This is a genomic window from Nocardioides aquiterrae, assembly GCF_039526625.1.
Classification (GTDB): Bacteria; Actinomycetota; Actinomycetes; order Propionibacteriales; family Nocardioidaceae; genus Nocardioides; species Nocardioides aquiterrae.
This window is the reverse complement of the sequence record NZ_BAAAJE010000008.1, coordinates 1-55,779: the sequence shown is the minus strand read 5'-3', so window position 1 is coordinate 55,779 and position 55,779 is coordinate 1. Positions and strand designations below refer to the sequence as shown.

Below are 55,779 nucleotides of genomic sequence, written 5' to 3'. Positions count from 1 at the left end.
CGACCTCCTCGTCGACGGCGAGATCATCGCGCTCAACGACCGCGGCGTCCCCGACTTCCGCACCCTCCAGGAGCGGATGCACGTGCGCAAGGCACCCACCGCCGAGCGCCTGGCCGAGCGGGTGCCGGCGATCTACATGGTCTTCGACCTGCTCCGCCTCGACGGCCGCGACCTCGCCCAGGAGCCCCTCGAGAAGCGCCGCGCGGCCCTCGCCGACCTCGAGATCGACGGCACCTGGCAGGTCCCGCCGGCGTACGACGACGGAGCGATGCTCTTCGACGCCACCCTCCAGCAGGGTCTGGAGGGGGTGGTCAGCAAGCGGCGCACCTCGACGTACCGCTTCGGCGAGCGCAGCCCGCACTGGCTCAAGCTCGCCCACCGGCACCGGCTGTCGTACGTCGTCGGCGGCTGGCGCCCACAGGAGGGCACCGCCGACCGGCTCGCGTCGCTCCTCGTGGGGGAGGTGACGCCCGCGGGGCTCCTGTACCGGGGCCGGGTGGGCAGCGGCATCGGACCGAAGCAGGGCCGGGCGCTCGCCGAGCTGGTGGCGGGCCTCGGTCGCGCGGACAGCCCGTTCGCCGACGAGGTGCCCGCGATCGACGCCCGCGGCACGCGCTGGCTCGAGCCGGTGCTGGTCGTCGACATCGACACCCACGGCCGTGGGTACGAACGGCTACGCCAGCCCTCGTTCCAGGGGGTCCGCTCCGACCTCACCCCGGAGGACCTGTGAAGCGCCTTGTCCCCCTGCTGCTCGCCGTCAGCCTGCTCGCGCCCGCGCCGGCGCAGGCGGCGCCCCGCCACGTGCGCCTCGACGGCGTCGACGTCCGCCTCCGGGACGGCACCACCCAGGTCGTCACCGTCAACCACACGACCGGCTACCGCGCCCGGGTCACCTGGTGGGTGCTGCGCGACGGCCGCTGGCAGCAGCAGCTCCAGGCCGCCGACGGCCGGATCGGGTACGGCGGCCTCGTCGTCGGCCGGAAGCGGCACCAGGGCACCGGCACCACGCCCCTGGGCAGCTACGACCTGCTCTCGGCGTTCGGCATGCACCGCCAGGACCCGAAGTGGGACCTGGCCTACCGCAAGGTCCGCCGGGGCGACTACTGGGTGCAGGACAACGGCAGCCGCTACTACAACCGCTACCGCAACAAGAGCCAGGGCGGGTTCCGCTGGCGGCTCCCGGCGAGCGACCCGAACTCCTCCGAGCGGCTGCTCGACTACCGCAGTCAGTACGAGTGGTCGATCGTCACCAGCTTCAACCGCGGGCAGGTCCGCCACCGCGGCGCCGGGATCTTCCTGCACGTCAACGGCTCCGGGGCCACGGCCGGCTGCGTGAGCGCGCCGCGCCGGTTCATCCGGGCGCTGATGTTCCGCCTCGACCCCGACCAGCGCCCCGTGATCGCGATCGGACGCTGAATGGCAGGGGAGAAGGACGAGGTCCGGGTCGACGTCGACGGCCGCACGCTCACGATCAGCAACCTGCACAAGGTGCTCTACCCGCGCACCGGGACGACCAAGGGCGAGGTGCTCAACTACTACGCGCAGGTCGCCCCGGTGCTGCTGCCGCACCTGAAGGACCGCTGCGTCACCCGGATCCGCTGGCCGCACGGCGTCCAGGACGGCAGCTTCTTCGAGAAGAACGTCCCGAACGGCACGCCGTCGTGGGTGCGCACCGCGAAGGTCCCGACCACCGGCTCCCGGGCGTCTCGCTCTGCCGGCTCCGGGGGAGGCGACACCCTGGTCTTCCCGATCGTCGACGACCTGGCCACGCTCACCTGGCTGGTCAACCTCGCCGCGCTGGAGCTGCACGTCCACCAGTGGACCGTGGACGGCAAGGACCGGCCCCGCGGTGCCGACCGCCTCGTCATCGACCTCGACCCCGGCGAGCCCGCCGGCCTGCACGAGTGCTGCCAGGTCGCGCTCCTGGTCCGCGAGAAGCTCGCCGAGCGGGACCTGGACGCCCGGCCGGTCACCAGCGGCTCCAAGGGCCTGCACCTGTACGCCGACCTGCCCGCGCGGCTGTCGCCCGACGAGTCGACGGCGCTGGCGAAGGAGGTCGCCGAGGAGCTCCAGGGTGAGCGGCCGCAGCTGGTCACCGCGACGATGACCAAGGCGAAGCGGTCCGGGAAGGTGTTCCTGGACTGGTCGCAGAACGCCGGCTCCAAGACGACGATCTCGCCGTACTCCCTGCGCGGACGCGATGTCCCGACGGTGGCCACCCCGGTGTCCTGGGCGGAGGTCGAGGCGGGGGCGGAGGACGCCCTCGAGCTCGACCAGTTCCGGTTCGAGGCGGTCCTCGAGCGCGTGCGCGAGCACGGCGACCTGTTCTCCTGAACCTGCGGGCTGTTACCGAACGGTGGAGAACCCTTGGACGACGTGTTGATCTGACGTGGAGACCCCGGGCCTAGCGTCAGTGACGTACCACCTGAAGCACCGGGGGGATGCTGATGACCACGACGACTGCTGCCACCACGGCCAGGAAGCTGCTGCTACCTGTGGGCAGTGTCGTCGGTGCCGGCGTGCTGGCCATGGTCCTCGGTGTCCCGTGGACGAGCGCCAGCGAGGGATCCTCCGGGATCCGGCTGCTGGCCGACGACAACCAGGGAGCGACGCTGACCATCAGCAAGATCGAGCCCGGGGCGTCGGTGTCTCGCAGCGTGACCATCCGCAACTCTGGCGGTCTCGCTTCGAAGCTCTTCTTCTCGGAGTCCGGAGATCCCTCGCCGTTCGCGGACGGGGAGCTCCACCTGGTCATCGACCAGGACGGCACCACGCTGTTCGACGGCGACTTCGCCGCGATGAGCGACCAGGCGCAGGATGTGGGAACGCTCGAACCGGGGGGCTCGAGCACCTTCACCTTCACCGTGTCGCTCCCGGACGACGCGCCGTTCGCCAACCAGGGCGAGCCGGCGACGGCGTCGTACACGTGGGTCAACTCCGAGCCCTGAGCATCAGAGTCTGACGGCGGGCACCGCGCCTCTGGGGGGAGCGCGGACGGTCGCCGGCAGACGGTCACCCGGACGGGCTCGTCCGGCGCTGTTGGGGGGAGCGCCGGACGGCCGTCCGGACCGGACACCGCTCGGAAAGACGACCACCCATGGAGATCACGACCTCCCCGCACCGCCCGGCGTCGACGCCGTGGGGGCGGCTCGTCGCGCTCGTCGTGATCCTCGGACCCGTCACCGTCCTCGTGCTGCTGCCGATCGGCCTCGGGCTCCAGCGCTACGTCATGACCGGCGACTCGATGGACGGCGAGCGCCCCGACGGCATCCCGCGCGGCTCCGTCGTGTTCGAGCGGCCGGTCCCCGTCGACGACCTCCGCGTGGGCGACGTGATCACCTACCGGCCGCCGGCGTCCGCGCACGTCGACGGCATGGTCACCCACCGGATCGTCGCGATCGACCACAGCGGCATCGTCACCCAGGGCGACGCCCTCGCCGAGCCCGACCCGTGGCGGCTCCAGCCGGACGGCAGTGTGGTCCCGCAGGTGGTCTTCAGCCTGCCGTGGGTCGGCTACGCCTACCTCGTGCTCGGCGATCCCGTCCTCTGGCTGCTGCTCCTCGGGGGCGCCGGCCTGCTCGCCGCGCTGCTGGCGGCCGGCACCGTGCGATCCCGGCGCCCCGCCGCGGTCCTGGTGGGAGCGGGCACGGGGGGGCAACGGTGAGCACTGTCCACGGGCCAGGGGTCGATCCCCCTATGCTCACTCCCATGGCGCAACGAGTTCTGGTCGTGGAGGACGAGGAGGACATCGCGTTCCCCCTGGTGCGCACGCTGGAGCGTGAAGGGTACGACGTCTCCTGGGTGGACAGCGGCCAGAAGGCCCTGGACACCCTGGCCACGTCACCCGAAGTGGTGATCCTCGACCTCGGGCTGCCCGACATCGACGGGCTCGAAGTCTGCCGTCGGGCCCGCGAGGCCGGCTTCGAGGGGGCGATCATGATCGTCACCGCCCGGGCCGGCGAGCTCGACCGCGTGGTCGGGCTCGACTACGGGGCCGACGACTACCTGGCCAAGCCGTTCGGGCTGGCCGAGCTCCAGGCGCGCGTGCGCGCCCTGTTGCGCCGTACCGCCTCCTCGGCCCAGGCCGGGTCCACGCCGCCCAACGGGCTGCGGATCGACGTGGACGCACGGCGCGTCTACGCCGGCACGGAGGAGGTCCCGCTCACCGGCAAGGAGTTCGAGGTGCTGAACATCCTGGCCGCCAACCGGGACAAGGTGGTCTCTCGCGGTCGGCTGATGGCCGACGTGTGGGACGAGAACTGGTACGGCTCGACCAAGACGCTGGACGTCACGATCGGCCGGTTGCGCCAGAAGCTCGAGAGCGTGGGTGTGACGGATCGGGTCGTGGCCGTTCGGGGCGTGGGATTCCGCCTCGAGGGCGGCACCCCCGATGCGTGAACGCCTGACCGCCGCCTTCGTCGTCCTCGCCGTCGTGCTGCTCTTCGGCGCGGGTCTGGTGCGGTCGTACGTGCTGCGCGACCTGGTCCGCGAGCAGGAGTCGTCGCACCTGCGGCAGGAGGCCGAGCTGATCGCCGCGATCATGCGCGACCGCGAGGCAGCCGGCGTCCGGGTCGACCAGGCGTTCCTCGACTCGCTCGTGGGGGTGGAGGCCCGGCTCGAGTACGACCCCGTCAAGGGCCGCACGCTGGTCGCGCACGGCGACGAGTACGCCGGCACCGACGACCCCACGGAGGACATGTCGGTCCGGGCCCGGACCGACGGCGCCTCCCTGATCCTCAGCCAGTCCGACCAGGTGATCCGCGACATCGTGGGCCGCGACACCGGCTCGATCGCGGCGCTGTTCCTGCTGATCGCGGTCGTGGCCGGCATCGTCGGCTTCGTGATCGCGTCGGCGCTGTCCTCGCCGTTCCAGCGGCTCGCCGTGGCCGCCGGCAACCTCGGCCGCGGCCGGTTCGACCTGGAGCTGCCGCGGACCCGCATCCCCGAGGCGCGGGCGATCTCCAACGCGCTGCGCACCAGCGCGCTGCAGCTCGAGGACCGCGTGCACCGCGAGCGGGACTTCGCCGAGCACGCCTCGCACGTCCTCAAGACGCCGCTCACCGGCCTCCGGCTCGAGCTCGAGGACCTCACCCTGCGCGACGACGTCCCCACGGACGTCAAGGAGGCCGCGGCCCGCAGCCTCGCGGCCGTCGACGAGGTGGGCGCGGTGGCCGGCGAGCTGGTCGAGCTGTCCCGCCGGGGCAGCCTCGTCGCCGGCGCCGAGCTGCCGCTCGTCGACCTCGCCACCCAGCTGGCCCAGCGGTGGGCGGACCGGCTCGGGGTCCGCAGCCGCACGCTCACCGCCGCCGCCGAGGGCAACCTGGCGATCACCTACACGCCGGGCCCCGTCGAGCACGTCACCGACCTGCTGCTCGCCGACGTGGTACGCCGCGCGTCGGGGGCGGTGCGCCTGGTCTTCTTCGGGGAGGAGGCCGGCCAGCTCCGCATCCGGATCGAGTCCGAGGGGCGGGCCCAGGAGCACCAGCACGACGGCGAGACGCTGGATCGGATCGCCCAGGCCAGGGCCGTCGTCGAGGCGCTGGGGGGACGGGTCACCGGCGAGCACCCCGCCGACGGCATCGAGGTCCTGCTCCCGCGCCGATGAGTCCGGCTGACGAGGCTGGGTAGGGTCCGGGGATGACCTCGCGGCCCGTGGAGACCTGGCTGACCGACATGGACGGCGTGCTCGTCCACGAGGAGGTGCCGATCCCGGGAGCCCACGAGTTCATCGAGGCCCTCAAGGCCTCCGGCCGGCAGTTCCTGGTGCTGACCAACAACTCGATCTTCACGCCGCGCGACCTGCGCGCCCGGCTGCTCGGCAGCGGCATCGACGTGCCCGAGGACGCGATCTGGACCTCGGCGCTGGCCACCGCCCAGTTCCTCGCCGAGCAGCGGCCCCACGGCACGGCGTACGTCGTCGGCGAAGCGGGCCTGACCACGGCGCTGCACGACATCGGGTACGTCATGACCGACCGCGACCCCGACTACGTCGTGCTGGGGGAGACCCGCACGTACTCGTTCGAGGCGATCACCCGGGCGATCCGGCTGATCGCCGCGGGCGCCCGGTTCATCGCGACCAACCCGGACCCGAGCGGGCCCAGCCAGCACGGGATGCTGCCGGCCACCGGGTCGGTCGCGGCGCTGATCAGCACCGCGACCGGGCGCACGCCGTACTTCATCGGCAAGCCGAACCCGCTGATGATGCGCAGCGCGCTCAACCGGCTCGAGGCGCACTCCGAGACCACGGTGATGATCGGCGACCGGATGGACACCGACATCATCAGCGGCCTCGAGGCGGGGCTGCGCACCGTCCTGGTGACCACCGGATCGACCCGCCCGGAGCAGGTCGAGACGTTCCCCTACCGGCCGACCCGCGTGGTCGAGTCCATCGCGGACCTGGTTCCCGAAGTCGATGCTGGAAGCGCTCCCACCTCCGTAACCTGACGACGTGACCCGGCCCGCTGCCCTCGCGCTGTGGCGGGCCGCGCCGCTCCGGCTCGCGCGGACGCCGGGGTGGGGCGCGCTGGTGCTGGTGGCGGCCACCCTGCTCGTGGCGTCGGTGGTCGCGCCGACGATGTTCGTCGCGACGGCCCGCTCCGCGGCGCTCGCCGACGGGCTCGCCGCCGTCGCGGGTGGGCCGTACGGCGACGGGTCCGGCGACCTCCGGGTCACCTGGGACGGCGTGGTGGGCGACATCGACCCGCTGCTCGACCCGCTGGCCGCGCTCCCGGCGTACGGCGACCCGGTGGTGACCGCCCTCGGGGTCGGCCACAGCCAGGCCGACACCCCGGTCGCGGTCGCCAACGGCCGCTCCGCGCCGGCGGTGATGTGGTACCACGACGGCGCGCTGGCCGCCCTCGGCGCCGACGACGCCGAGGGCGTGTGGCTGCCCAGCGCGACCGCGGACGCGCTCGGCCTGCGCGTCGGTGACCCGCTGAGGATCGGGATGGAGCAGACCTTCCTCGGCACCAGCCGCACGCTCCGCGACACCGTGCTGGCCGGGACCTACGAGACCGCGCCGGGCTCGGCGCTGCCGACCCGGCTGGCGGGCCTGCCCGACGCGGACCGCTGGTTCCTCCCGCACGACCCGACCAACCCCGCGGTCGTCACGCCGATGGCCATCGTCAGCCGGCGACGTTCGACCGCCTCGCACCGAAGGTGCGCGAGAGCCCGCTGTACGTCGTCGACCTGCGGCTCGACCCGCACGTCACCCCGGACCAGGCGAGCGCCGCGGTCGCGGACCTGGCCGCGTACGGCGACGCGGCGTTCGACGGCGCCACGGGCATGTTCGACGAGCTCGCCGGCGCCAAGCCCGCGCCCGCCACGCTGGACGTGATCACCGGCCTCCCGACGATCGCCGGCGCGGCCGACGACACCGCGACCTCGGCGCGCGAGCAGGTGCGGCCGTACGCGCTCGCCGGGCAGGTGCTGGCGGCCCTGCTCCTCGTGGCCGCCTGGATGCTGCTCGGCCTGAGCCGGCGCCGGGAGCAGCTGCTCGCCAGCGGCCTCGGCCTGCGCCCGCTCGAGCTGACCCTGCTCGCCGCCCTCGAGGCGCTGCTCGTCTGTGCCGTCGCCGTCCCCGCCGGCCTGGCGCTGGCCCGGCTCGGCGTCGTCACGGCCGGCCCGCCGACGCCGGCCGACACCTCGGTCACGCGGGACCAGGTGGTGCGCGCGGCCACCGGGGCGGGCGCCGGGCTGCTGCTGGTCGCCCTCACCGCCGCGGCCTCCGCGCTGGCGACCGACCGCCTGGACCGGGTCTCCCGGTTGGGCCGCGGCCGGGTCGCCGTGCCGTGGGGGACCGCGCTCACCGTGGTCACGGCCGTCGTGGCGTTCTCGGTGCTCACCGTGGGCACCACCGACCGGGCCACCACCCCGCTGACCACCGCGTTCCCGTTCCTCGTGGCGGCGACCGTGGCGATGCTGGTGATCCGCGGGACCGCCTGGCTGCGCGCCCGCCGGGCCACCCGCGCGCGTCCCGGCACGCCCAGCTGGCTGGCCGCCCGGCGCACCGGCCCCGTCGTCCGCGAGGTCGTCGCCCTCGCCGCGGTCGTCGCGGTGGCGCTCGGGCTGTTCGCCTACACCCTCACCGTCCGGCGCGGCATCGACGAGGGCGTCGCGGACAAGACCGCCGCGCTGGCCGGGGTCGCCACGACCATCGAGGTCGCGGAGGACTTCCGGGCGCAGGGCGCCGACCGCGCCGTGCTGCCGCCGCTGGACGGCACCACGCTCGTGTGGCGCCGCAACGTGGGGCTCCCGCCCGGGGAGATCCAGGTCCCGCTGATGGCGATCGACCCCACGTCGTTCGCCGGGGTCGCCGACTGGGGCGGCTCCGGCGACCTCGACGCCGGCCGCGCGCTGGTGCCGCGGCTGACGACCAGGGCCAAGGGGCTCCCGGCGATCCTGGCCGGCGACACCCACCTGCGCGCCGGCGACACGACCGTCATCGACCTCGACAGCGTCTCCACCGTGCCGATGTTCGTGCTCGGCGTCGTCCCGGCGTTCCCGGGGTCGGAGACCGAGCCGGGCACCGTCACGGTGGTGCTGGACAGCCGGCGGCTGTTCAAGCTGGTGCCGCCCGACCTGGACCCCCGGCACAAGGGGGCGTCGATCGACAAGCCGGGCGCGCTCACCTCGCTCGTGTGGAGCCGCGAGCCCGCCAGCGACCTGCGCGGCCGGCTCGCCCGCGAGGACGTCGCCACGGACGGCGTGGTCGAGACCGCCGCGGCCGCGCGGATCGAGAACGGGCTGGTCGCCGCCACCTGGGCCGCCGGCTACGCGCTCGCCCTCGGGGCGGTCGTGCTCGCGCTCGCCCTCGCCGCGGGCCTGGTGCTCGCGCTGCGGCTCGCCGACCGCGACACCGTCTCCGACGTGCTGCTGGGCCGGATGGGCTACCGCTCCGGCGACCTGGCCCGGGCGCGCGCCTGGGAGCTGGGGTACGCCGTCGCGACGGCTGTCGTCGCGGCGGTGCTCGCCGCCGCGGTGCTCGTGCTCGCGCCCAGCAGCATCGACGCCGCCGCCGGCATCCCGCCGCTCACGCACCCGCGCCCCGAGGCCTCCGACCTGCTCTGGCTGCTGGGCGTGCTCGCCGGCCTGGTGCTGCCGGCCTGGCTCGCCGGCACGCTGCTCACCCGTCGCCGGCCCGCCGCGGAGGTGCTCCGTGCCGGTGAGTGACACCCGGGCCACCGTGTCGTGCGAGGACCTGGTCAAGGTCTTCCGCTCCGCGACGGGGGAGACCCACGCGCTGCGGGGGCTCGGGCTCGAGCTCGAACCCGGCGCGCTGACCGTGGTCGCCGGCCCGTCCGGCAGCGGCAAGAGCAGCCTGCTGACGCTGCTCGGCGCCCGCGACCGGCCCAGCGCCGGCCGGCTCACCGTGCTCGGCAGCGACGTGGGCGGCGCCTCGACCCGCGAGCTGCGCGGGCTGCGCCGGCGGCGGATCGGGTTCGTGCCGCAGCGCTCCTCGAGCGCGGTGTTCACGCACCTGTGCGCCGCCGACCAGCTCCGCCAGGTCGCGTCCTGGCGGGGCGCCGCCCGCCACGACCCGGACGCGGCGCTCGACGCGGTCGGGCTCGGTGACCGCGCCCGCCACCGCCCCGAGGCGCTCTCCGGCGGGGAGCAGCAACGCCTCGCGGTCGCGATGGCCCTGGTGGGCCGGCCCGCCCTGGTGGTGGCCGACGAGCCGACCGCCGAGCTCGACCACGCGAACGCCGACCGGGTCATGGACGCACTGCTCGCGGCCGCGGCCGCCGGCTCGACGGTCGTGATCAGCAGCCACGACGACCGGATCACGCACCGCGCCGACCGGCTGCTCCGGCTGCGGCACGGCGTGCTGTCGAGCGAGACCGCCGGCCGCCGTACCGCCGCCGCGGTCATCGACGCGACCGGGCGGCTCCAGCTCCCGCCCGAGGTGCTCGAGCTGTTCCCCGACCGCCGGGTGGTGGTCGACGCCGACGGCGACCAGGTGCGGCTGCGGCGACCGGAGGAGGACCGATGAGCGGGCTCCGGGTCGTCGAGGTCGGGCACGGGTACGGCGCGGGCGCCGGCCGCGTCGAGGTGCTGCACGACGTCAGCCTCGCCGCGGCGCCGGGGGAGCTCGTCGCCCTGGCCGGGCCGTCCGGGTCGGGCAAGAGCACCCTGTGCCACCTGGCCGCCGGGTTCGAGCGGCCCGATCGTGGCGAGGTGGCCGTGGACGGCGTCCCGACCGCCGGCGTCACCGACTGGGCCGTGGTGGCCGTCGTGCCGCAGCAGCACGGGCTGCTCGCCGGGCTCAGCGTCGAGGACAACGTGTGCCTGCCGGCGTACCGCGCCGGCGTCGACCCCACCGCGGCGTTCTCGGCGCTCGCCGAGGCCCTCGACCTGGACGCCTTCACCCGGCGCGGCGTCCGGGAGACCTCCCTGGGCGAGCAGCAGCGGACCGCGGTCGCGCGGGCGCTCGTGCTGAGTCCCCGGGTCGCCGTCCTCGACGAGCCGACCGGCCACCAGGACGACGACCACGTGACCCAGGTGGTCGCCGTCCTCGCGGCCGCCGCCCACGCCGGCTCCGCGGTCCTGGTGGCCACCCACGACCGGCGGGTCTGGGAGGTCGCCGACCGCGTCGTCCGCCTCGACGAGGGCCACGTGGTGCAGGGTCGACACCGGGCGTGACACCGGGCGTGACACCGGGCGCGACACCGGTGTAACTGTGTGATCTCCGTCCAACCGGGTCACGATTCCACGCGGGGGGTGTGGCCCAGGCCACGGGATCCGCGGTCCGGCGACTCGTGATCGCGTGAATTCCTCGGCTAGCGTCCCCGATCGCCCGGGCACGCCGAGTCCTGCCACCCGGGCGACCGAACCCGAGACATCAGCACAGGCAGGAGTGGGGGACCCACTTCCGCGGCCGCAGCACCTCCGGCGGCCGCTCGGGGTGAAGCCACCGACCGGTGGCCGGGCACCTTCTCGCCCGAACCCGACAGCTCACCTCACAGGCGTGGGAAGGAAGCATCCGCATGCCCACCCTGCACTCCCTGCGCTCCGGCGCGCTCCGCGTGCTCGCCAGCGGCGCCCTCGCCGTCGGCCTGCTCGCCACCGCACCGACCACCTCCGAGGCCCACGGCGCCACCGCCCACCACGCGGCCCACCACCAGAAGAAGGGCCACAAGCAGGCCCCGTCGGCGCCGTCCGCGCGCCGCGTCGGCAGCGCGATGAGCGTCGCGGTCCACCAGAAGGGCGACCCGTACCGCTACGGCGCCTCGGGCCCGAACGCGTTCGACTGCTCCGGCCTGACCTACTACGCCTTCCGCAAGGCGGGGTTCAAGCACATCCCGCGCACCTCGTCCGCGCAGGCGCACTTCGCCAAGCACATCAAGCGCAGCAACATGAAGCGCGGCGACCTGATCTTCTTCTACGACGGCGGCGGCGTGTACCACGTCGGCGTGTACGCCGGCTTCAGCCACGGGCACCGCTGGGTGCTGCACGCGCCGTACTCCGGCACCCGGGTGCGCACCGACAAGCTGTGGACCGACAAGTGGTACCCCGGCACGCTGCGCTACCGCCGCTGAGGACCCTGCCTACTTCCACTGGAAGGTCGGCAGCACCTGCTCGACGACCTGGGTGCGCTCGGCCGCCGGGACCTTCTCGTTGAACGAGAAGACCAGGGAGACGATCCGGTCGTTCCAGATCGCGCCGTACTCGTCGATGTAGCGGGATCCGCCCACCCAGCCCGCGACGTGGTAGGCGGGCCGGCCGTCGAGCTCGGCCACCGGCAGCAGCTTCGGCTTCCTCGGGCTCGGGTCCGAGGCGATCCGGGTGTGGCCGAGCTGCTCGGCGTCCTGGTCCGACCCGAACGCCTCGATCTCGCCCAGCGACACCCAGGCGAGGTGGTCCGGGCTGTCCGCGGACGTCTCGCCGCTGACGATCGTGCGGCCCCGGGTCCACGCCTCCGGCGCGACCACGGTGCTGTTCGGCTGGGTCAGCCGGATGCCGGTGGCGACGTCCGCGCTCGGGCTGGACGCGGACCCCGACGGGTCCGTCGAGCCGCTCGAGGGCGCCGGGGTCGGGGCCGGGTCGTCGCTGCCGCCGCAGCCGGCGAGCAGGGCGAGCGCCGCGAGAGCGGCGGGTACGGCGGTGCGGCGCATCCATCAGCTCCTGGGTCCGAGATGTTTGCAGCGAATCTAGTCGATGAGGTTTCGTGTCCCGGGCGGCCGGGGTAGGGGGCTGCTGAAGCTGTCGACCTTCAGTTCGGGGGAAGGAACACGTTCAGATGGAAGCGCTGGACATGCTCGGGGTGCTGCAGCTGCCCGAGGACCTGATCGACGAGGTCCGGGGGATGCTCGGCCGGAACGCCGACGAGCTCGAGCAGAACAACGTCAATCCGATCGGCGCGGTCTTCGGGGGGTCCGAGGCCGGCGCGCAGCTCGGCCACCACAGCAGCGTCGCCCAGCAGCACGTCGCCAAGGCCGTGCTGCAGATGGCCGCGGGGCTGCGCGGCTACCGCGACAACCTGTCGAGCTTCACCGACAACATGGTCGACACCGACGTGTCGAACGCGACCGCGCTGAACGGCATCGCGGAGTCGACCTCGTGCGTCGCGGCGCCCAGCTTCGAGACCAACAACTCCTGCTCCCTTCCGCTGTCGACGGAGGGGGACTGACGTGGCCGCCGGACCGCAGCGCGCGCGCCTCGACCAGGCGCTGAACGGCGCGACGCCCGAGACGATCGCGACCCACGCCGACGAGTGGGAGAAGTGCCAGCGCATCCTCGGCCAGATCGGCTTCGCCCTCGCGACCGCCTCGCCCGAGGTCAAGGAGCGGATCGGCGGCAAGACCGGTCCCGCGATCGACGCGGCGTTCCAGCGCTCCGCCCAGAAGATGGGCGACAAGGCCGCCGAGCTGGTCGACGGAGCTCAGGCGCTGCGCAACGCGGCCGACGTCATCACGGCGGCCCGGGCGGAGCAGGCGAACCTGCAGAGCCACCCGCTGAGCGAGCCGCCGCCGTACCAGCGGCCGACCGGCCAGCCGACGCCGCAGGACATCCAGGCCGAGGCCCAGAACCGGCAGGCGCACGCCGACTACCAGGCGGCGTACGCCGACCAGGAGGAGCGCGCGCGCAAGCAGGCCGACGCGATGGACCGGGTCTTCGGGCACTCCACCGCCACGATGAAGAAGATCCACGGCGAGCCCGACCCGCCGCCGAAGCACGTCAACGGCGGCGGTGCCGGCGGGAGCGCCGGCGCCGGTGGGTCCGGCGGCTCCGCGCCCGCGGGTGGGGGCGGCGGTTCGCACTGGCAGACGTCGTCCAACCCGACCTGGCACCCGCACCAGCCGCAGCACCACGACCAGTCCAACCCCGACTCGGGCATCGACTACGTGCCCGGCGACCCCGGCACCGACCCGGGCACCGATCCCAGCTCCGACCCCGGCGGTGCGCCGCAGGGCGGGGGCCCGTTCGACCCGGCCGGCGTCCCGGCCTCCGGCGGTACGCCGGGCGTCTCGGCGGGCGTGCCCGGCGCCTCGGCCGGCGGGCTGACCGCGGGGACCGGCCTCGGCCTCGCGGGTGCCCCGGCGGGCGGCGCGGCGGGCGGCCTGCTCGGCACCGGCCTGACCGCGGGCGGGATCCGCGGCGGGGTCACTCCGGTCGTCACGAACCCCGGCACTGCCGCGGGCGGCGTGCGCGGTATCGGCGCCACGTCACGCACAGGCGTCTCGGGTGGCGCACTCGGCCGCTCCGGCGGGCCCGCGGTCAGCTCGGGCGCCACTGGGCGCGCGGGCTCCGCGGCGGCGACGGGCCGGCGAGGGACGACCGGCGGCAGCCGGGGTGCGGCCGGCGGCCGGGGCACCGGTTCGGTCGCGTCGGGTCGCGGTGGCCGCGGCACGGACGACCGGAAGGGTCGCAAGCGGGATCTCTTCGACACCGAGGACGAGTGGGTCGAGGACGAGGACGCCGCCCCCGGCGTACTCGACTGACCCGACCGACCGCTACGTGCCCTTCGCCGTGAACGGCTCGTAGGGCGAGAACGTCCAGGTCTTCAGCAGCCGGCTCGCGAAGTCCGGGCTGAACTTCGTGCCGCCCTGGCCCTGGTCGGGCAGCCACGGCCGGCTCACCCACAGGTAGGCGTCGACGTACCTGGCCGCGGCCTTGTTCACCTCGGCGCCGAGGTCCCAGGCCGGGTTGTCGACGTCGGTGGTCGGCGGCACGCCGAGTGCGGTGCAGGGCGTGCCCTGGTTCTTCTTCGTGCAGGGGTCGATCTCGCCGGGCGGGGTGTAGGGCTGGTGCGAGCCCGGCGGGTTGATCTCCTTGCCGGCGAACGGCTGGCCGTTGTCGGAGGTGTCGATCACCGCGTGCTTGTTCTTCAGGCCCATCGCGGCCAGCGCCTGGGAGACCTTCTGGGCGAAGAGGATCTCGCGGTCCAGGTAGTTCTTGTGCGAGACGTCGAGGGAGAAGCCGCGGGCGTACTCCACGCCGCACAGCTTGAGGAACTTCGCGACCGGGGCGACCTTGCCCAGCGCCCAGTCCTCGGAGCCCATGTCGACGTACACGCTCACGTTCGGGCCCGCGGCGTCGAGCGTCTTCGACGTCCAGGCGAGCATCCGCGCGGGCAGCAGCGCCTGCTTCCGGCCGACCTTCGGCTTGAGGGTGTGGTAGGCCTTCCACGCGAAGAAGCCGTCCGGCTGGAGCACCACGGCGACCCGGTTGTCCCCGATCGCCCGGGCCACGTTGGTGACGTAGCTCTTGTACGACGCCTGCTCGGCCGGGGTCGGCAGCCGCTGCAGGATGCTGGCCTTGCCCTCCCACGGGAACATCCGGAACAACGTCAGGATCGTCAGCCGCTCCGGGTCGCCGGCCTGCGCGCCCTCGATGTAGTCCTTGGTCTGCTGGTACACCTGCGCGTCGGGGATCCAGTTGCCGAAGAACTTCGCCTTGTGGATCATCGCGATCGGCGCGAGCTTGTCGGGATAGCCCGCGGCCCGCCACCCGATGACGGCCTGGTCCTGCAGGCCGGTGTACACGCCCCACTCGCGACCGGCCAACGGGTTCGACGGGTTCGCGGACTGCACGGTCGTCACCGGTGCGATGTAGAGCTGCTGCGCTGTGGAGACCGTCGCGCTGTGGCTGGCCACGACCGTGGCCCGCACGCCGACGTCGTAGGTGTGCCCGACGACCAGGCCGGGGTCGGTGATCGTGTAGGTCGTCTCGAGGATCGAGGTGTCGACGACCTCGCCGTCGAGGAGGACCTCGTAGGCCAGGCCTGCGGGGACCCCCGAGCTCGGCGGGCTCCACGTCACCCGGATCGCCTTCTGGCCGGCCACGACCGTCGTACGGAGGTCGGTCGGAGCGCCGAGCGAGGGGCCGGCCGCGGACGCGGGCGGCGAGGTGGGGGCCGCGAGCAGGGCCGCGACCAGCGCGACGAGAGCGGCTAACGCTGTACCCAGGACCCGAGGCCTCATGCGCGTGATCGTAGAGAATGTCTGGACCAGTGCGCGACGTTTCGGCCGAACTCGTGACTCATCCCAGCGGGTCGGTGTGGTGGCCGACCATCCGCCACCCGTCGTCCTCGCGGCGGTAGAGGCTGGTGGCCCGGATGTCGACCGTCGTCGGCCGGCCCTCCACTTGGACCTCGCCGCGCTCGAACCCGACTGCGAACCCCAGCCCGTCGCCTTCCACGAGGCGCACCTCCTCGGCGCGGACCTCGCCGCCCAGGTGCGCGTCGGCCTGCGCCTGCCAGGACGCCCGGATCGGCTCCCAGCCGGTGAGCAGCTCCCCGAACGGGCTCATGTAGGTTACGTCGTCCGCGTGCGACCACAGCGCGAGCATCGGCTCGACGTCCCCGCCGAGCATCGCGTTCAGCGCCGTGTAGAACTCCGCCGACGCGGCCTCCAGTGAGCTGGTCATCCCGGTCCTCCTGCGGTCGGCCCGAGAGAGGCCCGAGATCGGTCCGAGGCTCGCACGCGGCCCTGCCCTTGTCCAGGTCGACCGATGCTCGACCTCGACCTCACTCGTCGGTGACGGACTGACGCTGCTCGCCCAGCCCCTCGATCCCGGCCTCGTAGACGTCGCCGCTGCGGAGGTACGGGAACCGTCCGGAGAGCGCGACGCCTTGCGGGGTGCCGGTGTTGACGACGTCGCCGGGCTCGAGGACGAGGTACTGGGAGAGGTGCCAGACGAGGTAGGGAACCGAGAAGATCAGGTCCCGGGTGGAGGACTCCTGGCGGGGCTCGCCGTTGACGGTGGACCACAGACGGAGGGCGCCCACGTCGTGGACCTCGTCGGCGGGGACCAGCCAGGGTCCGAGGGGGTTGAAGGTCTCGCAGCACTTGCCCTTCGACCACTGTCCGCCGGACTCGTCGAACTGGAACCCGCGCTCGGAGACGTCGTTCGAGAGGCAGTAGCCGGCGACGTGCTCCCAGGCGTCGTCGGGGGAGTCGAGGTAGCGGGCGCGACGGCCGACGACCACCGCCAGCTCCACCTCCCAGTCGACCTTCTCGGCACCGCGCGGGATCCGGACGTCGTCGTACGGCCCGACGACCGTGTTGGGGTGCTTGAGGAAGACGACGGGGGACGCGGGCGGTGCGGCGCCCATCTCCGCGGCGTGGGCGGCGTAGTTCTGGCCGATGCAGATCACGGCCTGCGGGCGGGCGACCGGGGCGCCGATCCGGCCGTCCACCGGCGTCTCCGGGAGGGTGCCCGCCGCCAGCGCCCCGCGCACCCGGTCGATGCCGCCGCCGGCGAGGAAGGCTCCGTCGATGTCGTGGGTGAGCGGCCTCAGGTCGTAGGTCCGGCCGTCGTGCCGCACGACCGGCCGCTCGGAACCGGCCGGGCCGGTGCGCATCAGCTCCACGTCGCCCGCCTCAGGCGGGCTCGGCGGCGGCGCTGCCCGTGCTCTCGGCCGGCTCACCCCGCAGCTCGGCGGCCGCGTCCATCGCGGCGTCGACGATGTGCTGGTAGCCGGTGCAGCGGCAGAGGTTGCCGCAGATGGCCGTGCGGACCTCGTCGCGGGTCGGGTCGGTGTGCTCCTCCAGATAGTTCTTGAGCACCATCACCATGCCCGGCGTGCAGAAGCCGCACTGGACGGCGTGCCGGCGGTGGAACGCGGCTTGCAGGGGGTGCAGCGCCGAGGCGTCGGAGCCCAGGGCGTCGAGCGGCTGGTACATGCCGGCCAGGCTCTGGGTGGTGACGTGCTCGATCGGCGACACCGACTGCGGCGTGACCCCCTCGATGGTGCCGACGTGCCGGTCGGCGACCTGGACGGCGAGCACGTTGCACGACTTGACCACCTGGCCGTCGACCTCCACCGCGCAGCAGCCGCAGCGGGCCTCGAGGCAGCCGTTGTGGGTGCCCGTCAGGCCGGCCTCGTCGCGGATGAACTCGAGCAACAGCATCCGCTCGTCGATCTCGGCGGTGTGGCTCGTGCCGTTGACGGTGATCGTGATGGTCTGCACGGATCAGCTCCTGCTCGTCTCGGTGGCGCGGCGGATGGCGTCGCGGGCGAGCACGGCGACGAGCTCGCGCTGGTATCTGCGGAGGTCGGATGCCGAGGGCCCCAGCGGCACCGCCTCCTCGGCCACCGCACGGCCGGCCCCGACCGTGTCGAGCGAGGCCGCCTCGGCGCCGGCGAGGTCGGCCGCGACACCCTCGACCACGAGCGGTGCCGGAGCCACCGCCCCCACGACGACCCGCAGCTCCTCGAGCCGTCCGGCCTCGTCGACCCGCGCCGCGCAGAGCACCGAGGCGAGCGCCGCGTCGAACGTGCGCACGCGGAACTTCTGGAAGGCGGCACCGGTGAAGCGCTCCAGCCCGGGCACGCTGAGCGTGGTCAGCAGCTCGGTCGCGCCGCACCGTGCCCCGCCCGCCGGGTCGAAGAACGCCGCGGCCGGGACCCGACGGCCGCCCTCCACCGACAGCAGCTCCAGCTCGGCGTCCACGCCGACCGCGACGGTCGGCATGTCGAACCGTGGGTCGGCCTGGCAGAGCGCGCCGCCGATGGTCCCCATCGTCCGCACCGGCCGGTCCGCCAGGTTGCCGGCGACGGCCGCGATCTCGGCGTGCCAGCCCGGCAGCTCGGCTCGCTCCAGCGTGGCGTAGCTGGTGGCGGCCCCGATGGACAGTCGCCCGGCGGCCTCGGCGCTCCAGCCCGAGAGCGCGGGGATCCGGCCCACCGCCACCAGCGCTCGCGGCGTGGCGTCGCGCTGCTTCATTGCGAGCAGCAGGCTCTGCCCGCCGGCGATCACCCGGGCGGTGTCGCCGCGGTCGGCGAGCAGGCCGACGGCCTCGTCGACGTGCGCCGGGGTCAGGTAGTCGAAGGGCTTCACAGGAACAGGTCCTCCTCGTCCGACGTCGGCCGGGGCCACTCCTCGTGGCTGCGGGGGCCCGTGAAGCCGGGCATGTCGTCGGGATAGCGCAGCCGGGCGACGCCGGTCCGCTCCTTCTCGCGCAGGGCGAGCGCCATCCGGTCCGGCGTGATCGGCAGGCAGGTGAAGCGGACGCCGGTGGCGTCGTAGACCGCGTTGCCGATCGCCGCGGGCACCGGGCCCGTGCCCGACTCGCCGGCACCCTTCTGGCCGCCGGGGATCTTCACCGACGGCGCCGGGACCTCCTGCATGTTGGTCAGCTCGGGCACCTCGGTGGCGTACGGCGCGGCGTAGTCCTTGAGGCTGGCGGACATCAGGTGGCCCGCGTCGTCGTACACGTAGTCCTCGCCGAGCGCCATGCCGATGCCCATCAGGAAGCCGCCCTGGTGCTGGCCCTCGACCACCAGCGGGTTGATGACCGTGCCGGTGTCGTGGACCATCGCGTAGTCCACGACCGTCACCCTCCCGGTCTCCGGGTCGACGGCCACGCGGGCCGCGTGCGCGGCCGTGGAGTAGGTGACGCTGAAGTTGCCGGAGCCGTCGGGGGCCTCCCGCTCGGTGGGGGTGTCGTACGTCGCGACCGCCTCCAGCGTGGGCTCGAAGCCGGGCGGCAGCTGGTGGGTGCGGTAGGCGGCGTACGCCGCGAGGTTCTCCAGGTAGAGCCCGGTGCCCACCATCCCCTTGACGTGCACCCGGTCGTCCCCGGTGTCGAGGTCGTCGGGGCTGACCTCCAGCAGGTGCGACGCGATCTCGAGGACCTTCTCCCGGAGCCGCTCGGTGGCCTGCCGGCAGGCGGTCCCGAGGACCGCGGCGCCGCGGCTGGCGTAGGTGCCCAGCCCGAACGGCGCCGTGGTGCTGTCGGGCGGCGCCAGCCGGATCTTCTCGAAGCCGACGCCGAGCACGTCGCTGACGATCTGGGCCAGCATCGTGGCGTGGCTCTGCCCGTGCGAGACGTCGCTGGAGAAGACGGTGACGGTGCCGTCGGTCTCCAGCCGCAGCCGGACGGCGGACAGGTCGGTGTCGAGCGACGGGTGGCGGCAGCTCGTGTACTTCATCGACACCGCCAGCCCGACGCCCTCGTAGGGCCTCGGCTCGGCGCGGTGCCGCTGCCACCCGATCCGCTCCGCCGACACCCGGATGCACTCGGTGACCGAGGTGCTGTCGATCTCCTGGCCCATCGGGGTGCGGAAGGGGAAGGCCTCCGGGTCGACCGCGTTCCGCAGCCGCAGCTCCAGCGGGTCCATGCCCAGCTCCTCGGCCGCCATGTCCACCAGCTGCTCCTTGGCCCAGATCATCTGGGGGATCCCGAAGCCGCGCAGCGGCCCGGCCGGCGCGGTGTTGGTGTGCACGATGTCGGCGTCGACGTGGATGTTCGGGATCGGGTAGGGCAGCATCCCGACGTTGGTGCCGATGTGCACGACCTGGTTGCCCCACAGCGACGTCGCGCCGCAGTCGTGCACGACGTAGTCGCGGTAGCCGGTGATCGTCCCGTCCCGCTTGAGCATCAGCTCCGCGTAGCGGATCTGCCCGGTCCGGGCGGTGCCGGCGCGGAAGATCTCCGCCCGGCTCAGCACGATCTTCACCGGCCGGCCGAGCCGCATCGACAGCACCGAGGCGATCACCTCGTGGGCGAACATCTGCGCCTTGGAGCCGAAGCCGGCGCCGACGTCCGGCACGATCACGCGGACCCTGGTGCGCGGGATCTGCAGCGCGTCGGCCAGGCCGTCGCGCACCATGAACGTCGACTGGGTCGACGTGTAGACGGTCAGCTCGCCGGTGAAGGAGTCGTAGCTGGCGACGCAGCCGTGCGGGTCGAGCGCGACGCCGGCCTGGCGGTTGGACCGGAACCGCTGCCGGACGACGACGTCGGCGTCCTGCTCGGCGGCCGCGATGTCGCCGATCCGGACCCGGTACCGGTCGAAGATGTTGCCCTCGCCGAACTCGTAGGTGATGCCCTCCTGGACCAGCGGCGACCCCGAGGTGAGCGCGGCCTCCGGGTCCAGCGCGACGGGCAACTCGTCGTACGACACCTTGATCGCCTCGAGCGCGTCGAGCGCCGTGTAGGCGTCGTCGGCCACGACCGCGGCGACCTCCTGGCCCTCGAAGAGCACCTTGTCGACGGCGAACGGGAAGTGGTCCCCGACCAGCAGGTCCTGCATCAGGTCGCCCCACGGCTTCACCCGGCCGAGGATGTCCCGGCCGGTGAGGGTGGCCCGTACGCCGGGCAGGGCGGCTGCCGCGCTCACGTCGATCTCGCGGATCCGGGCGTGGGCCACGTCGGCGCGGAGGATCTTGCCGATCAGCATGCCGGGCAGCCGGATGTCGTCGATGAACCGCGCGGTGCCGGTGAGGAGGGCCAGGTCCTCCTTGCGGGGGACGGAGCGGCCGACGAGCTTCTGGGTCATCGGGGTCACCAGGTCAGGAAGGAGATCGCGGCCAGCAGCCGCCGGCGCTCGGTCTCGTTGCCGCGGATCTTGATCCGGCCGGCGATGGCCTCGATCGCCGAGGTCGTCTCGTCGTAGTAGATCCGCTGCATGGTCTCCGAGAGCATCACGACCAGGATCCGGGGCCGCTCGGGCAACCCGGCCTTGACCCAGGTGACCATCCCCTCGTCGATCTGGACCGTGAAGTCCTGCTGCACGTCCGGCATCCGCAGCACCAGCGGCCAGTCCCGCCACTTCTTCACGGCTCCGACGGTGTCCTTGTTGGTGTTCCACTTCCGCAGGTAGTACTCGCGGAGGATGTCCGTGAGGTACTCCGTGGTGACCACCTCCGGGCGGGGGAGGTACTCGTGGTCCTGGCGGCCTGCCGCCGTCGCCTCGTTGGGCATCGCTGCTCCTCTGCTGGCCTCTGCGCGGGTCTACTCGTGGGACGGGGTGGTGGCGGCCGTGCCGGTCCGGTCGGGCGCGTAGCCCAGCGGCACGTGCCGGGCCGCCTTGTTGAGCTGCCGGTCGACCCAGGGCACCCGCGAAGCCAGCTCGAGTACCTGGCCGCGTCGGTGCGAGAGCCGCTCGGGCCAGGCGCTGGCGACCCGGCCGTAGATGTCGGTCCAACGCTGGATGTGGTCGGTCAGCGGTCGTTCGCTCTCCTCCCACCGGCGCAGAGCGGTCGGGACGTCGGACGAGCGGTCGAGGAACTCGGCGAGCGACAGCACGTTCTGGAAGGTGAGGTTCGCCCCCTGCCCGAGGTTCGGCGGCTGGGCGTGCGCGGCGTCTCCGACCAGGACCGCCCGGCCCCGCGACCAGGACCGGCAGGTGACCCTGAGCGCCCGGTCCCAGCGCCCGATCTCGTCGATGCGCTCGATGATCCCGCCCAGGTGGGGAAAGGACTCCACCCACGACTCCTTGTCGACCGGGACGTCCCGCCCGCGGTCGTCGTCGACGTTGCAGCACAGACAGACGTAGTTGAGGTCGTCCGTGCACGGATCGTAGAGGAGCCGTCGCGAGCCGCTCCAGTGTTCGATGATCTCGGTCGGCGGGTCCTCCGGACGGCGGGGGATCAGCAGGCGGGTGTAGCCCTCGTCGAGGTACTCCAGTCGCTTTCCGAGCAGCAGGGAGTCGCGCAGCCGGGAGAAGGCGCCGTCCGCCACCACGACCAGGTCCGCCTCGAACTCGCCGTCGACGGTGGTCAGCCCGCCGTCGGCGGTGGCGTCGACCGCGGCCGCCTCCGTGCGGATGTCCACGCCGAGGTCCGTGGCGCGCGCGATGAGCGCGTCGTACAGGTCGGCCCGCGGCGGGATGAGCAGCCGGTCCAGGGCCCCGAACTTCCGGTGCATCAGCACCTTGCCGTCCTGGTCGACCGCCTTCAGCGACTCGATCGGGCGGGCGTGCTGGACGGCCTCCTTGAGGACCCCGAGCGCGTCGAGCGAGCGGAGCCCGTTCTCCCACAGCCAGATCCCGGCGCCGAACATCCGCAGCTCCGCGGATCGTTCGTGGACGCGGACCGTCCAGCCTCGCTGGGCCAGCGCGATGCTCGCCGCCAGGCCTCCCAGTCCTGCCCCCGCCACCTCGGCGTGCCGTGCGCCGGCCATGAGGTTCCTCCTTCGTCGTGCGTTGGGTCGGTGTTCACGGAACGGCGGCGTGGGCCGCGGCTACAGCCGGACGGCGCTGGTACGGCGCCGCGTGACCTGCTCGCGGTAGAACTTGCCGCGGGTGGTGCGGGGCACCACGAAGCGGTCGTACAGCGCCACGATCGCCACGACCGCCACCCAGGTCAGGAACGCCTTGTTGTCCAGCTTGAAGATGCCGTACGCGATGAGTGCGGTGTAGACCACCAGGAACCAGGCGAGCGGCACGCCGAACCGGACCTTGAGCGGCCGGTCCAGGTCGCTGCGTGCCCGCATCCGCAGGAAGAAGATCCCGATGACCAGGTAGAGGGTGGCCGACCAGGACGACAGCACGTGCAGGACGAAGTTGAAGTTCTGCCAGTAGACGCCGATCAGGGCCAGGGCGGCGAGCAGCACGATCGCGACCCAGGGCACGGACCGGCTCGAGTAGCGGCCGAGGATCCGGGGCAGGGCGCCCTGCTGGGAGTAGAGGGCGACGATCCGGCCCATGCCCATGAAGAACACGCTCAGGGTCGTGTAGGTGGCGATCAGCATCGTGAAGAGGGCCAAGTAGAACAGCGGGTGGTGGCCACTCTGCTGCAGCTTGAGGTCGACGACCTCGACGGTCGGCACCGGCATCGCGATCAGCACCGACAGCGGGGCACCGGCGAGCACGGCGAGCGCGAGCGGGATCTGGCGGGCCCACAGCTGGAGCGGCGCGGTCAGCAGCCCGACGTCACGGGACTGCCGGAAGTCGCGCCACTCGTCGACCAGCACCTGCTGGACCTCGAGGATGCCGGCCATGATGCCCAGCCACAGTCCCGCGATCGTGAAGAAGGCGATCCAGTCGATCGGTGTCGGGGACTCCCAGTTGGCGCTCCAGGCGTCGCTGTCCGCCACCAGCCACCACAGCCCGATGGCGAGCACGATGTCACCGACGAGCGTGACGACGACCAGTGCCGCCTGCACCTTGCCCGTGATCTGGTGGCCGAGCAGGTTCAGCGCCACGACGGGCAGGAGCACGACGTACGGCCAGATGTCGGTCGGGACGTCGGGGAACAGCAGGGTGAACAGGCCCTGGGCGACCAGCAGCTCCAGCCACATGAAGCCGGCGTAGACGGGCGCGTACAGGATGAAGTACGACGTCCCCAGCGAGAAGAGGCCGGCCTCCCTGCCGTAGGACTGGATGGACCCCGGCTCGGGCACCGCGGTGACCATCTCCCGGTAGAGCCACCAGGCGATGAAGACGACGACCGCGCCGGCGACGAAGCCGATGAGCGTCCACTTCACGCCGTAGAAGCTCGCGATGAACACGATCCAGGCCCATCCGGCGGTGAAGAGCATCTCGCCCGTCCCCATGGCGGAGACGTCGAACCAGGTCAGCGGCTTGTCGCCGACGAGCTCGATGTCGTCGTAGTCCTCGTTGAAGGTTTCGTCGGTAGCCATCGCGTCGGGCTCCTCTCGGGCTGGGCTGCAGGGGGTCGGTCGGCGGGTCAGTGGGTCCGGGCGGCGGCCTCACGGTGCTGGAGGTCGGAGACGAGGTCGTTGGCCTCGTCGTGCTCGAGCGGCGCGGCGGGCCGCTCGGCGGTGGTGTCGGGTGCGGCGTCCGGGTCCGTGCGCCCGTGCACGAGGTCGTAGGTGAGGTCGCCGACGGAGTAGCCGAGGCCGCGGTGGTGCGGCCAGCGACGCTCGATCTGCTCCTCGTCGAACACCTGGCGCACGCCGCCCTTGACGACGACCTCGATCCGGCGCTTGTCCTGGAGCACGGTGATGTCGGCGAGCGGGTCGCCGTCCACGACGATCACGTCGGCGATCGCACCGGGCGTCAGGACCCCGACCTCGCCGTCGAGCCCGAGCATCTTCGCGCCGTTCCTGGTTCCCGCCTGGACGGCCTCCATCGGGCTCAGTCCCGCGTAGGTCATCAGCAGCTCCAGCTCGCGGGCGTGCCACTCGCCGTACATCGTCAGCGAGAAGCCGCTGTCGGTGCCCAGCGCGAAGGTCACGCCGGCGTCGTGCGCACGGTGGAGGGTGTCGGCGGTGTCGTCGAGCAGACGCCGCATGGCGTCGTACAGCGGCCCCGGGACGCCCACCAGGTGCCCGTAGTCGACGACGTTGGCCAGCAGCAGCAACGTGGGGACGAGCGGGATCCGCGACTCGGCGAGCCGGCCGATCGTGTCGTCGGTCATCACGTTGCCGTGCATGATCCAGTCCATGCCGGCCGCGACGGCGGCGTCGACCTCGGCCGAGCCGCGGGCGTGGATGGTCATCGGGGTGTTGAGCTGGTGCGCCAGGTCCGCGAGCGCCTTCATCTCGTCGCCGGTGAAGGCCTGGAACTCGCCCATCGGGCTGTCCGCGAGCTTGATCAGGTCCACGCCGTTCTTCACCTGGTGGCGGACCTCGTTGATCATCGCGTCGAGCGTGTTGGCGAGGATGCCGATCGAGCCCTCGGGGACGCCGACGGAGTCGGGGTACCAGTCGGTCAGGCTGTTGCTGGTGCTGATGTAGCGGCCGGCGGCCGTCATCCGGGGGCCGACGACGATGCCGTCGTCCACGGCCTCGCGGAGCCCGACCCCGATGTAGTAGCTGCCGCCGGGCTGGGAGATGCCGGTGACGCCGGCGCGCAGCACCTTCTGCGCGTTCCAGGCCGCCTTGAGGGTCCGCAGCTCGGGGCTGGTGTAGAGGTCGATCTCCTCCTCGCTGCGGCTCTCGCCGTACGTCATGTGGCAGTGCGCGTCGATCAGGCCCGGCATGATCGTCCGGCCCGTCGCGTCGATCTCGTCCAGGGGTGCGCCCCGCGGCACCTGGTCGCGGGAGACGTCGGGGCCGACCGCGACGATCCGGTCGCGCTCGATCAGCACGGAGGCGTCGGCCGAGGGCTCGGCGCCGGTGCCGTCGATGACCGTGCCGTTGCGGATCAGTACGTAGCTGGACGACATGTGCCGTGCCTCCCGGACGGGCGAGTGGAGAGCAGGGGGAACCTTGGTGCGCCGATGGTGGGCCGCCGGGCGTGAACCGGACCGAAATCGCACCTAGGGACGCAGGTCCGCCAGCAGCTGGCTGGTCGCGCTGCTCGGCTCGGCCCCGATCTCCGCGAGCGTTCGCTCGCAGTCGCGGTAGGCGGCGACGATCCGGTCGTGGTCGCCGACCGCGTGGGCGACCCGCATCTGCAGCCGCCAGGCGGTCTCGCGGAACGGGTCCTGCCGCAGCACCTCGGCGGCCAGCCGCCCGGCCTGCTTGAGGTGCCCCTCGGCGAAGGCCAGCTCGGCCGCCTCCAGCCGCCCGTCGCGGACCAGCCGGGCGAGGTACAGCCGGCGCTCGTCGATCCACGGCGACCGCATCCCGCTGAGGTACGTGCCGCGGTCGGCGATCTCGAAGGCCGCCAGCAGCGTGCGGAGCCGGTCGGCGCCGCGCAGGCTGGTCGCCTGTCCGAGCAGGTGGATCAGTTGTGCGGACTCGGTGGTGACCCGCATCCGGCCGTTCAGCCGGACCAGCCCGGTGGCGCGATCCACCTCCAGGCTGTCGGGGAGGATCTTGCGCAGCCGGAGGGTGGCCTGCCGCAGGTACGACGCCGCGGACTCGTCGGCGCGCGCGTCGAACAGCGCCTCGAGTAGCTCCTGGCGGGTCGCCTCCTGGCGGCTGCGGTTGGCGAGGAACACCAGGAGCTCGAAGCTCTTGGTGAGGCTGATCTTGACCTCCTCGCCGTTGACGAGCACCGCCCGCCGGCCGAACTCGATCCCGTGCACCGCGGCGGAGAGGACGTCGCCGACCTCGACGCCGCGGACCATCAGGGCGCGGCCCAGGCCGTGCCAGGGGGTGTCGGCCCGGCGCTCGAGGTCGAGCCGGCGGGAGAGCACGGCGGGGAAGCGGGCGAGGGCGTCCAGGAGGACGTGGTTGGAGCCCTGCTCCTCGGCACTGCGCAGGGCGAGGTCGGCCGCCGCGTCGGCGGCGTCCTCGTTGCCGCAGCGCCACTCCGCCTCGGCGAGGAAGACCGCGGCGGCCGGCAGGTGCAGGCGGCGGTGCCCCTCGGTCATCCCCTTCACGGCCGCGGCCAGGTCGTCGCGCGCCGCCCGGTCGTCGCCCTCGAGCAGGTGGGCGAGCCCGGAGAGCATCAGCGCGGGCTCGTTGACGAAGGCGAAGGAGTGGCTGACGTCGTCCTCGCGGATCCGGTCGAGCACGCGGCGCGCGGCAGCCGGGTCGTCGTGGAGGATGAGCTCGAGCTCGGCCTCGGTGAGCATGCCCAGGAGCGCGAACATCCGGGAGCCGCTGGCCGCGATCCGTGCCCGGCCCTCGGTGAGGAGGCTCCAGGCGGCGTCGGCCTCGCCGACCTCGGCCATCAGCCGGGGGCCGAGCACGGCGGAGAGCCAGACGCCGGAGTCGCCGGACAGGGCGACCGCCTGGTAGAGCTCGAAGGCCTGGTCGAGGTGGCCGGTCGCGAAGAGCGCGCCGATCCGCCACGGCTCCGCGGCCCGGACGACCCAGGGCGACTCGGGGATCGTCATCAGCGACTTCAGGCGGCCCAGGTCGTAGTCGGCGCGCAGGACCAGGGCGTCCAGCGGGCCGCCGGTGAGGGCGCCGCTGCCGGGGAACTCGTCGGCCAGCCGGTCGTCGGCGACGCGGAGCGAGTGGCGCAGCGCGTCCATGTCGGGGCTGGGGTCCGCGACCGCGAGCAGCTGGCGGATGTCCTCGATCCTCCCGGCGTGGAGGTAGCACCAGGCCATCAGGCTCGCGGCGCGGCTGGAGCGCCCGGCGACCTCCTCCCGTCGTCCCGACCGGAGCAGGGCGTCGGCGACCTCGATGCCGGCCCCGTAGTCCTCGCGGGAGAGCGCGAGCATCAGCTCGGCCTCGACCAGCTCGGGCTGGGCCGCATCGCGAACCGGCGCGAGCTCTCGCAGCCAGCGCTCGGCGACCGGGAAGTCGGTGCGCTCGATGACCCGTTCCAGCACCGGGTAGACGAACGGCAGCGCGCCCTCGGGGTGGCCGGCGGTGAAGAACTCCTCGGCGGCCTCCTCGAGGTGGCCCTCCTTCGCCAGCAGGCAGGCGTTGCCGAGGTGGACCGCGCGCAACGCCTGCTCGCCACGGCGGGCCAGGAGCTGGACGAGGTACTCGCGGAAGCGGGGGTGGCAGCGCATCGCCACCGCGTCCTGCTCCCAGCTCACCGGGAGCCGGCGGGAGCGCAGCCGGTGCAGGAGCACCGTCGCGTCCTGGGCGCCGAGCGCCTCGGCGGCGGCGGGAGTGACCTCGGGCAGGACCGACGTCGTGATCAGGAACTCGCGTTCCGCCGGGTCGAGCTGGTCGAGGATCTGCAGCGACAGGTAGCCGTGCAGCGGGTCGGCCTCGCCGCCGCTGCCGATGACGTGGTCGGCGGAGCGCCAGGCCTCGAACATCACGCCGGTCACCCAGCCGCCGGTCTCGATGATCGCCTCGACCGGGTCGATGTCGGTGCGGCCGCTCGCGTCCAGCGCCTGCATCGCCTCGTCGACCGTGAACGCCAGGTCCTCCTCGCCGACCGCCCCGGTCCAGGGGACGGCACCCATGCCGCCGAGGTTGATCGGCAGCTCCTGGCGGCTGATCAGGACCAGGCGGGCGACGTCGGGGAGGTATTTGGCGACCGAGTGGAGGACCGCGACCGCCTCGGGGGCGTGGGCGATCCGCTCGGCGTCGTCGATGACGAGCAGCAGGGGCACGTCCTCGACGGCCTCGGCCAGCAGCCCGGCGGCCTCCGCATGGGGGATCTTCGCCGCGAGCGCCGCCGTACCCACGCCGACGACGGCCGGGTCGCACGCCGCGAGCGCCGCCTCGAGGTAGACCACCAGCCGGCCGGGCGCCGCGTCGGTGGCGTCCATGCTCAGCCACGCCAGCGGCCGGTCGAGCTGCGCGGCGGCCTGCAGCACCGCCGTCGTCTTGCCCGCGCCGGCGGAGGCGAAGGCACAGACGATGCGGTGGTTCTCGATCAGGCGGGCCAGGAGCGACTCCACCCGCGGTCGGCGCACGACCGACGGCGGGAGGAGGGGAGGTGTGATCTTGCGCCGGATGACGCGCGCCGCCCCCGGCCCGGCACCGTCGAGCGAGGAGCGGTCGCTGGGACCCATGGCCGGATGGTGACACAGGAACCGCGGTCCCGCACCGGGCTGGCGGTGATTTCGCCTGTGTTCACGGTGGGTGGCCAGAGTCGGCTCAACAGCACCCGCAGCCACCGCTGGAGGAGCATCCATGCCGTCCGTTCACTGCCGGGGCGTCGAGCTGTACTACGAGGACGCCGGCTCCGGGGACCCGGTGGTGTGGCTGCCCGGCACCGGACTGCTGGGCACGACGTGGGAGCCCCAGACCTCCCACTTCTCCGAGGTGTACCGCTGCCTCACCGTCGACCTGCCGGGTGCCGGACGCTCGTCGCTGCCGGCGGAGCCGACGGTGCGGGAGATGGCGCTGGTCGTGGCCGAGCTCCTGGATGCGATCGGTGTCGGATCCGCCCACCTGGTCGGGCTGAGCCTCGGCTCCGCGGTCGTCCAGGAGCTTGCGCTGCTGCGCCCGGACCTGGTGCGGAGCGCGGTGCTCGTCGGCACCTGGTCGTCGTCCTCGCGCGAGCACCACATCCGCCGGCACTTCGAGTCCCGACTCGCCGCGCTCGAGCGGGGACCGCTGGACGTCTTCGGGCTGTTCGCGTTCTGGATGTCGGCGCACAGCATCCTCGACGAGGAGCCGGAGCTGCAGCGCGTCGTGGAGGACCGGCTGGACGCGCACACGTCGCGCCGGCCCGAGGGCACGGCCAGCCACTTCCGCGCCGACCTCGGCCACGAGACCTACGACCGGCTTCCCGCGATCTCCTGCCCCACCCTGGTCGTGCACGGCGACGAGGACCTGATCACGATGCCGCGCTACAACCGCGCCGTGGCGGCTCAGGTGCCCGGGGCGCGCCTGGTCACGATCCCGCGCGCCGGACACCTGGTGTGGATCGAGCGGCCCGACGAGCTGACCGCCGTGATCGCGTCGTTCCTCGACGGCGTCGCGGCCGGTGTCCCTGCGAATCCCAGCGAGAAGGAGATGGCGACGTGACCACACGGGAGGAGATCTCGGTCGAGGGCCTGGCCGAGCCGATCAGCCACTACTGCCACGCGGTGCGGTACGGCGACCTGTTGTTCGTCTCCGGGTGCGCGCCGTTCGACGACGACGGCAACGTCGTCGCTCCCGGTGACGTGGTCGGGCAGACCGAGTTCGTGCTCGAGCAGATGGGCCAGATCCTCGCCGCCGCCGGCGGGTCCTTCGCCGACGTCCTCAAGGTCACCGTGTTCCTCACCGACGTCGCGGACCGGCAGACGATCAACCCCGTCCGGCAGAAGTACTTCGGGGACGCGCGGCCCGCGAGCACGCTGATCGGCGTCACCGAGCTCGCGGTGCCCGGGATGCTGGTCGAGATCGAGGCGGTGGCGGGACTGCCTGCGTGACCCCGACCGGACCCTCGGAACGCCGAGGGCCGTTGATCGTTGTCCACAGCAGCGGTCCCGGCCCGGTTTCGGGGCCGCGGAGCGCGGCAAGACTCACGACGACGGACCCATCTCGGGGGATGCCATGTCGCTCACGCAACACGACCAGCTGGTCGAGCAGCTCGACCAGCACGTGCGTGAGCTCGTGCGCCGCGAGGCGGTCGATCCGCAGCGCGACGCGGCCGTGGTCCGCCGGATCGCGGAGGGCGTGGTCCGCGCCCACGACGACCGTAGCCTCACCGGCCAGGTCGCACCGGTCCCCGACGTCGACTCGATGGTCGGCGAGCTGGTCGCGCGCGTGTCCGGGTTCGGGCCGCTGCAGCCGTTCCTCGACGACCCGGCCGTCGAGGAGGTCTGGATCAACGACCCGAGCCGGGTGTTCATCGCCCGCAACGGCCGGCACGAGCTGACCAACCTGGTGCTCACCACCGCACAGGTGCAGGAGCTCGTCGAGCGGATGCTGAAGTCCAGCGGACGCCGCATCGACCTGAGCCAGCCGTTCGTGGACGCGATGCTGCCGGAGGGCCACCGGTTGCACGTCGTGCTGGACGGCATCAGCCGCGGCTTCACCGCTGTCAACATCCGCAAGTTCGTGCTCCGCGCCGCTCGGCTGCGCGACCTGGTGGAGCTGGGGTCGATGACGCCGCAGGCGGCGGCGTTCCTCGAGGCCTCGGTCCGTGCCGGCCTGAACATCCTGGTCGCCGGAGGCACCCAGGCCGGCAAGACGACCGCGCTGAACTGCCTGGCCGCGGCCATCCCCGGCGGCGAGCGGGTGGTCTCGGCCGAGGAGGTCTTCGAGCTCCGGTTCCCGCACCCGGACTGGGTCGCCCTGCAGACCCGGCAGTCCGGGCTCGAGGGCACCGGCGAGATCCGGCTGCGCCAGCTGGTCAAGGAGAGCCTGCGGATGCGGCCGAGCCGGATCATCGTCGGCGAGGTCCGCGCCGAGGAGTGCCTCGACCTGTTGCTCGCGCTGAACGCCGGCCTACCAGGCATGTGCACCATCCACGCGAACTCCGCGCGCGAGGCGCTGGTCAAGATGTGCACGCTGCCGCTGCTGGCTGGCGAGAACATCTCGGCGCGCTTCGTCGTCCCGACCGTCGCCTCGAGCGTGGACCTGGTCGTGCACCTGGGCATCGACGAGCACGGCGTGCGCCGGGTCAACGAGATCGTCGGCGTCCCGGGCCGGGTCGAGAGCGACGTGATCGAGACCGAGACGATCTTCGAGCGGCGCGGCGGCGAGCTGCGCTGCACCGGCGGCCGCCCACCGCACCCGGAGCGGTACGACCGCACCGGCGTCGACGTGCACCGGATCCTGGCGGGGGAGCGCTGACGTGGGCGCCGTGGTCGGGGTCGGGGTGGGCATCGGCCTGATGCTCGTCTGGAGCGCGTTCTTCCTGCCCCGGCCGGCCGGCGACGCGTCGCGTACGACGGGGCGCGCGGCCGAGCTGCTCGCCCGCGCGGGGCTGGGCCAGGTGTCGGTGACCGGGTTCGTCGCCCTGTGCGTGGTGTGTGGCGCGGTCACCACGCTCGCGCTCCAGGTCGTGTCGGGCACGCCGCCGGTGGCGGTGGCCTTCGGGCTGATGGGCGCCTGGCTGCCGGTCGCCGTCGTGTCGGGTCGCGCGCGGCGACGACAGCGCGAGCTGGCCGAGGTGTGGCCGGAGGCCGTCGACAACCTCGTCTCCGCGGTGCGCGCGGGCATGTCGCTGCCGGATGCCCTGTCCGCGCTGGGGTCTCGCGGTCCGGAGCCGCTGCGCGAGGCGTTCGACCAGTTCGCTCTCGACTACCAGGTGACCGGCCGGTTCGGGGAGTGCCTGGACCGGCTCAAGGACCGGCTCGCCGACCCGGTCGGCGACCGCGTGGTCGAGGGGCTGCGGATCGCCCGCGAGGTCGGCGGCGGCGAGCTGGGACGGCTGCTGCGCAACCTCTCGACGTACCTCCGCGACGACGCCCGCACCCGCTCCGAGCTCGAGGCGCGGCAGGCCTGGACCGTGAACGGCGCCCGCCTCGCGGTCGCCTCGCCGTGGCTGGTGCTGCTCTTCATGTCGTTCCAGTCCGAGGTCATCCACCGCTACGCCTCGCCGGCCGGCGTCGCCGTGCTGACCATCGGCGCGGTGGCGTGCGTGGTCGCCTACCGGCTGATGATGCGGATCGGCCGGCTGCCCGTCGAACGGCGGATCCTCTCGTGACGCCCGCCTGGTGGGGTGCCGTCCTCGGGGCGATGCTCGCCGGCGGGGCGCTGCTCGTCGTGGCGCGGGTGCGGGTGCTCCGGCGGCCGCAGCTCGCCGTGCGCGTGCTGCCGTACGTGCGCGACCTGCCGCAGATCGGCCGGGTGCCCCTGGTGCCGTCGACGTCCGCGACCGCGGGCGTCTTCGGGCCGCCGCTGCGCTCGGCCGCCGACGCGGTCGAACGGGTCCTCGGCGGCGCCGCATCCGTACGTCGCCGCCTCGAGCGCGCGAACATCGACAAGACCGTGCACGAGTTCCGCGTCGAGCAGGTGCTGTGGGGCGTGGTGGCGTTCGCCGCCGCCGCCGCGGTCGGCGTGCTCCGGACGCTGTCGGCGCCGGGCTCGGCCGCGACCTGGCTCGTGGTCTGCGTGATCGCGTTCGTCTCGGGCGTGCTGGCCCGCGACACCCACCTGACCAGCCAGGTGCGCACCCGGGAGCGCCGCATCCTCGCGGAGTTCCCGACCGTCGCCGAGCTGCTCGCCCTGAGCGTGGCGGCGGGCGAGAGCCCCGTGTCGGCGCTGGACCGCGTCGTGCACCGCAGCGGCGGCGAGCTCTCCGCCGACCTGGCCCGGGTCCTCGCCGACATCCGCACCGGCGAGCCGGTCGGCGCGGCGTTCGACCGGATGGCCGCGGTGACCGGGCTGCCGCTGGTGGCGCGGTTCGCGCAGGGCATCGCGGTCGCCGTCGAGCGCGGCACCCCGCTGGCCGACGTGCTGCACGCCCAGGCCGCCGACGTCCGCGAGGCCGGCCGGCGCGAGCTGATCGAGACCGCGGCCCGCAAGGAGGTGTTCATGATGGTGCCGGTCGTGTTCCTCGTCCTGCCGGTGACCGTCCTGTTCGCGTTCTGGCCCGGCGTCATCGGTCTCTCCCTGACGACTCCCTGAGGAGGGGAACATGGAACACATCTCGGAACAGATGGCGCAGACCCTGACGCGGCTGTGGCTCGCGGTGACGGCGCCGCGGGTGCGCGACGAGCGCGGCGACGTGCCCGGCTGGGTGATGATCACGGTGATGACCGCCGGGCTGGTGGTCGCGATCACCGCCGTCGCGAAGCCGCAGCTGCAGTCGATGCTGAACAGCGCGCTCAACCAGGTGAAGTAGTGCCTCGTCGTGACCAGCGCGGGTCCGCCGTCGTGGACTTCGTGCTGGTCCTGGTCGTGCTGGTGCCGGTCTTCCTCGGCATCCTCCAGGTGGCGCTGGTGCTCCTGGTGCGCAACACCCTGGCCGCGGCGGCGTCCGAGGGCGCGCGGTACGCCGCGACCCTCGACCGCGGCCCGGCCGACGGCGCGGCTCGGACCCGGCAGCAGATCGGCGGCGCGATCTCGGGGCGGTTCGCGCAGGACGTGTCGGCGCGGCCGGCGACCGTGGACGGCGCGCCGGGCGTGGAGGTGGTGGTGCACGCGACCGTGCCGGCGCTCGGCATCGGCGGGCCCGGCATCTCGTTCACCGTCACCGGCCACGCGGTGGAGGAGCAGCGGCCGTGAAGCTCCGCCGGGCGGGAGGTGACGAGCGGGGGAGTGCGCTGGTCGAGCTGTCGTGGCTCGGCATCCTGCTGCTGGTCCCGCTGCTGTGGATCGTGGTCTCGGTGTTCGACGTGCAGCGCGGCGCGTTCGGGGTCAGCGGGGCCGCCCGCGCGGCGGGTCGTGCCTACGCGCTCGCCCCGACCGACGCGGAGGGTCGCGCGCGGGCGGACGCCGCGGCCCGCCAGGCGCTGGAGGACCAGGGCGTGCACGGGGCGCCGGTGTCCGTGACGATCAGCTGCTCGCCGTACCCGCACGACTGCCACAGCGGGACGTCGGTGATCACGGTCCGGGTGGCGTCCCGGATCGACCTGCCGCTGCTGCCGAGCTTCCTCGGCGGGCGCGCGCCGAGCTTCGCGCTGGACGCGACCCACACCGTCCCGATCGGGCAGTTCCAGGAGATCGACCGTGCCGCGCCGTGACCCCCGCGCCGAGCAGGGCCAGGCGACGCTGATGATCGTCGGGTTCGCGTTCGTGCTCGCGATGGCGGTCGCGCTGGTGGTCGACACCTCGGCGGCGTACCTCCAGCGGCAGGGCCTGGACACCGTCGCCGACGGCGCCGCGCTGCGGGGCGCGGACCTGGGCGCCACGGGCCGCGAGGTCTACACGAGCGGGGTCCCGCGCGACCGGCTCGACGTCACGCCCGCGGCGGTGCGCGGCGCGGTGCACGACTACCTCGTCGCGTCGGGTGCGTACGCGAGGTACCCCGGCCTCTCCTTCTCCGTCGACGTCGACCGCGCCACCTCGACCGTCAGCGTGCACGTCCAGGCGCCGCTGGACCTGCCGCTCACGGTGCCGGGCTCGCCCGGCACCGCCTCGATCGGCGCCAGCGGGTCCGCGATCGTGGTCGCCGAGCGGTGACCAGCAGCCTCAGTCCTGCGCCACCAACCCCTGCCGCACCGCGATGGCCAGCGCCTCGAGCTTGGAGTGCGCGCCGAGCTTCTGGGACAGGTTCGCGATGTGGTTGCGCACCGTGTGCACGCTGAGGTGCAGGCGCTGCGCGATCACGGCGTTCGTGAGCCCCTCGGCCACGAGCTCGAGCACCTCGACCTCGCGCCCGGTGAGCTCCGGCTGGGCGGGCGTGTCCCGGCGCTGCAGGCGGCGGAGCAGGCGGGCGAGCATCTCGGCGCTGATCACCGCCTCGCCCGCGGCGGCGGCGCGCACGGCGGCGCACACGTCGGCGACGCCGCGGCTCTTCGAGACGAACCCGGAGGCGCCGGCCGCGATCGCTCCCGTCAGCACCCGGTCCGCGGTGCTCGCGGTCAGCACGACGACCCGGGCCTCGGGGCGCAGCTCCAGCAGCTCGGGGATCGCGGCGACGCCGTCACCGTCCGGCAGCCGGTGGTCGAGCAGCACCACGTCGGGCCGGGCGCTCACCAGGAGGCGGCGCGCGGCCGCCAGCGTCGCGGCCACGCCGACCGTGTCGAGGTCCGGCTCCCGGTCCAGGACCATCGCGAGGCTCGTGGCGAGCACCTCGTGGTCCTCGACGAGGAGCACGCGGATGACGCCCTCCGGTGCGGGCTCGGGTCCGAGCTCCACGAGCGCCTCCCGTCGTCGCCCCCCGGTTTCCATGGTGCCGGTCCTGGGCCCCATGCACTAGGGCTCCTGGCCCCTCGGGCTCTGGGGCCCCTCCTGGCGGCCGGCCAGCATGGCGAGGGGAGGTGGGAGATGAGGAACACCCGACGCATCAGGGTGGTGGCGGCCGACGACGACGCGACCGTGCGGGCGGCCGTGCGCGACGTCCTCGAGGCCGACGGGCGGTTCGAGGTCGTCGGGCTCGCGGGGTCGGGGTACGAGCTGCTCGCCCTGACCAACCGCCACGAGCCGGACCTCGTGCTGGTCGACCTCCGGATGGAGGGCGGCGGGGTGGACGGCGTCCGGGCGGTCGCGACGCTGCCGGGGCCTCGGACCCTGCCGGCGGTGGTGGCGCTGAGCGCCCAGACCGCTCCCTCGGTCGTGGTCGAGACGCTCCGGGCGGGCGCGGTCGGGTACCTGGCGAAGGGCCGCAGCGGATCCGGACTGCCCGACGTGCTGGCCCGGATCGCGGCCGGCGACGTGGTCATCGCCGTGCCGTCCGCGTCGACGGTCCTCGCGCACCTGCTCATCACGCGGACCGCGGAGTCCGCCGCGGACTAGGCTGCGGTGTAACGCTCTCCCAGCGGAGGTCCCGATGCCGCCGACCGAGTTGCCGGAGATCCCCGTCGCCGCGCTCGTGCCCATGCTGGACGCCTCCGCGACCGCGATCGTCGCCGTGGACGCCGACGGCCGCGTCGCGCACGTCAACGACAGCCTCCGGCGGCTCTCCGGGTACGCCGCGGACGAGCTGCTCGGCCAGCCGGTCGAGGTCCTGATGACGGCGGAGGCGGGCGACCGGCACCCCGAGCACCGCGCCGGCTACCTGCGCGACCCGGGCCCCCGCGGCATGGGCACCGGGCTCGACCTGGTCGTGTGCCGCAAGGACCGCACTCGCTTCCCGGTCGAGATGGGCCTCGCCCCGATCCACACGGAGAGGGGAGTCTGGGTGGTCTGCGGGATCAGCGATGCCACGCCCCGCCTGGAGCTCCGGACGCTGGCGCGCCTGAACCAGGTGATCCTGCGCGCGACCGACGCCGGCGAGCTGTACGAGCAGGCCTGTCGCGTCGCCGTCGAGGAGGGGGGCTACCTCGGCGCGGCGGTCGCGGTGCCGGGCCCGGGCGCGTCGGTCCGCACGGTGGCCCGGGCCGGCAGCATCGACGACTACATCGACCGGGTCGAGATCTCGACGGACGTGACGGAGCCGGGCGGCCGGGGACCGATCGGTTCGGTGCTGCGGGAGGGCCGCAGCAGGTACGTCGGCGACTTTGCCACCGATCCCGCGATGGCGCCGTGGCGCGAGCTCGCCGCGTCCTTCGGCATCCGGGCAGCGGCGACCCTGCCCCTGACCTGCCAGGGCCGGACGGTGGCGGTGCTGTCGCTCTGGGTCGACCACCCGCGGACCTTCGACGAGAAGCGCCGGGCCGAGCTCGAAGGCCTGGCCGACAACGTGTCCTGCGCGCTCGACGGCTTCGACGCGACCGACCTGCTGGCCCGGCTGGCCCGCGACCGGGCGGTGCTCCTGCAGCGGCTGGTCGCCGCCCAGGACGAGGAGCGCGCCCGGATCGCCGCCGGCCTCCACGACGACCCCGTCCAGTCCCTGGCGGCGGTCGACCTCCGGCTCGGCCAGCTCCGGCGCCAGGTGGCGGCGCAGGCGCCGGCGCTCGTCCCGGCGCTCGAGCAGGTCCGGGTGATCCTCGACGACGTCGTCGCGGGGCTGCGCAGCCTGACCTTCGAGCTGGAGCCGGTGGACGCCGACGTCCCGCTGGGCGAGCTGTTGCGCGAGACCGCGGCGCAGGTGCTCACCGACCGGACGCCGGCCTGGCGGGTCGCGGGCGACGAGCCCGAGGACGACCCGGAGCGGCTGCGGCTGCCCGCCGCGACCCTGACCCAGGCGGTGCGGATCCTCCGCGAGGCGCTGCTCAACGTGCGCAAGCACGCCGCCGCTGACCACGTCGACATCGTCGTGGAGCCGGACCGGGACGGCATCGGCTTCGCCGTCCGCGACGACGGCGTCGGGACGCCGGAGCCGGTCTCCCCGCCCGGCCACCGGGGCCTGAAGACGATGCAGGAGCGGGCCGAGCTGGCCGGGGGGCGGTTCCGGTTCGACTCCGGGCCGGAGGGCACCACGGTGCGGTTCTGGCTGCCCCGGAGCGCCCTGTGGGCCGGCGGCTAGTGCCGAGGCACTAGCCGGAACCGCACGTCGGGCCCTGCTGCGCGGGTCCTGCGCCGACCACGATGGCTGCATGAGCCTCGTGGTCCTCTGCCTGGTCGCGCCCGCGGCCCTCCTGCTGCTGGCGTACTCCGTGCACACGGCCGTCGTCCGGCTCCGGGGCCGGTGGGGGCTGGGGACGGCCAGTCGCGGGGACGACGTCGTCGCGCGCCGGCTGTCCGCGGCCGTCGGGTGGCCCGCCGCCGAGCACGTCATGTCCGTCGCGCGGGCGCACGGCATCCGGCCGGCGACCATGGCGGACTGGCAGTCGCGGATCGGCTCCGACGCCCTTGCGGTCGCGGTCGCCGCGGGTGCCAGCGAGGAGCAGCTGCGCGCCCACCTCCAGGGTCACGAGACGCTCGACCCCTGGTCGATGGCGCTGACCGCCGAGCTGAACGGCTACTCGGCGCTGCTCAGCCGCTGAGCTCGATCAGCCCGTAGTGCCCGTCGTACCGGTGGTAGAGCACCCGCCCGTCGCCGGTGTCGCGGTCGAGATAGAACACGAACGGCTCGTCGAAGGTCTCCAGCCGGGTCCGGGCCTGGAGGTCGGTGAGCGAGGGCGGCGGGCAGGCGGCGGCGGAGCCGCCGTCGGTCAGCCGGTAGACCAGCGCCGGGTCGTCCGTGGCGACGTCGCGGTAGAGGAAGAAGTCGTGGTCGAGCAGCTCCATCTCGTACGTCGCCTGCTCGGCCGTCATCGGGCCGCTGGCGAACGACTTGTGGCGGACCACCTCGCGCTCGTCCTCGGGCACCTTGGCGATCGGCACGCGGTGCGGGGGAGCGGGCTGCCGCTGCAGGGTGCGGGTCCGGTCCTCGAGTCCGACCAGCTGGCGGCGCAGCCGGTCGACCAGGTCGTCGACGGCCTCGGGCATGGTGGCGGCGGCGGTCTTCGCCCGCACGGTGCGCCCGTCGACGTCCGCGGACGCCTCGGCGACGGCCGGCCGCTCCACGGCCGGGTCGTGCCGCCAGTCGAGCACGACGCGGGCGTTGCGCACGGGAAGGTGCCCGACGGCCAGGGCCCCGGAGATCTTGTCGTGGGCGTACTCCCCGGCGAAGCCTCCGACGTTGCCGCGCAGCGTCACCTCGACAGGCACCGGTTGGGTGGTGAGCGACATGGCGCACCTCGTTCCCGTATCGCTGGTTCAGTTGTCGACTCGATGCAACCGCCCGCGACCCGGGTTCGTCAGTGGCCAAGGTCCCGCCGGCAGCGGGCACGTCGGCCCGTGCTCAGTCCGCCACCCGCCCGACGTACCCCATGACGTTCCACGAGCTACCGGCGATGTTCACGCCGTAGAGCACCGTGCCGAAGTCCAGGCCGTCCCGGACCCGGACCACCGAGCTGATGTCGTCGGCGCGCCCGCCCGTCGGGTCGTCGACCACCTCGCCGGTGGCGGCGTCGAGGAACTCGTTGCGGAACCAGCCGACCCACAGCTTGTCGCCGACCGCGGAGAGCCGCAGCAGCACCCGGTTCGCCGCGAACGACGCCGGCCGGAACTGCTCGCTCTTGCCGGAGCGGGCGCTCATCCGGGTCAGGCCCGGGCGGTCGAAGTCGACGCCCTGGAAGACCCGGTGGAACAGCCCACTGGCGAAGATCGTGCGGCCCTGGACGGCGGCGTCGTACACCGGTCCGTCGATCTTCGGGTCGAAGTACGCGCGGCGAGCGCCGTCCCGGAACGAGAAGCGGACCATCGCGGTGTTGCGCGGGTAGCCCTCGGCCGTCGAGCGCTTGAAGCTGCCGACCGCGAGCAGGTCGCCGTCCACGCTGGTGAGGTAGGAGAGGTAGCCGCGCAGCGGCACCGGGAAGGCTCGCACCACCTTGCCGTGCGGGCCGTACACGACGATCCGGTTGCGCGGGAACTTCACGTCGTCCTCGAGCCGCTGCGCGACGACCAGGTGGTTGCCGACGGTCGTGAGGCCGGTCAGGTTCCGCACCCGGTGCGTCCGGCCGCGGTCGACCGCGCCGGTGTCGGGGTCGTAGGCCAGGACCCGGTCCGTGCTCGCGGTGAAGTACGGCGGGGCCGTCGCGTACCGGTCGTAGCCGTAGAAGTGGGTCTGGCCGGCGTAGAGCGCGTTCGGGGCGGCGACGAGGTCACCCCACCAGGGCAGCCGGGTGACGTGGAAGCCCGGCACCGGCTCCAGCGTGGTCGCGTCGAGCGCGGCGATGCCGTGCGTCGTCACCGGGTCCTCGAGGTAGAAGTGGCCGCCGACGTACGCCGCGTCGCCGCTCACGTCGACCGCGTTGACCTGGCGGTCCAGCGACGGGACGGCCACGTCGAGGCGCGCACCGGTCGCCGGGTCGAGCACGGCGAGGTTGCCCGCGGGCTCGCCGCCGGCCCGGGCGAAGGCGCCCCCCACCCAGAGCTGGCCGCCGTGCACGGCGAGGTCGAAGACCCCGCCGTTCGCCGACGGCCAGGTCCCCGTGCCGCCGGAGACCCGGGGGTCGAAGGCCGGGTCGGCGGCGCCGGTTGCCGGGTCGAGCGCGACCAGCCGGCCGGGCCGGCCGTCCACGGTGGCGTGGGAGCCGCCGGCGTACAGCGTGCCGCCGGTGGAGAGCAGGGTGTGGAAGCGGTACTCGCCCGTGTCGTCCGCCTGCACGTCGAAGGCCGGGTCGGTCGCGCCCGTGACCGGGTCCGCGGCGACCAGCCGGGCGCCGCCGACGTAGAGCCGGCCGCCCGCGAGGAGCAGCGCGCTCACCCCGTCGTCGGTCGGCGACACGAAGCCCGGGACCGTGGCGCCGGTGACCGGGTCGAACGCCTCGACGTGGTCGGTGCCGACGTAGACCCGGCCGGCGCCGGCCTCGAGCTCGGTGACCCGGGTGTCCTGGTCCGCCCGGAACGGCTGCGTCGAGCCGTCGGTGGCCGAGACCGCGCCGAGGTTGCCGCGGGTCGCCGCGCCCAGGTGGCCGAAGTCGCCGCCGACGTACAGCGTGTCGCCCTGGAGCGCCAGCGCGCTCACCAGGCCGTCGGTGGTGGCGTGGAAGTCCGGGTCGGCGGTGCCGTCGGCCAGCACGTGCTGGAGCCCGCCGCCGCGGCTGGTGGGGTGGTCGACGCCGAAGTCGCCGCCGACGTACCAGCCACCCTGGCCGTCGGGGACCGTCACCGACACCTGGCCGCTGGGCAGCACCGGCGCCGGCCGGTCCGCGCCGGTCGCGGTGTCGAGGACCCGCCCCGGCCCGGTGTACCGGCCGATCGTGGTGAAACCGCCGCGCGCGAAGACACGGTCGCCGCTGCTCACCACCTGGTCGACCCGGCCGTTCGCGACCACCGCGACCGCCGGCAGGTCACCGAAGTCGGGGTACGGCTCGACCGGGGCGGAGCGCTCGGCGGGCCGGAGGGCGGCGGCCCCGGAGGCGGCCAGACCGAGCGCCAGCGCGAGGGGCAGGGCGACGGCGAGGGGGCGTCGGGGGGACATGGCAGATGACCGTAGAAGCAGCGAAATCCGCCTGCGCGCGTTACGGTGAATCCTGGCCCTGACGTCTAGCCCATCCTCTCGGGAGGACCCATGACCAGCGCCCTTCGTTTCGGGGCGGCCGCGCTGACCGCGGCTCTGCTCGCCCTCTCGTGGGCCGTGCCGGCCCACGCGACCACCGTCTCGGACTACCAGCGAGACATCTTCTCGGCCACCAACCAGCAGCGCGAGCGCCACGACCTGGCGAAGTTCCGCCACCAGGCCTGCGTCCAGAAGTACGCCGTGCGCCAGGCGAAGCGGATGGCCCAGCAGGAGCGGATGTTCCACCAGGACCTCGGCGTCGTGCTGCGCCGCTGCCACCTGCACAAGGCCGGTGAGAACGTGGCCTACGGGTTCGACCTCGGCATCGCCGTGGTCCAGGTCGGCTGGATGCAGTCACCGCCGCACCGCGCCAACATCCTGGACCCCGCGTTCCGGCTGCTCGGCGCCGGAGCCCGCCGCGGCGACAACGGCGTCTGGTACGCCGCGCAGGTGTTCGGCCGGAAGTAGCCGGGCCCCGCCTCAGCGCACGGGCTCAGCGCACCGGGTCGAAGTACGGCGCCTGCTGCGGAGCGCCCTGCGTGGCGTGCGCCAGCTCCGAGACCGAGAACAGCGTCGCGGCCACCATCACGACGGCCACCAGCGCGCCCGCGATGCGGGCGCGGCGCCTCCGCAGCGCGGAGGTGGGGCGGACGTCGATGATCATGATCGAAACGGTTCCAGGTATTCGGACGATCCGCGGCGGAACGCTGCCTCAGCTTTGTGCGGTGCACAAACGTGCAAGAAGTGGGTAACGTTGCGCCGCGTGTCCGGGGGAGAGGGTGCTCGGGAGCCCGCGCTCCCGACGATCGTGATCGTCGACGACGCCGCCGAGGTGCGCTCGCTGGTGCGCACCCGCCTGCGGCTCTCGAGGAAGCTGCACGTCGTCGGCGAGGCCGCCGACGGCGTCGAGGCCATCGAGATGGCCCGGCAGCACCGGCCCGAGCTGATGCTGCTCGACGTCTCGATGCCGGTGATGGACGGGCTCGAGACGCTGCCCCGGGTGCTCGAGGCGTCGCCCGGCACCCGGGTGGTCATGTACAGCGGATTCCAGGAGCAGGGCCTCGCGCAGCGCGCGCTCGAGCTCGGCGCGTCGGTGTTCCTCGAGAAGTCCAGCTCGCTGGACACCCTCGCCGACGAGCTGGTCGCCGCGCTCAGCGCCGCCACGGCGCCGGTCGCCCCCGCGGTCGAGCCGGAGGAGCCGGACGAGGACGCGGACGCCGCGGTGCTGCGCGAGCACCTCGAGCGGTTCCGCGAGGTCTTCGACGACGCGGCGATCGGCATGGCGACCGTGACCCTGGCGGGCCAGGTCGTGCGTGCGAACGCCGCGCTCGCCGACCTCCTCGGCCGCCCGGTGGCCGAGCTGGTCGGCACGCCGTACGCCGCCTTCGTCGGCACGGCGGAGGGCCGGCTGGCGGCCGCCCTCCAGGAGATTCTCGACGGCACCAGCCGGGTCGTGCAGGTCGAGCACGAGGTGCCGCTCGGGAGCGTGCGCCGACAGGTGCTGGCGACCCTGGCACCGGTGCTCGACAGCGCGGGCCGGCCGCTCTACCTCTTCCTGCAGGTGCAGGACGTCACCGCGCAGCGGGCGGCCGAGGAGCAGCTGCGGCAGAGCGAGGCGAGGTTCCGGCTGATCGTCGAGGCGGTCGAGGACTACGCGATCTTCATGCTCTCGACCGACGGCGACGTGCAGAGCTGGAACGCGGGAGCGGAGCGGATCAACGGCTACGCCGAGGACGAGATCGTCGGCCGGCACTTCAGCACGTTCTACCCGCCCGAGGTCGTGGCCAGCGGCCACCCCGAGCGCGAGCTGGAGATCGCGCTCCGCGAGGGCCACTACGAGGAGGAGGGCGTCCGGGTCCGCAAGGACGGCACCCGGTTCTGGGCCAACGTCCTGATCACCGCGGTCCACGACCGCGACGGCCGGCACGTCGGGTTCGCGAAGGTCACCCGCGACAACACCGAGCGCCGCGAGATGCTCGAGATGCTCGAGCAGGCGGCCGAGGACCAGGCGCACTTCCTGGCGGTGACCGCGCACGAGCTGCGTACGCCGGTGGGCGTGCTCGCCGGCACCGCCGAGACCCTCCGCGAGCACTGGACGCAGCTCGACGACGCCGACCGGGACGGGCTCCTCGACGGGATGGTCAGCAGCGCCGCTCGGCTGCGCCGGCTGCTCACCGACCTGCTGACCGCGTCGCGGCTGCAGGCCAGTGCCCTGGAGATGTCCTCCGAGCCGGTCGACGTCCTCCGGCTCGCCGAGGCGGCGGTCGCGACCGCGCAGCGCATCCACCCGGCGGACGAGGTGCTCGTCGAGGGCGAGCCGGGCCTGGTCGTCGACGGCGACCCGGACCGGCTGGCGCAGGTGCTCGACAACCTGATCGGCAACGCGCTGCGACATGGCCGGCCGCCGGTCCGGGTGACGGTGCACCGGGTCGGGGACACCGTCGAGGTCGCCGTCGGCGACTCCGGCAGCGGCGTGCCCGAGGAGATGCGGGAGCGGCTGTTCGATCGGTTCGCGACCGGTCGTTCCCGCGGCGGCACCGGCCTGGGCCTGTTCATCGTGCGGCAGCTGGCGCGTTCCCATGCCGGTGACGCGGTCTACCTGCCGCCCGCGCCCGGCGAACCGGGGAGTGGACGGTTCGTGGTGTCGCTCCCGCTCGCCACCCCGAGCGTCTAGGCTTCGGCCGTGCCCATTCGCGTCCTCCTGGTGGACGACGTCGTCGAGGTACGCCGGCTGGTCCGCACCTCGCTCCGTTTCCGGGGCGGGTTCGAGGTCGTGGGCGAGGCCGCGGACGGTGCGGAAGCCGTCCGGCTGGCCGAGCAACTGCGTCCCGATGTCGTCGTGCTGGACCTCGGCCTGCCCGACATCGCCGGGCGCGAGGTCCTCAGCCGGGTGCGCGAGCACGCGCCGGCGTCCAAGGTCGTGGTGTTCTCCGGCCTGGAGACCGCCGACCGGGCGTGGATCCGGGAGAACTCCGCGGGCTACGTGCTCAAGGACTCCGACCTCGGGTACCTCGTCGACCTGCTGGAGTCGGTCGGGCGCCCCGAGGTCGCGCAGGCCGTCATCGACCTGCCCGACGACCTCAGCAGCGTCGCGGACGCGCGCCGGTTCGTGAAGGAGCAGCTCGCGGCGTGGGAGATCGGCGGACCGCTGGACGACGCGCTGCTGGTGGTCAGCGAGCTCGCCGCGAACGCGCTCACGCACGCGCGGTCGTCGTACCGGCTCCGGATCTCCGCGACGGCGATGGTGCTGCGGATCGAGGTCGACGACGCGGGCGCCGGCACGCCGGAGCCGCAGCCGCTCACCGACACCGAGGAGCACGGCCGCGGGCTGCACCTGGTCGACGCGCTGGCTGCCTCGTGGGGCATGGAGGCCGCCGAGACCGGCGGGAAGCGGGTCTGGGCCGAGCTGATGCTGCCGGCGTCCGCCGCTGCCGAGTAGGCCCCGCTGCCGTCGCGCCCGTACTCTTGCTCCTTGTGGCAGGACCGGACTTCGACGCAGAGATCAAGCAGCTCCAGGCGACCATGCGCACCATCGAGCAGGTGCTCGACGTCGACGCGATGCGCACGGAGATCGCCGACCTCGGCGAGCAGGTCGCCGCGCCCGACCTCTGGGACGACCAGGAGAACGCCGCCCGCGTGACCGGGCGGCTGTCGGCGCTGCAGGGCGAGCTGGACCGCTTCAGCGACCTCAACGGCCGCGTCGACGACCTGGCGATCATGGTCGAGATGGCGCAGGAGGAGGGCGACGCGGACGCGCTCGCCGACGCCGAGGCCGAGCTGGGCCGGCTGAAGAAGTCGGTCGAGGCGCTCGAGGTCCGCACGCTGCTCTCCGGCGAGTACGACGCCCGCGAGGCCATCATCACGATCCGCTCCGGTGCCGGCGGCGTCGACGCCGCGGACTTCGCCGAGATGCTGATGCGGATGTACACGCGCTGGGCCGAGCAGCACAAGTACCCCGTCGAGGTCTACGACGTCTCCTACGCCGAGGAGGCCGGCATCAAGTCGGCCGAGTTCGCGATCCACGCGCCGTACGCCTACGGCACGCTCTCCGTGGAGGCGGGCACGCACCGGCTGGTCCGGATCAGCCCCTTCGACAACCAGGGCCGCCGCCAGACGTCGTTCGCCGCCGTCGAGGTGGTGCCGGTGCTCGAGCAGACCGACGAGATCGAGATCGACGAGAACGACATCCGCACCGACGTCTTCCGTTCCGGCGGGCCCGGCGGCCAGTCCGTCAACACCACCGACTCCGCGGTCCGGCTGACGCACCTCCCGACCGGCATCGTGGTCAGCTGCCAGAACGAGAAGTCGCAGCTGCAGAACAAGGCCTCGGCGATGGTGGTCCTCAAGGCCAAGCTGCTCGCGAAGAAGAAGGCCGAGGAGGCCGCGCTCCGGAAGGACCTCGCGGGCGACGTGCGGGGCGAGTGGGGCGACCAGATGCGCAACTACGTGCTGAACCCGTACCAGATGGTCAAGGACCTGCGCACCGGCTTCGAGGTCGGCAACCCGCAGAGCGTCCTGGACGGCGAGATCGACGACTTCATCGAGGCCGGCATCCGGTGGCGCCGCGGCGCGGAGAAGGCCGCGGCCAACTGACGATCATCGGCAACCTGTTCTAGGTTGCCTCCATGAGGCGCGACCACTGGAAGCGGCGCAACGACCGGCTCGACCCGGCGACGGACTTCGTCGAGATCTACCGGAACGTCGTGATGCACGAGTTCCCGTGGGACATGAACCAGGCGTTGAGCTTCGCGCTGTTCCGCACCTACGCCGTGCCTGGCATCGGCAACCTGCTCGACCGCACCGGGGAGTTCACCGGGAACGTCCAGAAGCGGTACGACGACACCGCGCTGCTGCTCGAGCCGCCGACCCGCCTCGGCTTCGAGCACCCGGAGTCGAGGACCGCGATCCGCCGGATCAACGCGATGCACCGCGCCTACGACATCCCGAACGACCAGTTCGCCTACGTGCTGAGCACCTTCGTGGTCGTCCCGAAGCGCTGGCTCGACGACTACGGCAAGCGGCCGTTGACCCCGCACGAGGTCGAGGCGAGCGTGCAGTACTACCGCACGCTCGGGCGGCACATGAACATCAAGGACGTCCCGGAGACCTACGCGGGCTTCGAGCGGCTGATGGACTCCTACGAGGCCGAGCACTTCGCGTACGACGAGGGTGCGCGCCGGGTCGCCGACAGCACGCTGGCGCTGATGCGCACCTTCTACGCCAGGCCGCTGCGCCGGCCGGCCGGGATCTTCGCCAAGGCGCTCATGGACGCGCCGCTGCGCGAGGCGTTCCGGTACGACGCCCCGCCGGCGATCGTGCAGCGGGCCAGCCGCGCCGGGCTCCGGGCCCGCGGCCTGGTGCTGCGGGCCTTCCCGGCGCGGCGCGACCCCAAGCGGATCGAGGACATCTCCTGGATCCGCAGCTACCCGAACGGCTACGTCCTCGCGCAGCTCGGCACGTTCCCCGACGGCTCAGCCCGCGGCGGCCTGGGCGACGCTGACGCACCACCGGCCGGTGCGCTCGACGGCGTCGCCGGCGGCGGGCCCGCCGGAGTCACCGGCGAGGGTCACTGAGCAGGACAGCCAGGCGTCCCCGAACAGCCCGTGGAACGCCGTCGTGCCGTCGGCGCAGCGGACCGCGACCGACCGGCTGCCGAACCGGGGCGCGTCGGGCACCGCCCGGCAGCCGTCCGCCGTCGCGGCCGCACGCCGGTACCGGCCGGCCTGTCCCGGCGTGACCGGGGGAGCGAACACCCAGCCCTCGGCCGTCGTGCCGTCCGCGGCCGACCAGCGGCAGCCGTACTCGTGCGCCACGTCGGTCCCACCGTCCGCGAGCCGCGCGCGCTCGCCGTTCGCCCAGGTGTCGGCGGAGCCGGACTCGCCGCCGAGGGCGTCCTCGACCGCGGCGGGCGCGACCCGGGAGCAGAAGTCCGACCGGGCGACGGTGAGCGTGTCCGTGGCGAACTCCGCCAGCGGCGTCGGCGCCGCCGACGTGGGCGCGGGACCGGGCTCGGAACCGCCCGAGCAGGCCGTGGCCGCGAGCGCCAGGGCGGCCACCGCGACACCGATCCGTGACATGCGTCCCAACCTAGACGGCGGCATCACGGAACTCTCAGGCGGCTCGTCTACGCTCGACTTCCGTGATCCGCTTCGAGAAGGTGACCAAGACCTACCCGGGTCAGGGGCACAACGCCCTGGACCAGGTGTCGGTCGACGTGGAGAAGGGTGAGTTCGTCTTCCTCGTCGGTTCGTCGGGGTCCGGGAAGTCGACCTTCCTCCGGCTGGTGCTGCGCGAGTACCGCGCCACCTCGGGGCGCGTCTACGTGGCCGGCAAGGAGATCAACCGGCTGGCCAGCTGGAAGGTCCCGCGGCTGCGCCGCCAGATCGGCACCGTGTTCCAGGACTTCCGGCTGCTGCCGAACAAGACCGTGAGCGAGAACGTCGCGTTCGCGCTGCAGGTCATCGGCCGCTCGCGGTCGGAGATCAGCACCCTCGTCCCCGAGACGCTCGAGCTGGTCGGCCTCGAGGGCAAGGGCGACCGGATGCCCGACGAGCTGTCCGGCGGTGAGCAGCAGCGGGTGGCGATCGCCCGCGCGTTCGTGAACCGCCCGATGATCCTGATCGCGGACGAGCCGACCGGCAACCTCGACCCGACCACGTCGGTCGGGATCATGAAGCTGCTGGACCGGATCAACCGGACCGGCACCACGGTCCTGATGGCCACCCACGACGCCGGGATCGTCGACCAGATGCGCAAGCGCGTCATCGAGCTCGACGACGGCCGGGTCGTGCGCGACCAGGCCCAGGGCATCTACGGCTTCCAGCACTGACCCGAGCACGACCGAACGACGAAGAGGACCTCCACCTTCATGCAGCTTCGCTACGTCTTCTCCGAGCTCGGCCAGGGCCTGCGCCGCAACCTGTCGATGCACCTCGCGGTGATCCTGACGCTGTTCGTGTCGCTGACCCTCGTCGGCCTCGGCGTCCTCCTCAACACCCAGGCCGACCGGGCCGCCCAGCAGTGGGGCTCCGAGCTCCAGATCACGGCGTTCCTCTGCAAGGCCCGCGACGACAACCCGGCGTGCACCAGTGAGGTCACCGACGCGCAGAAGGAGCGGATCGCCAAGGTCGTCGAGGAGAACCCCGAGGTCGCCGACTACCGGTTCGAGACCAAGGAGGAGGCCTTCGCGAAGATCAAGGAGCTCCTCGGTGCCGACAAGTTCGAGGGGGCGAACCCCGCCGCGACCGCCGACGACATGCCGGAGTCCATCTGGATCACGCTCAAGGATCCCGACCAGTACCAGGGCATCGAGAGCGCGATCGTCGGGCTGGACGGCGTCAGCACCGTCCGCGACCAGCGGCAGGTGGTCGGCCCGGTCCTGCAGGGCCTCGACGTGATGCAGAAGGGGGCGCTGCTGATCGCGGCGTTCCTGGTCCTCGCGGCGCTGCTGCTGGTGGCCAACACGATCCGGCTGGCGGCGTTCGCGCGGCGCCGCGAGATCGGCATCATGCGCCTGGTCGGCGCCTCCTCGCTCTACATCACCCTGCCGTTCCTCATGGAGGCGCTGGTGACCGCGGCCATCTCGGTGGCGATCGCGGTGGGGGCGCTCGGGGCGTTCATGTGGTTCGGCGTGCACGGCCGCCTGGAGGACCTGGTCGGGTTCATCCCGTGGATCGGCCTGGACGAGTTCTGGGTCGCGGCGGTGGTCGTGGCGATCCTCGGCCCGGTCCTGACCCTGCTTCCGACACTCGTGTTGACGCGCAAATACCTCAAAGTCTGATCCGCGCGCGTTACCGTCGACGCGTTCTCTTCCCCGAACACGAAGGCAGACCGGTGCGTCTCTTCCCCCGTGCCGCACGCCCTCGCCTGGCGGCAGCCACCGTGGCCTGCTCGCTGGCGGTGGGTGGGCTCGCCGTCCCCCTCGCGAACGCGGGTCCCAGGAAACCCCACGACCTCAAGCACCAGCAGCAGCAGGCCCAGGCCCAGGTCAAGCACGCCCAGCACGACCTCGACGAGTCGAGCAGCCGGCTGCGCGCCGCCCAGGCCGCCGTCGACACGGCGGTCCGCGAGCTGTCGGTGGCCCGCGGCGAGCTGCAGGCGGCCAGCGCCCGGTTGCAGGCCGCCGAGATCCGCGACCGCGAGATGCAGCAGCAGCTCGAGGCCGCCGAGGAGAGGCTGGCCCGCGCGCAGTCGGACCTCGCGGCCGGCCAGACCGCGCTCGCCGACCAGCGGTTCAAGCTCACCGACACGGTCACCGACATCTACGAGCAGGGCGACCCCCAGCTGCTGGCCTTCATGAGCCTGCTGAAGTCGCAGTCCACGAGCGACCTCACCCGGCAGGAGGCGCTGAACGACGCGATCGTCGGCCGCGAGGCCCGCGCGTACGACGACCTGCACGCCGCCGAGGTGCTCCTCCAGGTCCGCGAGAACCAGGTGCAGGAGGCCCGCGACGAGGTCGAGGTGCAGCGCCAGGCCGCCGCCGACCACCTGGTCACGATGGAGCGGCTGCACCAGGACGCCGCCGACGCCCGCGACAAGGTGGCCGTGCTGGTCGAGACCCGGCGCGACCGGCGCGCCGACGCGATCGCCGCCCGCCAGGCCGACCTGAAGGACCTGCAGGAGGCCAAGCGCCGCGAGAACCATGTCAAGCAGCTGATCCTCGCGGCGGCCCGGCGGGCGCGGGGCGGCTACAACGGCCCGACGAACGGGCTGTTCATCCGGCCGGTGCCGGGCTACGTGACCTCGCCGTTCGGCTACCGGATCCACCCGATCTACCACTACTGGGGCCTGCACGACGGCACCGACTTCGGCGTCTCCTGCGGCGAGCCGATGCGCGCGATCGCCGGCGGCACCGTGATCGCCCGCTACTGGTCCGACGTCTACGGCAACCGCCTGTACCTCAACCTCGGCCAGATCAACGGCAAGAACGTCACCGCCGTCTACAACCACGCCACGTCGTACCGCGTCGGCGTCGGCCAGCACGTCGACCAGGGCGACGTCGTCGGGTACGTCGGCTCGACCGGCTGGTCCACCGGCTGCCACCTGCACTTCTCGATCCTGGTGAACGGCACCGCCGTCGACCCCATGAACTGGCTGCCCTAGCGGGGACGCGCCAGCGGACCCGCTGATGGTGGTCGAGCGAGCCGCGCGGCCGAGGAAGGAGGCCGCGACCGGCGTGTCGAGACCCGGTGACCCGACGTACCTCCTGAAATGGTTTCTCCTCCCCTGAGAGGATGGTGGGATGGCCAAGGAACAGGGGCGCAAGCTCGTCGCGCAGAACAAGAAGGCGCGGCACGACTACCACATCGAGGACACCTACGAGGCCGGCCTGGTCCTCCAGGGCACCGAGGTGAAGTCGCTGCGCCTGGGCCGCGCGTCGCTCGTCGACGGGTTCGTGGACATCGACAACCACGAGGCCTGGCTGCACGGCGTGCACATCCCCGAGTACTCCCAGGGCACCTGGACCAACCACTCCGCCCGGCGCAAGCGCAAGCTGCTGCTCAACCGCGAGGAGATCGACAAGATCGAGAAGCGGGTCAACGAGAAGGGCCTGACCGTCGTCCCGCTGCAGCTGTACTTCAAGGACGGCCGGGCGAAGGTCGAGATCGCGCTCGCCAAGGGCAAGAAGTCGTGGGACAAGCGGCACGCGATCGCCGAGCGCACCGCCAAGCGGGAGACCGAGGTCGCGGTCGGCCGGCGCCTGAAGGGCATGCGTGACTGACGCGCACCCCGACGTCGCCGCTGTCCGGGGGTTCTGGGAAGGACTCGGCCTGCCCGGGCTGTTCGACACGCACGTGCACTTCCTGCCGCCGAACATCCAACGCGCGGTCTACGCCCAGTTCGACGCGGCCGGCCCGAAGATCGGGCGCGCGTGGCCGATCCGCTACCGGCAGGACCACGCGGAGCGGGTGGAGATCCTCCGCGCGATGGGGGTCCGCCGCTTCCCGACCCTGCCGTACGCGCACAAGCCGGGCATCGCTGTGTACCTCAACGACTGGGCGGCGGGCTTCGCGCGCGACGTGCCGGAGTCGCTGTGGTCGGGGACGTTCTTCCCCGAGGAGTCGGCGGCGGCGTACGTCGGGGAGCTGGTCGCCGCCGGTGTCGAGGTGTTCAAGGTGCACCTGCAGGTGGGCGAGTTCCACCTCGACGACCCGCTGCTCGACGGGGTGTGGGGGCTGCTCGAGGACGCCGGGACGCCGGTCGTCGTGCACGCCGGGTCGGGTCCGGTCGGCAACGACTTCACCGGCCCGGGCTCGACGGAGCGGCTGCTGCGGCGCTTTCCTCGCCTGACGCTGCTGATCGCGCACATGGGCGCGCCCGAGTGTGCGGAGTTCCTCGACCTCGCCGAGCGCTTCGAGCGCGTGCACCTGGACACGACCATGGTGTTCACCGACTTCTTCCCGCCGTACCCGGGTGAGCTGGTGCCGCGGCTGCGCGACCTGGGTCAGCAGGGGAGCGGGAAGGTGCTGCTGGGCAGCGACTTCCCGACCATCCCGTACCCCTACGCCCACCAGCTCGAGGGCCTGGCCCGGCTCGACCTCGGGGACGACTGGCTGCGCGCGGTGTGCTGGGAGAACGGGCTGCGGCTGTTCGGCCCGGCCCGGGGCTGACCTTCGGTCCCGCTGACCCGCGGGGTAGTGGCGATACTGGGCGCGTGGACCCCTGGAGCCAGATCGCGGCCGAGCGTCGCTCCCTCGCGGACCTGCTCGACACGCTGAGGCCCGAGCAGTGGGCGACGCCGAGCCTGTGCGGGGCGTGGTCGGTGAAGGAGGTCGCCGTGCACCTGAGCGCCGGCCCGGCCGTCCCGGGCCGGACGTTCCTCAAGGCGATCGTCGCGGCCCGGGGGCGCTTCGACCGGGCCAACGAGCTGGTCGTGCGGTGGCGCTCGGACGTCGGGCCGGAGCAGGTCACCGGGTGGCTCCGCCAGTACGCCGAGGACCGGTTCACGCCGCCGACGATGGACTGGCACGCCCCGTTCAGCGAGCTGCGGATCCACACCCAGGACATGGTCGTGCCGCTCGGCCTGGACGCCGGGGTCCCGCTCGAGCCCTGGCGCGACGTCCTGGAGTTCCTGGTCTCGCGGGCGGCGCGGCGGGGCTTCGTCCCGCGGGGCCGGCCCGACCTCGCGGTCACCGCGACCGACCTGGGCTGGTCGCACGGGTCCGGCCCCGCCGTCGCCGGGCCAGCGGCGGCGCTCGCCCTGGCGCTGGCCGGCCGCGGCGCCCTGGCCGACCGGCTCGAGGGCCCCGGCGTACCCGCCCTGCGGGCGTGGTGCGGGAATCCCTGATGCCCGCCCGGTGTTGGACCCGTAGACTGAACGCACAACTCAAGAGGGGCTGATCGGTTTCGACTTGGGACGTTAGTTCCAGGGGAAGCGGGTCGAGGAGCCAGCGTCATCTCGTAAACGATCGCTGGGAACCAATAACTGCCAACGCTAAGCGCAGTTCCTTCGCTCTCGCCGCCTGAGCGGTGATCGAAGCGTCAGACCGGGTATCCGTCTCCGACCCGGACCCTGGCGTCATCTAGGAGACTTGCTGCTCACTCCGCGTCACGGAGGGTGAGCGGGACTATTCCGTGACTGAGCCTGTCGGGGACGTGTCCGTGCGAGCCCCGAGGCCGAGAAAAGCGACATCACGGACTGCACCCGGAGAAGACCTGGTTCGACGCTCGAGGACCGGGGTTCGATTCCCCGCAGCTCCACTCGCAAGAGACGCCCCCGGCGGCAGCGCACAGCGCTGCCGCCGGGGGCGTTCGAGCGTGTGAACCGAGTCAGCGATCGCGGATCTGCGTCTGCGGGCAGGGTCGACACTGTGAGATCCCGGGCCCGCGTGCATGGTGCGCTACAGTTTCCGGCGCGACCGCGGCCAACCGTCGTGGAACTCGCCCTCTAGAGACCGGACGTGGGACAGCCATGTCCGGATCACAACAGGAGAGTGGGTTCTAGTGAACGACGACGATGCCATGGAGCGGCCGCGACGCGCGCTGTCCATCAGGTCGCAGGCAGTGCTGAAACGGCTCGATGCCGCCGTGACTCATGCCGCGAAGGCACGCCATGTCAGGGCTCTTGAGCAGTGGGCAGCCGAGCAGGACGTCGATGCCCCCTATCCGGCGCTCGCCGAGGCGGTAGCCGAGGCTCGGTTCGAGCACGAGGTTCTCCTTCGGGCCCTCGGCCCCTGGGCCGCGCTGGAGGAAGACCCGATCGGCGTCCTGTCCGCCGAAGAAGGGCGACGCCGAGCGGCCGAATGGCGGCGGCGCCTCGCCAGGTCGGACGACAGCGATGACTGGTACTAGCCTTCACCCCGCGGTCGCGGCCGAGTGTCTGGTTGGGGCGTCTCCCGAGGCGCCCCAACCGGGCTCGTCGGTATCCACAACGCCGTCTCGGCTTCCTGCGCCGCGCCGGGCTTCTGGCGCCGCCGAGGCCGAGTAGGGCGTTCTGCCGATGGCGCCACACGGTCGGCGCCGGTCTGATGGGAGGACCTGGCGCTCGCCAGGTCGCCGGGTCGCGCGTCCGCATCCGTGCGCACGGAGGGGAGAACATGAGCCAGCATGAGTCGACCGTCGGCGGGGGGGCCGGGGGCCCTCGGCGGATGAGCATCCTCCGGCTCCAGCGCTTCGTCCGCTCGAGCATGTGGCTGCTGCCGGTCGGCTGCCTGATCGTGGGTGTCCTCCTCGCCGTCGCCACGCTCGCCGTGGACCGGGCGACGGGCTACGGGCTCGTCCCGCAGAGCGTGACCGGGACGCCGGCCGACGCCCAGACGATCCTGTCCTCGTTCGCCACCGCGCTGGTGTCGCTGACGTCCCTCGTCCTGACGGTCACCCTGGTCGCGGTCCAGCTCGCGATGGGCCAGTTCTCGCCCCGCATCGTGGGGGCGCTGCTCGCCGACCGGTGGAGCCAGCTCGCGGTCGGGTTGTTCGGCGCGAGCTTCCTGGTCGTCGTGCTGACCCTCCGCGAGATCCGCGGCTCCACCTCCGGCACGGTGCCCGGACTGGCGATGCTCCTGTGCTACTCCCTGATGCTCGCCAGTCTCGTCGTGCTCGTCCTGTTCGTGCACCACGCCGGCCAGGGCCTGCGCGCCGCTGGGCTGATCGACCTGGTCGGCGACCGCAGCCACGAGTTCATCGTCCGCGAGCACGGAGACCAGCCCGTCCTCACCGGCGGCCCCGACGCGATCGTCGCCGAGGAGCCCGGCAACGTGATCCGCGTCGACCGCCCGGCCCTCGTCGCCGTGGCCCGAGAGGCGGACTGCGTCCTGGAGCTGGTGCCCGTTGTCGGGGACTTCGTGGTCGGCGGCGCGCCCCTGTTCCGGGTGCATCCGACGACCCGGTCCACGGCGAGCACGGCCGGGAACCCTGCCGGCCGGATCCGGGCCAGCGATCTCACCCGTCATGTCCTGCTCGCCTCGGAGCGCGTGCACACCGAGGACCTGGCCTATGGCTTCCGCAAGCTGGTCGACGTCGCCGTGCGGTCGATCGCCCAGCCGTTCAACGACCCCACGACGACGGTCCAGGCGCTGCACCGGCTGCACGACCTGCTCCGTCAGATCGCCCCTCGCCCCCTGCTGAGCGGTGAGCACCGCGACGGGGACGGCGTGGTGCGCCTGGTCGAGCGGACCGTCAGCTGGGACGGCTACGTCCGGCTGGCCTTCGACGAGATCCGCCTGGCCGGGGCATCGGAGCCGCAGGTGACCCGGAAGCTGTGCGCGGCCCTGGCCGACCTCAAGTCCGTCGCACCGCCCGACCGGCAGGGGCCGCTGGACCGCCAGCTCCGGCTGCTGAGCTCGGCGGTCCGACGCTGCTACGAGGACGAGGAGGACGTCGTCGCGGCGCTCACGCCGGACACCGAGGGCATCGGGTCGGGCGCCGACGTCACCGTCGCACCCGCTCTCGGGCTCCCTCCTGGGTGAGGACGGATAGCCCTCACGTCCGCCTGGTGAAGCGGACGCTGCCGTCGGGCATCCGGTCGGTGCGGTGGCGGGTGTCGTGGGCGCGGTGGTGGTGGAAGGAGCAGAGCAGGACGCCGTCGGCGAGGTCGGTGTGGCCGCCTGTGGCCCAGGGGTGGCCGGCGTGGTGGGCTTCGCACCAGGGGGCGGGGATGTCGCAGCCGTCGGCGGCACAGACCGGGTAGCGGATCGCGAGGGCTTTGCGTTGGGCGGGTGAGAACAGCCGCCGGGTGCGGCCGAGGTCGAGGACGGTGCTCTTCCCGTCGAGGACCGCGGGCAGGATCGAGGCGGTGCAGGCCAGCCGTCGGGCGTGGGCGGCGGTGATGGGCTCGTCGGCGAGGTGGGCGACGCCGAGCTGGTTGCGGAGCTGGTCGAGGCCGACGGTGATGATCACGGTGGTGGCGTCGCCGCCGTGCAGGGGCAGCCGCTGGGGGTCGATGGCTTCGAGGAACGCGGCGAACGCGGCGCCGAGGCGCTGGTCGTAGGGGCGGCGGTCCTCGACCGGCCCGGCACTGTCTGGCTGGTCGTCTGCGCGGCGGGGTGAGGTGTAGGCGTGCAGGTAGGTCAGGAACCGGTCGGCGGTGGCGTGGTCGGTGCGGATGTGCAGGTCGGTGGTGCCGTCGCCGCGGCGCCGGACCCGGACGAACACGTTGTCCGCGGCGTGGGCCTCCTCCTGGGCCAGCAGCCGTCCCTCGATGTCCTCGGCGACCTGGGGGGCGACGACCTCGAGGACCCGGCGGCCCAGGATCCGCAGCTGCCGGGGCCCGAACCGGGCGGCCTCGGTCACCAGCCGCTCCTCGGCCGCCGCCCGGGTCTGGTCGTTCACCTCGGCCGGGAGCGCGTCCACGGCGCGGACCACGACCTCGGCCTGGGCGAGGTTGAGGTCCCCGGAACGCAGCGCGCCCCCGACGGCCGGGTGCTGGGCCAGGGCCCGGCCGAGCCGCAGCCGGCGGCGGCACTCGCCGCGGTCGCGGCGGC

57 protein-coding genes, 1 other RNA gene and 1 riboswitch (1 of these 59 only partly in view) are annotated in these 55,779 nt (G+C 73.1%); of the genes, 40 read left to right on the top strand and 18 right to left on the bottom strand.

Features of this window, described 5'->3' with window-relative positions; all coding sequences use genetic code 11:
- From ligD (ABD086_RS11305) to ABD086_RS11250, 12 genes are all read left to right on the top strand, one after another.
- Window positions 1-730: the 3' portion of a non-homologous end-joining DNA ligase gene (ligD, locus tag ABD086_RS11305; RefSeq protein WP_343907632.1), read on the top strand. The gene continues 188 nt to the left of window position 1, outside the view; the window shows 730 of its 918 coding nt (coding positions 189-918); its start codon lies beyond the left edge, outside the window; it ends in the stop codon at window positions 728-730.
- A complete protein-coding gene (locus ABD086_RS11300; protein WP_343907631.1) occupies window positions 727-1,416 on the top strand; it encodes a L,D-transpeptidase family protein in 690 nt (229 codons plus the stop codon). Before ligD (ABD086_RS11305) ends, ABD086_RS11300 begins: the two co-directional genes overlap by 4 nt.
- The gene (ligD, locus tag ABD086_RS11295; protein WP_343907630.1) at window positions 1,417-2,334 is read left to right on the top strand and encodes a non-homologous end-joining DNA ligase; all 918 of its coding nucleotides are present in this window, start codon (window positions 1,417-1,419) and stop codon (window positions 2,332-2,334) included. It abuts the gene before it with no gap.
- A 113-nt stretch (window positions 2,335-2,447) separates the two neighbouring features.
- Complete coding sequence (locus tag ABD086_RS11290) at window positions 2,448-2,948, top strand: COG1361 family protein (RefSeq protein ID WP_343907629.1); 501 nt, start codon at window positions 2,448-2,450, stop codon at window positions 2,946-2,948.
- A gap of 149 nt (window positions 2,949-3,097) precedes the next feature.
- Window positions 3,098-3,664, top strand: coding sequence for a S24/S26 family peptidase (locus ABD086_RS11285; RefSeq protein ID WP_343907628.1), 567 nt, complete (start codon window positions 3,098-3,100; stop codon window positions 3,662-3,664).
- A 44-nt stretch (window positions 3,665-3,708) separates the two neighbouring features.
- On the top strand, window positions 3,709-4,398 hold the full coding sequence (locus tag ABD086_RS11280) for a response regulator transcription factor (protein ID WP_343907627.1): 690 nt from the start codon (window positions 3,709-3,711) through the stop codon (window positions 4,396-4,398).
- Window positions 4,391-5,605, top strand: a complete 1,215-nt coding sequence (locus tag ABD086_RS11275) for an ATP-binding protein (RefSeq protein ID WP_343907626.1) — start codon at window positions 4,391-4,393, stop codon at window positions 5,603-5,605. The genes ABD086_RS11280 and ABD086_RS11275 overlap by 8 nt, the downstream gene beginning before the upstream one ends.
- Window positions 5,606-5,637: 32 nt before the next feature.
- Window positions 5,638-6,444, top strand: a complete 807-nt coding sequence (locus tag ABD086_RS11270; RefSeq protein WP_343907625.1) for an HAD-IIA family hydrolase — start codon at window positions 5,638-5,640, stop codon at window positions 6,442-6,444.
- A 714-nt stretch (window positions 6,445-7,158) separates the two neighbouring features.
- Entirely contained in the window at window positions 7,159-9,171 is a 2,013-nt protein-coding gene (locus ABD086_RS11265) for a hypothetical protein (protein WP_343907624.1), read from the top strand.
- A complete protein-coding gene (locus ABD086_RS11260; RefSeq protein WP_343907623.1) occupies window positions 9,164-9,991 on the top strand; it encodes an ABC transporter ATP-binding protein in 828 nt (275 codons plus the stop codon). The genes ABD086_RS11265 and ABD086_RS11260 overlap by 8 nt, the downstream gene beginning before the upstream one ends.
- A complete protein-coding gene (locus tag ABD086_RS11255; protein WP_343907622.1) occupies window positions 9,988-10,641 on the top strand; it encodes an ABC transporter ATP-binding protein in 654 nt (217 codons plus the stop codon). Before ABD086_RS11260 ends, ABD086_RS11255 begins: the two co-directional genes overlap by 4 nt.
- Before the next feature lie 191 nt (window positions 10,642-10,832).
- Window positions 10,833-10,982, top strand: a riboswitch (cyclic di-AMP (ydaO/yuaA leader).
- Between the two features lie 3 nt (window positions 10,983-10,985).
- Window positions 10,986-11,537: a C40 family peptidase gene (locus ABD086_RS11250; RefSeq protein ID WP_343907621.1), complete on the top strand. Its 552-nt coding sequence runs from the start codon at window positions 10,986-10,988 to the stop codon at window positions 11,535-11,537.
- A 9-nt stretch (window positions 11,538-11,546) separates the two neighbouring features.
- Here ABD086_RS11250 and ABD086_RS11245 read toward each other — a convergent pair whose 3' ends face one another.
- Window positions 11,547-12,113: a hypothetical protein gene (locus ABD086_RS11245; protein ID WP_343907620.1), complete on the bottom strand. Its 567-nt coding sequence runs from the start codon at window positions 12,111-12,113 to the stop codon at window positions 11,547-11,549.
- 125 nt (window positions 12,114-12,238) lie between these two features.
- Here ABD086_RS11245 and ABD086_RS11240 point away from each other — a divergent pair, with 125 nt between their 5' ends.
- Window positions 12,239-12,628, top strand: a complete 390-nt coding sequence (locus ABD086_RS11240) for a hypothetical protein (RefSeq protein WP_343907619.1) — start codon at window positions 12,239-12,241, stop codon at window positions 12,626-12,628.
- A 1-nt stretch (window position 12,629) separates the two neighbouring features.
- Window positions 12,630-13,940 carry a hypothetical protein gene (locus ABD086_RS11235; RefSeq protein WP_343907618.1) on the top strand — a complete coding sequence of 437 codons (1,311 nt, stop codon included), beginning with the start codon at window positions 12,630-12,632 and terminating at the stop codon, window positions 13,938-13,940.
- Window positions 13,941-13,952: 12 nt separating this feature from the next.
- Here ABD086_RS11235 and ABD086_RS11230 read toward each other — a convergent pair whose 3' ends face one another.
- The 11 genes from ABD086_RS11230 to ABD086_RS11180 form a co-directional block, all read right to left on the bottom strand.
- Window positions 13,953-15,422, bottom strand: a complete 1,470-nt coding sequence (locus ABD086_RS11230) for a glycoside hydrolase family 6 protein (RefSeq protein ID WP_343907617.1) — start codon at window positions 15,420-15,422, stop codon at window positions 13,953-13,955.
- A 58-nt stretch (window positions 15,423-15,480) separates the two neighbouring features.
- Complete coding sequence (locus ABD086_RS11225; RefSeq protein WP_343907616.1) at window positions 15,481-15,867, bottom strand: YybH family protein; 387 nt, start codon at window positions 15,865-15,867, stop codon at window positions 15,481-15,483.
- 100 nt (window positions 15,868-15,967) lie between these two features.
- Window positions 15,968-16,804 carry a fumarylacetoacetate hydrolase family protein gene (locus tag ABD086_RS11220; protein ID WP_343907685.1) on the bottom strand — a complete coding sequence of 279 codons (837 nt, stop codon included), beginning with the start codon at window positions 16,802-16,804 and terminating at the stop codon, window positions 15,968-15,970.
- 19 nt (window positions 16,805-16,823) lie between these two features.
- Window positions 16,824-17,414: a (2Fe-2S)-binding protein gene (locus ABD086_RS11215; RefSeq protein WP_343907615.1), complete on the bottom strand. Its 591-nt coding sequence runs from the start codon at window positions 17,412-17,414 to the stop codon at window positions 16,824-16,826.
- A gap of 3 nt (window positions 17,415-17,417) precedes the next feature.
- A complete protein-coding gene (locus tag ABD086_RS11210; protein WP_343907614.1) occupies window positions 17,418-18,284 on the bottom strand; it encodes an FAD binding domain-containing protein in 867 nt (288 codons plus the stop codon).
- Window positions 18,281-20,728: a xanthine dehydrogenase family protein molybdopterin-binding subunit gene (locus tag ABD086_RS11205; protein WP_343907613.1), complete on the bottom strand. Its 2,448-nt coding sequence runs from the start codon at window positions 20,726-20,728 to the stop codon at window positions 18,281-18,283. The genes ABD086_RS11210 and ABD086_RS11205 overlap by 4 nt, the downstream gene beginning before the upstream one ends.
- A gap of 5 nt (window positions 20,729-20,733) precedes the next feature.
- Window positions 20,734-21,153, bottom strand: a complete 420-nt coding sequence (locus tag ABD086_RS11200) for a hypothetical protein (protein WP_343907612.1) — start codon at window positions 21,151-21,153, stop codon at window positions 20,734-20,736.
- A gap of 30 nt (window positions 21,154-21,183) precedes the next feature.
- A complete protein-coding gene (locus tag ABD086_RS11195; protein ID WP_343907611.1) occupies window positions 21,184-22,353 on the bottom strand; it encodes an FAD-dependent oxidoreductase in 1,170 nt (389 codons plus the stop codon).
- 60 nt (window positions 22,354-22,413) lie between these two features.
- Complete coding sequence (locus tag ABD086_RS11190; RefSeq protein ID WP_343907610.1) at window positions 22,414-23,814, bottom strand: APC family permease; 1,401 nt, start codon at window positions 23,812-23,814, stop codon at window positions 22,414-22,416.
- Window positions 23,815-23,861: 47 nt separating this feature from the next.
- Window positions 23,862-25,304, bottom strand: coding sequence for an amidohydrolase family protein (locus tag ABD086_RS11185; RefSeq protein ID WP_343907609.1), 1,443 nt, complete (start codon window positions 25,302-25,304; stop codon window positions 23,862-23,864).
- 93 nt (window positions 25,305-25,397) lie between these two features.
- Window positions 25,398-28,457, bottom strand: coding sequence for an AfsR/SARP family transcriptional regulator (locus ABD086_RS11180; protein ID WP_343907608.1), 3,060 nt, complete (start codon window positions 28,455-28,457; stop codon window positions 25,398-25,400).
- A 121-nt stretch (window positions 28,458-28,578) separates the two neighbouring features.
- On the opposite strand from ABD086_RS11180, the gene ABD086_RS11175 reads away from it, so the two are divergent.
- The 9 genes from ABD086_RS11175 (at window position 28,579) to ABD086_RS11135 (ending at window position 34,452) form a co-directional block, all read left to right on the top strand.
- Window positions 28,579-29,418 (top strand): alpha/beta fold hydrolase, encoded by an 840-nt coding sequence (locus ABD086_RS11175; RefSeq protein ID WP_343907607.1) that lies wholly within the window; start codon window positions 28,579-28,581, stop codon window positions 29,416-29,418.
- A complete protein-coding gene (locus ABD086_RS11170) occupies window positions 29,415-29,807 on the top strand; it encodes a RidA family protein (RefSeq protein WP_343907606.1) in 393 nt (130 codons plus the stop codon). The genes ABD086_RS11175 and ABD086_RS11170 overlap by 4 nt, the downstream gene beginning before the upstream one ends.
- Window positions 29,808-29,931: 124 nt before the next feature.
- Window positions 29,932-31,176: a TadA family conjugal transfer-associated ATPase gene (locus ABD086_RS11165; protein WP_343907605.1), complete on the top strand. Its 1,245-nt coding sequence runs from the start codon at window positions 29,932-29,934 to the stop codon at window positions 31,174-31,176.
- A 1-nt stretch (window position 31,177) separates the two neighbouring features.
- Window positions 31,178-32,032: a type II secretion system F family protein gene (locus tag ABD086_RS11160; RefSeq protein ID WP_343907604.1), complete on the top strand. Its 855-nt coding sequence runs from the start codon at window positions 31,178-31,180 to the stop codon at window positions 32,030-32,032.
- Window positions 32,029-32,955 carry a type II secretion system F family protein gene (locus ABD086_RS11155; protein ID WP_343907603.1) on the top strand — a complete coding sequence of 309 codons (927 nt, stop codon included), beginning with the start codon at window positions 32,029-32,031 and terminating at the stop codon, window positions 32,953-32,955. Before ABD086_RS11160 ends, ABD086_RS11155 begins: the two co-directional genes overlap by 4 nt.
- A gap of 10 nt (window positions 32,956-32,965) precedes the next feature.
- Window positions 32,966-33,172, top strand: coding sequence for a hypothetical protein (locus ABD086_RS11150; protein ID WP_343907602.1), 207 nt, complete (start codon window positions 32,966-32,968; stop codon window positions 33,170-33,172).
- The gene (locus ABD086_RS11145; RefSeq protein WP_343907601.1) at window positions 33,172-33,555 is read left to right on the top strand and encodes a TadE/TadG family type IV pilus assembly protein; all 384 of its coding nucleotides are present in this window, start codon (window positions 33,172-33,174) and stop codon (window positions 33,553-33,555) included. The genes ABD086_RS11150 and ABD086_RS11145 overlap by 1 nt, the downstream gene beginning before the upstream one ends.
- Window positions 33,552-34,013 carry a hypothetical protein gene (locus ABD086_RS11140; protein WP_343907600.1) on the top strand — a complete coding sequence of 154 codons (462 nt, stop codon included), beginning with the start codon at window positions 33,552-33,554 and terminating at the stop codon, window positions 34,011-34,013. The genes ABD086_RS11145 and ABD086_RS11140 overlap by 4 nt, the downstream gene beginning before the upstream one ends.
- Entirely contained in the window at window positions 34,000-34,452 is a 453-nt protein-coding gene (locus ABD086_RS11135) for a Tad domain-containing protein (protein WP_343907599.1), read from the top strand. The genes ABD086_RS11140 and ABD086_RS11135 overlap by 14 nt, the downstream gene beginning before the upstream one ends.
- Window positions 34,453-34,461: 9 nt before the next feature.
- Here the strand turns inward: ABD086_RS11135 and ABD086_RS11130 are convergent, their stop codons facing one another.
- A complete protein-coding gene (locus ABD086_RS11130) occupies window positions 34,462-35,130 on the bottom strand; it encodes a response regulator transcription factor (protein WP_343907598.1) in 669 nt (222 codons plus the stop codon).
- A gap of 129 nt (window positions 35,131-35,259) precedes the next feature.
- Between ABD086_RS11130 and ABD086_RS11125 the strand changes: the two genes are divergently transcribed.
- The 3 genes from ABD086_RS11125 (at window position 35,260) to ABD086_RS11115 (ending at window position 37,799) form a co-directional block, all read left to right on the top strand.
- The gene (locus ABD086_RS11125) at window positions 35,260-35,727 is read left to right on the top strand and encodes a response regulator (RefSeq protein WP_343907597.1); all 468 of its coding nucleotides are present in this window, start codon (window positions 35,260-35,262) and stop codon (window positions 35,725-35,727) included.
- Between the two features lie 34 nt (window positions 35,728-35,761).
- Window positions 35,762-37,339 (top strand): GAF domain-containing protein, encoded by a 1,578-nt coding sequence (locus ABD086_RS11120; protein ID WP_343907596.1) that lies wholly within the window; start codon window positions 35,762-35,764, stop codon window positions 37,337-37,339.
- A gap of 70 nt (window positions 37,340-37,409) precedes the next feature.
- Window positions 37,410-37,799 (top strand): hypothetical protein, encoded by a 390-nt coding sequence (locus ABD086_RS11115; RefSeq protein WP_343907595.1) that lies wholly within the window; start codon window positions 37,410-37,412, stop codon window positions 37,797-37,799.
- Here ABD086_RS11115 and ABD086_RS11110 read toward each other — a convergent pair.
- Together ABD086_RS11110 and ABD086_RS11105 are read right to left on the bottom strand one after the other, a co-directional pair.
- Window positions 37,789-38,487: a ribosome hibernation promotion factor gene (locus ABD086_RS11110; RefSeq protein WP_343907594.1), complete on the bottom strand. Its 699-nt coding sequence runs from the start codon at window positions 38,485-38,487 to the stop codon at window positions 37,789-37,791. The two genes, ABD086_RS11115 and ABD086_RS11110, sit on opposite strands and share 11 nt — an antisense overlap.
- A gap of 112 nt (window positions 38,488-38,599) precedes the next feature.
- On the bottom strand, window positions 38,600-40,783 hold the full coding sequence (locus ABD086_RS11105) for a PQQ-binding-like beta-propeller repeat protein (protein ID WP_343907593.1): 2,184 nt from the start codon (window positions 40,781-40,783) through the stop codon (window positions 38,600-38,602).
- A 90-nt stretch (window positions 40,784-40,873) separates the two neighbouring features.
- On the opposite strand from ABD086_RS11105, the gene ABD086_RS11100 reads away from it, so the two are divergent.
- On the top strand, window positions 40,874-41,329 hold the full coding sequence (locus tag ABD086_RS11100) for a CAP domain-containing protein (protein ID WP_343907592.1): 456 nt from the start codon (window positions 40,874-40,876) through the stop codon (window positions 41,327-41,329).
- Between the two features lie 25 nt (window positions 41,330-41,354).
- Here ABD086_RS11100 and ABD086_RS11095 read toward each other — a convergent pair whose 3' ends face one another.
- A complete protein-coding gene (locus tag ABD086_RS11095) occupies window positions 41,355-41,525 on the bottom strand; it encodes a hypothetical protein (RefSeq protein ID WP_343907591.1) in 171 nt (56 codons plus the stop codon).
- Between the two features lie 99 nt (window positions 41,526-41,624).
- Between ABD086_RS11095 and ABD086_RS11090 the strand changes: the two genes are divergently transcribed.
- From ABD086_RS11090 to ABD086_RS11075, 4 genes are read left to right on the top strand one after another with little or no spacing between them, the layout of a single operon-like run.
- On the top strand, window positions 41,625-43,535 hold the full coding sequence (locus ABD086_RS11090) for a PAS domain S-box protein (RefSeq protein WP_343907590.1): 1,911 nt from the start codon (window positions 41,625-41,627) through the stop codon (window positions 43,533-43,535).
- Between the two features lie 9 nt (window positions 43,536-43,544).
- Window positions 43,545-44,300, top strand: coding sequence for a response regulator (locus tag ABD086_RS11085; protein ID WP_343907589.1), 756 nt, complete (start codon window positions 43,545-43,547; stop codon window positions 44,298-44,300).
- A 35-nt stretch (window positions 44,301-44,335) separates the two neighbouring features.
- Window positions 44,336-45,454, top strand: coding sequence for a peptide chain release factor 2 (gene prfB / locus ABD086_RS11080; RefSeq protein WP_343907588.1), 1,119 nt, complete (start codon window positions 44,336-44,338; stop codon window positions 45,452-45,454).
- A gap of 32 nt (window positions 45,455-45,486) precedes the next feature.
- Entirely contained in the window at window positions 45,487-46,434 is a 948-nt protein-coding gene (locus ABD086_RS11075) for an oxygenase MpaB family protein (protein WP_343907587.1), read from the top strand.
- On the opposite strand, the gene ABD086_RS11070 is transcribed toward ABD086_RS11075, so the two are convergent.
- Window positions 46,333-46,938 (bottom strand): hypothetical protein, encoded by a 606-nt coding sequence (locus ABD086_RS11070; protein WP_343907586.1) that lies wholly within the window; start codon window positions 46,936-46,938, stop codon window positions 46,333-46,335. The two genes, ABD086_RS11075 and ABD086_RS11070, sit on opposite strands and share 102 nt — an antisense overlap.
- 62 nt (window positions 46,939-47,000) lie before the next feature.
- On the opposite strand from ABD086_RS11070, the gene ftsE reads away from it, so the two are divergent.
- The 9 genes from ftsE (at window position 47,001) to ABD086_RS11025 (ending at window position 54,765) form a co-directional block, all read left to right on the top strand.
- Entirely contained in the window at window positions 47,001-47,690 is a 690-nt protein-coding gene (ftsE, locus tag ABD086_RS11065) for a cell division ATP-binding protein FtsE (RefSeq protein ID WP_343907585.1), read from the top strand.
- Window positions 47,691-47,729: 39 nt separating this feature from the next.
- Complete coding sequence (ftsX, locus tag ABD086_RS11060) at window positions 47,730-48,641, top strand: permease-like cell division protein FtsX (RefSeq protein WP_343907584.1); 912 nt, start codon at window positions 47,730-47,732, stop codon at window positions 48,639-48,641.
- Between the two features lie 53 nt (window positions 48,642-48,694).
- Window positions 48,695-49,963 carry a peptidoglycan DD-metalloendopeptidase family protein gene (locus ABD086_RS11055; protein WP_343907583.1) on the top strand — a complete coding sequence of 423 codons (1,269 nt, stop codon included), beginning with the start codon at window positions 48,695-48,697 and terminating at the stop codon, window positions 49,961-49,963.
- A gap of 139 nt (window positions 49,964-50,102) precedes the next feature.
- Complete coding sequence (gene smpB, locus ABD086_RS11050) at window positions 50,103-50,582, top strand: SsrA-binding protein SmpB (protein WP_343907582.1); 480 nt, start codon at window positions 50,103-50,105, stop codon at window positions 50,580-50,582.
- Window positions 50,575-51,471: an amidohydrolase family protein gene (locus ABD086_RS11045; RefSeq protein WP_343907581.1), complete on the top strand. Its 897-nt coding sequence runs from the start codon at window positions 50,575-50,577 to the stop codon at window positions 51,469-51,471. Before smpB ends, ABD086_RS11045 begins: the two co-directional genes overlap by 8 nt.
- 44 nt (window positions 51,472-51,515) lie before the next feature.
- On the top strand, window positions 51,516-52,148 hold the full coding sequence (locus ABD086_RS11040) for a maleylpyruvate isomerase family mycothiol-dependent enzyme (protein WP_343907580.1): 633 nt from the start codon (window positions 51,516-51,518) through the stop codon (window positions 52,146-52,148).
- A 45-nt stretch (window positions 52,149-52,193) separates the two neighbouring features.
- Window positions 52,194-52,564: a transfer-messenger RNA gene (gene ssrA, locus ABD086_RS11035) on the top strand.
- 240 nt (window positions 52,565-52,804) lie between these two features.
- The gene (locus tag ABD086_RS11030; RefSeq protein WP_343907579.1) at window positions 52,805-53,152 is read left to right on the top strand and encodes a hypothetical protein; all 348 of its coding nucleotides are present in this window, start codon (window positions 52,805-52,807) and stop codon (window positions 53,150-53,152) included.
- A 296-nt stretch (window positions 53,153-53,448) separates the two neighbouring features.
- Entirely contained in the window at window positions 53,449-54,765 is a 1,317-nt protein-coding gene (locus ABD086_RS11025) for a DUF2254 domain-containing protein (RefSeq protein ID WP_343907578.1), read from the top strand.
- A 13-nt stretch (window positions 54,766-54,778) separates the two neighbouring features.
- Here the strand turns inward: ABD086_RS11025 and ABD086_RS11020 are convergent.
- On the bottom strand, window positions 54,779-55,779 hold a 1,001-nt coding region (locus ABD086_RS11020; protein ID WP_343907577.1), incomplete at its 5' end, for an HNH endonuclease signature motif containing protein.

Bases quoted from the DNA above. Each gene is read 5' to 3' on its own strand.
- ligD (WP_343907630.1), top strand. From the start codon at position 1,417: ATGGCAGGGGAGAAGGACGAGGTCCGGGTCGACGTCGACGGCCGCACG.
- ABD086_RS11290 (WP_343907629.1), top strand. From the start codon at position 2,448: ATGACCACGACGACTGCTGCCACCACGGCCAGGAAGCTGCTGCTACCT.
- ABD086_RS11285 (WP_343907628.1), top strand. From the start codon at position 3,098: ATGGAGATCACGACCTCCCCGCACCGCCCGGCGTCGACGCCGTGGGGG.
- ABD086_RS11280 (WP_343907627.1), top strand. From the start codon at position 3,709: ATGGCGCAACGAGTTCTGGTCGTGGAGGACGAGGAGGACATCGCGTTC.
- ABD086_RS11275 (WP_343907626.1), top strand. From the start codon at position 4,391: ATGCGTGAACGCCTGACCGCCGCCTTCGTCGTCCTCGCCGTCGTGCTG.
- ABD086_RS11270 (WP_343907625.1), top strand. From the start codon at position 5,638: ATGACCTCGCGGCCCGTGGAGACCTGGCTGACCGACATGGACGGCGTG.
- ABD086_RS11255 (WP_343907622.1), top strand. From the start codon at position 9,988: ATGAGCGGGCTCCGGGTCGTCGAGGTCGGGCACGGGTACGGCGCGGGC.
- ABD086_RS11250 (WP_343907621.1), top strand. From the start codon at position 10,986: ATGCCCACCCTGCACTCCCTGCGCTCCGGCGCGCTCCGCGTGCTCGCC.
- ABD086_RS11245 (WP_343907620.1), bottom strand. From the start codon at position 12,113: ATGCGCCGCACCGCCGTACCCGCCGCTCTCGCGGCGCTCGCCCTGCTC.
- ABD086_RS11240 (WP_343907619.1), top strand. From the start codon at position 12,239: ATGGAAGCGCTGGACATGCTCGGGGTGCTGCAGCTGCCCGAGGACCTG.
- ABD086_RS11230 (WP_343907617.1), bottom strand. From the start codon at position 15,422: ATGAGGCCTCGGGTCCTGGGTACAGCGTTAGCCGCTCTCGTCGCGCTG.
- ABD086_RS11225 (WP_343907616.1), bottom strand. From the start codon at position 15,867: ATGACCAGCTCACTGGAGGCCGCGTCGGCGGAGTTCTACACGGCGCTG.
- ABD086_RS11220 (WP_343907685.1), bottom strand. From the start codon at position 16,804: ATGCGCACCGGCCCGGCCGGTTCCGAGCGGCCGGTCGTGCGGCACGAC.
- ABD086_RS11205 (WP_343907613.1), bottom strand. From the start codon at position 20,728: ATGACCCAGAAGCTCGTCGGCCGCTCCGTCCCCCGCAAGGAGGACCTG.
- ABD086_RS11200 (WP_343907612.1), bottom strand. From the start codon at position 21,153: ATGCCCAACGAGGCGACGGCGGCAGGCCGCCAGGACCACGAGTACCTC.
- ABD086_RS11195 (WP_343907611.1), bottom strand. From the start codon at position 22,353: ATGGCCGGCGCACGGCACGCCGAGGTGGCGGGGGCAGGACTGGGAGGC.
- ABD086_RS11190 (WP_343907610.1), bottom strand. From the start codon at position 23,814: ATGGCTACCGACGAAACCTTCAACGAGGACTACGACGACATCGAGCTC.
- ABD086_RS11185 (WP_343907609.1), bottom strand. From the start codon at position 25,304: ATGTCGTCCAGCTACGTACTGATCCGCAACGGCACGGTCATCGACGGC.
- ABD086_RS11180 (WP_343907608.1), bottom strand. From the start codon at position 28,457: ATGGGTCCCAGCGACCGCTCCTCGCTCGACGGTGCCGGGCCGGGGGCG.
- ABD086_RS11175 (WP_343907607.1), top strand. From the start codon at position 28,579: ATGCCGTCCGTTCACTGCCGGGGCGTCGAGCTGTACTACGAGGACGCC.
- ABD086_RS11165 (WP_343907605.1), top strand. From the start codon at position 29,932: ATGTCGCTCACGCAACACGACCAGCTGGTCGAGCAGCTCGACCAGCAC.
- ABD086_RS11150 (WP_343907602.1), top strand. From the start codon at position 32,966: ATGGAACACATCTCGGAACAGATGGCGCAGACCCTGACGCGGCTGTGG.
- ABD086_RS11125 (WP_343907597.1), top strand. From the start codon at position 35,260: ATGAGGAACACCCGACGCATCAGGGTGGTGGCGGCCGACGACGACGCG.
- ABD086_RS11120 (WP_343907596.1), top strand. From the start codon at position 35,762: ATGCCGCCGACCGAGTTGCCGGAGATCCCCGTCGCCGCGCTCGTGCCC.
- ABD086_RS11115 (WP_343907595.1), top strand. From the start codon at position 37,410: ATGAGCCTCGTGGTCCTCTGCCTGGTCGCGCCCGCGGCCCTCCTGCTG.
- ABD086_RS11110 (WP_343907594.1), bottom strand. From the start codon at position 38,487: ATGTCGCTCACCACCCAACCGGTGCCTGTCGAGGTGACGCTGCGCGGC.
- ABD086_RS11105 (WP_343907593.1), bottom strand. From the start codon at position 40,783: ATGTCCCCCCGACGCCCCCTCGCCGTCGCCCTGCCCCTCGCGCTGGCG.
- ABD086_RS11100 (WP_343907592.1), top strand. From the start codon at position 40,874: ATGACCAGCGCCCTTCGTTTCGGGGCGGCCGCGCTGACCGCGGCTCTG.
- ABD086_RS11095 (WP_343907591.1), bottom strand. From the start codon at position 41,525: ATGATCATCGACGTCCGCCCCACCTCCGCGCTGCGGAGGCGCCGCGCC.
- ABD086_RS11075 (WP_343907587.1), top strand. From the start codon at position 45,487: ATGAGGCGCGACCACTGGAAGCGGCGCAACGACCGGCTCGACCCGGCG.
- ABD086_RS11070 (WP_343907586.1), bottom strand. From the start codon at position 46,938: ATGTCACGGATCGGTGTCGCGGTGGCCGCCCTGGCGCTCGCGGCCACG.
- ftsX (WP_343907584.1), top strand. From the start codon at position 47,730: ATGCAGCTTCGCTACGTCTTCTCCGAGCTCGGCCAGGGCCTGCGCCGC.
- smpB (WP_343907582.1), top strand. From the start codon at position 50,103: ATGGCCAAGGAACAGGGGCGCAAGCTCGTCGCGCAGAACAAGAAGGCG.
- ABD086_RS11025 (WP_343907578.1), top strand. From the start codon at position 53,449: ATGAGCATCCTCCGGCTCCAGCGCTTCGTCCGCTCGAGCATGTGGCTG.